The organism is Pseudomonas sp. JH-2, assembly GCF_036231725.1.
Taxonomy (GTDB): Bacteria; Pseudomonadota; Gammaproteobacteria; order Pseudomonadales; family Pseudomonadaceae; genus Pseudomonas; species Pseudomonas delhiensis.
Genome location: NZ_JAZAQP010000016.1, coordinates 57,672 through 115,342 on the forward strand (window position 1 = coordinate 57,672; position 57,671 = coordinate 115,342).

At 70.8% G+C, this 57,671-nt stretch carries 28 protein-coding genes and 1 pseudogene (2 of these 29 cut by a window edge); 7 read left to right on the forward strand and 22 right to left on the reverse strand.

Annotated elements, in window-relative coordinates:
* From VV867_RS13670 to VV867_RS13695, 6 genes and pseudogenes are all read right to left on the reverse strand, one after another.
* Positions 1-9,586, reverse strand: the 5' portion of a protein-coding gene (locus VV867_RS13670; RefSeq protein WP_328566668.1) for a non-ribosomal peptide synthetase. It extends 878 nt beyond the left edge of the window; 9,586 of the gene's 10,464 nt are visible here — the first part of the coding sequence; it begins with the start codon at positions 9,584-9,586; the stop codon falls past the left edge of the window.
* A 103-nt stretch (positions 9,587-9,689) separates the two neighbouring features.
* A pseudogene (locus tag VV867_RS13675) lies at positions 9,690-17,411 on the reverse strand (amino acid adenylation domain-containing protein); the annotation flags it as partial.
* Between the two features lie 210 nt (positions 17,412-17,621).
* A complete protein-coding gene (locus tag VV867_RS13680; protein WP_328566669.1) occupies positions 17,622-18,374 on the reverse strand; it encodes a thioesterase II family protein in 753 nt (250 codons plus the stop codon).
* On the reverse strand, positions 18,375-18,593 hold the full coding sequence (locus VV867_RS13685; RefSeq protein ID WP_089392195.1) for an MbtH family protein: 219 nt from the start codon (positions 18,591-18,593) through the stop codon (positions 18,375-18,377).
* 269 nt (positions 18,594-18,862) lie between these two features.
* Positions 18,863-20,281, reverse strand: a complete 1,419-nt coding sequence (locus tag VV867_RS13690) for an aspartate aminotransferase family protein (RefSeq protein ID WP_328566670.1) — start codon at positions 20,279-20,281, stop codon at positions 18,863-18,865.
* Positions 20,282-20,512: 231 nt separating this feature from the next.
* Positions 20,513-33,499, reverse strand: coding sequence for a non-ribosomal peptide synthase/polyketide synthase (locus VV867_RS13695; RefSeq protein ID WP_328566671.1), 12,987 nt, complete (start codon positions 33,497-33,499; stop codon positions 20,513-20,515).
* Positions 33,500-33,801: 302 nt separating this feature from the next.
* On the opposite strand from VV867_RS13695, the gene VV867_RS13700 reads away from it, so the two are divergent.
* Positions 33,802-34,353, forward strand: a complete 552-nt coding sequence (locus VV867_RS13700) for an RNA polymerase factor sigma-70 (RefSeq protein WP_109933914.1) — start codon at positions 33,802-33,804, stop codon at positions 34,351-34,353.
* A 296-nt stretch (positions 34,354-34,649) separates the two neighbouring features.
* Positions 34,650-36,233 carry a GGDEF domain-containing protein gene (locus VV867_RS13705; protein ID WP_328566672.1) on the forward strand — a complete coding sequence of 528 codons (1,584 nt, stop codon included), beginning with the start codon at positions 34,650-34,652 and terminating at the stop codon, positions 36,231-36,233.
* A 620-nt stretch (positions 36,234-36,853) separates the two neighbouring features.
* On the opposite strand, the gene VV867_RS13710 is transcribed toward VV867_RS13705, so the two are convergent.
* Positions 36,854-37,360, reverse strand: coding sequence for a DUF3015 domain-containing protein (locus VV867_RS13710; protein WP_109933566.1), 507 nt, complete (start codon positions 37,358-37,360; stop codon positions 36,854-36,856).
* A 293-nt stretch (positions 37,361-37,653) separates the two neighbouring features.
* Here VV867_RS13710 and VV867_RS13715 point away from each other — a divergent pair, with 293 nt between their 5' ends.
* Complete coding sequence (locus tag VV867_RS13715; RefSeq protein WP_328566673.1) at positions 37,654-37,998, forward strand: cupin domain-containing protein; 345 nt, start codon at positions 37,654-37,656, stop codon at positions 37,996-37,998.
* Positions 37,999-38,214: 216 nt separating this feature from the next.
* On the opposite strand, the gene VV867_RS13720 is transcribed toward VV867_RS13715, so the two are convergent.
* The 5 genes from VV867_RS13720 to VV867_RS13740 form a co-directional block, all read right to left on the reverse strand.
* Positions 38,215-39,033: an HpcH/HpaI aldolase/citrate lyase family protein gene (locus VV867_RS13720; protein WP_328566674.1), complete on the reverse strand. Its 819-nt coding sequence runs from the start codon at positions 39,031-39,033 to the stop codon at positions 38,215-38,217.
* 23 nt (positions 39,034-39,056) lie between these two features.
* Positions 39,057-40,247 (reverse strand): CaiB/BaiF CoA transferase family protein, encoded by a 1,191-nt coding sequence (locus VV867_RS13725; RefSeq protein ID WP_328566675.1) that lies wholly within the window; start codon positions 40,245-40,247, stop codon positions 39,057-39,059.
* 138 nt (positions 40,248-40,385) lie between these two features.
* Positions 40,386-41,735 carry an MmgE/PrpD family protein gene (locus tag VV867_RS13730; protein ID WP_328566676.1) on the reverse strand — a complete coding sequence of 450 codons (1,350 nt, stop codon included), beginning with the start codon at positions 41,733-41,735 and terminating at the stop codon, positions 40,386-40,388.
* A gap of 23 nt (positions 41,736-41,758) precedes the next feature.
* The gene (locus VV867_RS13735; RefSeq protein ID WP_328566677.1) at positions 41,759-42,919 is read right to left on the reverse strand and encodes an acyl-CoA dehydrogenase family protein; all 1,161 of its coding nucleotides are present in this window, start codon (positions 42,917-42,919) and stop codon (positions 41,759-41,761) included.
* A 20-nt stretch (positions 42,920-42,939) separates the two neighbouring features.
* Positions 42,940-43,767, reverse strand: coding sequence for an FAS1-like dehydratase domain-containing protein (locus tag VV867_RS13740; protein WP_328566678.1), 828 nt, complete (start codon positions 43,765-43,767; stop codon positions 42,940-42,942).
* A gap of 118 nt (positions 43,768-43,885) precedes the next feature.
* On the opposite strand from VV867_RS13740, the gene VV867_RS13745 reads away from it, so the two are divergent.
* Positions 43,886-44,812, forward strand: a complete 927-nt coding sequence (locus VV867_RS13745) for a LysR substrate-binding domain-containing protein (RefSeq protein WP_328566679.1) — start codon at positions 43,886-43,888, stop codon at positions 44,810-44,812.
* Positions 44,813-45,112: 300 nt separating this feature from the next.
* Here the strand turns inward: VV867_RS13745 and ycaC are convergent, their stop codons facing one another.
* The 3 genes from ycaC to VV867_RS13760 form a co-directional block, all read right to left on the reverse strand.
* Positions 45,113-45,739, reverse strand: coding sequence for an isochorismate family cysteine hydrolase YcaC (gene ycaC, locus VV867_RS13750; RefSeq protein ID WP_328566680.1), 627 nt, complete (start codon positions 45,737-45,739; stop codon positions 45,113-45,115).
* A 54-nt stretch (positions 45,740-45,793) separates the two neighbouring features.
* Positions 45,794-46,480: a hydrolase gene (locus tag VV867_RS13755; RefSeq protein ID WP_328566681.1), complete on the reverse strand. Its 687-nt coding sequence runs from the start codon at positions 46,478-46,480 to the stop codon at positions 45,794-45,796.
* A gap of 100 nt (positions 46,481-46,580) precedes the next feature.
* On the reverse strand, positions 46,581-47,447 hold the full coding sequence (locus VV867_RS13760; protein WP_328566682.1) for a pirin family protein: 867 nt from the start codon (positions 47,445-47,447) through the stop codon (positions 46,581-46,583).
* A gap of 100 nt (positions 47,448-47,547) precedes the next feature.
* Between VV867_RS13760 and VV867_RS13765 the strand changes: the two genes are divergently transcribed.
* Positions 47,548-48,453, forward strand: a complete 906-nt coding sequence (locus VV867_RS13765; protein ID WP_328566683.1) for a LysR family transcriptional regulator — start codon at positions 47,548-47,550, stop codon at positions 48,451-48,453.
* A 49-nt stretch (positions 48,454-48,502) separates the two neighbouring features.
* Here the strand turns inward: VV867_RS13765 and VV867_RS13770 are convergent, their stop codons facing one another.
* The 6 genes from VV867_RS13770 to VV867_RS13795 all read right to left on the reverse strand — a co-directional run bounded on the left by VV867_RS13770 (position 48,503) and on the right by VV867_RS13795 (position 54,587).
* Complete coding sequence (locus tag VV867_RS13770; protein WP_109934103.1) at positions 48,503-48,970, reverse strand: aminoacyl-tRNA deacylase; 468 nt, start codon at positions 48,968-48,970, stop codon at positions 48,503-48,505.
* Positions 48,971-49,107: 137 nt separating this feature from the next.
* On the reverse strand, positions 49,108-50,373 hold the full coding sequence (locus tag VV867_RS13775) for an OprD family porin (protein WP_442965024.1): 1,266 nt from the start codon (positions 50,371-50,373) through the stop codon (positions 49,108-49,110).
* Between the two features lie 98 nt (positions 50,374-50,471).
* Complete coding sequence (locus tag VV867_RS13780; RefSeq protein WP_328566684.1) at positions 50,472-51,854, reverse strand: tripartite tricarboxylate transporter permease; 1,383 nt, start codon at positions 51,852-51,854, stop codon at positions 50,472-50,474.
* Positions 51,854-52,345: a hypothetical protein gene (locus tag VV867_RS13785; protein ID WP_328566685.1), complete on the reverse strand. Its 492-nt coding sequence runs from the start codon at positions 52,343-52,345 to the stop codon at positions 51,854-51,856. Before VV867_RS13785 ends, VV867_RS13780 begins: the two co-directional genes overlap by 1 nt.
* A gap of 53 nt (positions 52,346-52,398) precedes the next feature.
* Positions 52,399-53,310 carry a hydroxymethylglutaryl-CoA lyase gene (locus tag VV867_RS13790; protein WP_328566686.1) on the reverse strand — a complete coding sequence of 304 codons (912 nt, stop codon included), beginning with the start codon at positions 53,308-53,310 and terminating at the stop codon, positions 52,399-52,401.
* Positions 53,307-54,587: a hydroxymethylglutaryl-CoA reductase, degradative gene (locus VV867_RS13795; RefSeq protein WP_328566687.1), complete on the reverse strand. Its 1,281-nt coding sequence runs from the start codon at positions 54,585-54,587 to the stop codon at positions 53,307-53,309. Before VV867_RS13795 ends, VV867_RS13790 begins: the two co-directional genes overlap by 4 nt.
* Before the next feature lie 146 nt (positions 54,588-54,733).
* Between VV867_RS13795 and VV867_RS13800 the strand changes: the two genes are divergently transcribed.
* Entirely contained in the window at positions 54,734-56,122 is a 1,389-nt protein-coding gene (locus tag VV867_RS13800) for an aminotransferase-like domain-containing protein (RefSeq protein WP_328566688.1), read from the forward strand.
* Here the strand turns inward: VV867_RS13800 and VV867_RS13805 are convergent.
* On the reverse strand, positions 56,098-56,655 hold the full coding sequence (locus VV867_RS13805) for a GNAT family N-acetyltransferase (protein ID WP_109934109.1): 558 nt from the start codon (positions 56,653-56,655) through the stop codon (positions 56,098-56,100). The genes VV867_RS13800 and VV867_RS13805 overlap by 25 nt on opposite strands.
* Before the next feature lie 150 nt (positions 56,656-56,805).
* Between VV867_RS13805 and VV867_RS13810 the strand changes: the two genes are divergently transcribed.
* Positions 56,806-57,671, forward strand: the 5' end (the start) of a protein-coding gene (locus tag VV867_RS13810) for a hypothetical protein (RefSeq protein ID WP_328566689.1). The gene runs 1,843 nt beyond the window's last position; 866 of the gene's 2,709 nt are visible here — the first part of the coding sequence; its start codon is at positions 56,806-56,808; its stop codon lies off the right edge, out of view.

Here is a 57,671-nt window from a genome sequence, read left to right on the forward strand (position 1 = left end):
TGGTCAGGGCCACGCGGTATTCGCCGTCGGCGAGCCGCACCAGCGTCAGGCGCAGCAAGGGCGCCTTCGCCATGTCGAAGGGCGTGAGGCGGTCTTCGAGCAGGCGCTCCTCCACCTCCAGGGGCGTCAGTCCGCGCCCGTCGACCAGCGTGAAAGGCGCCTCCACCGCCCGGTACACCACCTGCAACGGCTGGCGCTGCGCCGTCGTCGCGACGAAGCCGGTGCGCAGCATGCCGTGGGCGTCCAGGGTGGCCTGCCAGGCCCGGCGGAAGCGCTCGGGGTCCAGCCCGCGCACGCCGAGGGTGTGCTGGCAGATGAAATCGCCCTGCTCGTGCACCGCCTCGGGCAGCATGCCGCGCTGCATGGGCGTCAGCGGGTAGATATCCTCGACCCGCGCCGCCTCCAGGCCCAGCGCATCCAGTTGCGCCTGGGTCAGGCCGGCCAGGGGCACGTCGGCGGGCGTCAGCGCCCCCGTGCCCGGCTGGCAGCAATGCTCGATCAGCCCTTCCAGTTCACGGCGATAGTCCTCGGCGAGCCGTTCGATGCCCTCGCCCTGGAAGACCTCGAGGCTGAAGGTCCAGGTCAGGCTCAGCTCGCCGTCGTATACCTGGCCGTTGATGCTCAGCCAGTTGCCCAGCGGGGCCTGCTCGCTCAGGTCCGCGCCGGCACGCTCCGTCGAGAAGCTGTGGGCCGGCTCGCCATCGTCGGCACCCGGCCCGTCGAACTGCCCCAGGTAGTTGAAGGTGATCCGCGGCTCCGGCAAGGCCCGCAGCGCCTGCTGGCTGGCGGCGTCGCCGAGGTAGCGCAGCAGGCCGAAACCGATGCCCTTGCCGGGCACCGCCCGCAATTGCTCCTTGATGCCCATGAGCGAGCGCCCCAGGTCCGGCTCCGGCACCAGCCGCAACGGATAGACGCTGGTGAACCAGCCCACCGTGCGCGAAAGGTCGATGTCCTCGAACAGGTCTTCGCGGCCGTGGCCTTCCAGCTGGATCAGCGCATGGTCGCGGCCGCTCCAGCGGCAGACCGCCCTGGCCAGCGCGGTGAGCAGCAGGTCGTTGACCTGGGTGCGGTAGGCCGCCGGCGCCACCTGCAACAGTTTGCGCGTCATGTCGGCGTCCAGGCGCAGCTGGACGTGCCGCGCATCGCACAGCCGGCGGGAGCCCTCGGGGTTGTCGCAGGGCAGCGTCGGATCGGCGTCCTGCAGTTCGTTGCGCCAGTAGTCCAGCTCCTGCCGCAATGTGCTGCTGCCGGCATGTTCGAGCAGGCGCAAGGCCCAGGCCTGCAGCGAACTGGTCCTGGCCGGCAGGCGCGGTGGCTGGCCGGCGGCGCACTGGCGGTAGGCGCTGTCCAGGTCCTCCAGCAGGATCCGCCAGGACACCCCGTCCACCACCAGGTGGTGGATCACCAGCAGCAGGCGCTGGCTGCCGTCGGCCAGCGTGGCCAGCAGCGCCCGCAGCAACGGGCCGCCGGCGAGGTCCAGGCTGCGTTGTGCTTCCTCGCCCAGGGCTTCCAGCGCCTCCGGGCCGTCCAGCTCGGCCTGCCAGAGGATGCCCGCCTGTTCCCAGGCAGACTGCACTTCGGCCAGATCCCGGTAGCGCGCCGAGCCGGCGTCGAAGGCCAGGCGCAAGGCATCGTGGTGGATGACCAGCCCTCTCAGCGCCCGCTCCAGCACTTCGCCCTCCCAGGCCTTGCCCGGGGCCGCGAGCAGCACCGACTGGTTCCAGTGGTGGCGCTGGGGAATGTCCTGTTCGAAGAACCAGCGCTGGATCGGCGTCAGCGGCAGCGTGCCGCTGGCCGGCCCCTGGTCGACGGCGGCTTCTTCCGCGCGCCGGGCCACCCGTGCCAGCTCCTGCACCGTCTGGTGCTGGAACAGCTCTTTCGGGGTGAAGCGAATCCCCGCCTGGCGGGCCCTGCTCACCAGTTGCAGGGAGATGATGGAGTCACCGCCCAGCTCGAAGAAGTTGTCGTTCAGGCCCACCTGCGGCAGCTTCAGCACCTCTTGCCAGATGTCCACCAGTTGCCGCTCCAGCTCGCTGCGCGGCGCTACGTAGTCCTGCTGCAGCTCGCTGATATCCGGCTGCGGCAGGGCCTTGCGGTCCAGCTTGCCGTTGGGCGTCAGCGGCAGTGTCTCGAGGAACAGCAGCTGTGCCGGCACCATGTACTCCGGCAGGCTCGCTTTCAGTGCTGCCTTCAACTCGTCGCGCAGGGCGTGCCGCTGTTCGGCTGCCAGCGCTCCGGTCGGCACCACGTAGCCCACCAGTTGCTTGCCACTGGCGCCGTCGCGGGCCAGCACCACTGCCTCGCGCACCGCGTCCTGCTCCAGCAGGCGGGCTTCGATTTCGCCCAGTTCGATGCGGAAACCGCGAATCTTCACCTGGTGGTCCACCCGACCCAAGTAGTCCACCACCCCATCTGGCCGGGCGCGGGTCAGGTCGCCACTGCGGTAGACGCGTTCGCCATTGCCGAACGGGTCCGGCACGAAGCGTTCGGCGGTCAGCGCCGGGCGCTCCAGGTAGCCCCGGGCCACACCCTCGCCGCCCAGGTACAGCTCGCCGGCCAGGCCCACCGGCAGCAGGTTCAGCTCGGCATCCAGCACGTAGCCGCGGCGCTTGCCCAGCAACGTGCCGATGGGTGCATAGGCCGCTCCGCACGGGTCTTCCTTGCGGGCCTTCCACAGCAAGGGCGTTACCACCGTCTCGGTGGGGCCGTAGCCGTTGAACAGGTACTGCGGGCGCAGTGCCCGCCAGGCCAGGTCATAGCTCGCCTGCGGCACTGCATCACCACCGAAGCAGTAAACGCGGGTCGGCGGCGGGTTGCCATCACGTTCGGCGTGTTCGGCCAGCTGTTGCAGGTACACCGGTGGGAATACCGCCAGGGTCACTTGATGCCGGTGCATCTGCGCGTAGGTCTGCTCCGGCAGCCACAGGCTGTCGTCGCGGATCAGCACGCGCGCACCGTTGATCAGCGGATGCATCCAACCTTCATGGGCGCCGTCGAAGGCAAAGGACATGAAGTGCAGTTCGCAGTCCGAAGGGTTCGTCTCGTAGCGTTCACCAGTGGCGCGGATATGCGACACCAGCGGCCCGTGGGACACCGCCACGCCTTTAGGCAGGCCGGTGGAGCCGGAGGTGTAGATCACGTAGGCCAGGTTGTCGCCGTGCAACGCCACAGTCGGCGCAGTAGCGGGAAGGGATTGCCACTCCTCGGCGCGGTCCACCGCGAGGGTCGGCAGCCCTTCCGGCAGCGGCAGTTGGCTCTCCAGATCGCTCTGGGTCAGCACCAGCGCTGCCGCGCAGTCCTGCATCATGTACAGCAGGCGCTCGCGCGGATAGGCCACGTCCAGCGGCACATAGGCGCCGCCCGCCTTCAGCACGGCGAGGAAAGCCACCATGGTCTCCGCCGAGCGACGCATGGCGATGGCCACCCGTACTTCGGGGCCGACGCCCAGTTCGATCAGACGGTGCGCCAGGCGGTTGGCCCGGGTATCCAGCTCGCCATAGGTCAGCGGCTGGTCGGCAAAGATCACCGCCACCGCATCCGGCGTCTCCGCTGCACGATCCGCCACCAGTTGGTGGATATAGCGGTCGCTCGCGTAGTGATCCGCAGTGTGATCCCAGCGCTGCAGGATCTGCGCCCTCTCCGCCCCACCGAGCATTTCCAGCTCGGCCAGGCGCGCCTGCGGGCGTTCGCACAGAGCCATGAGCAGGTTGCCGAAGTGCCCGGCCACCTGGCCGAGGGTTTCCTCGTCGAAGTGCCGGCGGTCATAGCTGTAGTGCACTTCCAGCCGCTCGCCCAGCAGCACGGCCAGGGCCAGCGGGTAGTTGGTCTGCTCGTGGTTGCCCACCTCGCCGAAGCGCAGCCCAGCCGGGGCGCCCTGCTGCAGCGCCTCGGAAACCGGGTAGTTCTCGAATACCAGCAGGCTGTCGAACAGCGCTTCGTTGCCCAGCCGCGCCCAGCGTTGCACCTCGTACAGCGGGGTGTGCTCGAACTCGCGCAGGGCCAGGCTGCGCGCCTGCACCTGGGCGATCCACTCGGCCGCCGTCTGCTCCGCGCGCGGGCTGCCGATCACCGGCAGGGTGTTGATGAACAGGCCGACCTGTTCCTCGATGCCGGCCAGCTCCGCCGGACGTCCCGCCACGGTGGCGCCGAAGCACACCGTGTCCTGCCCGGTGTAGCGCCGCAGCAACAGCAGCCAGGCGGCCTGCACCAGGGTATTCAGCGTCACCCGCAGGCTGCGGGCGAACTCACCCAGTTGGCGGGTACGTTCCTCATCCAGCACCTGGCTGTACAAACCGTGGCCGGCCTGGCCCGCCAGGGCCGGGCGCAGCGCGTGGGTCAGCCGCGTCGGCGCGTCGAGTTCCACCAGCTGGGTTTTCCAGAACGCCTCGCTGGCCTGCGGGTCCTGCCGCTGCAGCCAGTCGATGTAGTCGCGATAGTTCCCCGCGGATCGGCCGGTGGGGTGTCCGGCATAGCGTTGCAGCACCTCGCCCAGCAGCCGCGAGTTGCTCCAGCCGTCCAGCAGGATGTGGTGGCAGGTGTAGATCAGGTGGTGGCTGCGCTCGCCGGTGCGGATCACCGTCAGGCGCAGCAGCGGTTCCTCCGCCAGGTCGAAGCTGCGTTCGCGGTCGGCCTTCGCCCAGGCATCCAGGCGCGCGCCGAGGTCCGCCTGGCCCTGCCAGTCCAGCACCGCGAACGGCACCGGCATCTGCCGGCGGATGACCTGCAGGGGTTGCGCCAGGTCGCTGATGAACGCGGCACGCAGCACGTCGTGGGCATCCACGGCCGCCTGCCAGGCGCGCCGGAAGCCCTCGACCTCCAGGCCCTCCACGTCCACGCGCATCTGGTTGACGTAGTCGCCGCCCTCCCGCTCGTACAGGCTGTGGAACAGCATGCCCTGCTGCATGGGCGAGAGCGGGTAGATGTCGGCTATCTGCGCCGCCGGCAGCGGCAGGCTGTCCAGCTGGCCCTGGCTCAGGCGCGCCAGGGGAACGTCCGAAGGCGTCAGGCCGCGGTTGGCCGTATCGCTGCAATGCCCGATCAGTTCGCGCAGCTCATCGGCGTACTCGCTGGCCAGGCGCTGGATGGTCCGCTCGTCGAACAGCTCGCGGCTGAAGCCCCAGTCCAGGCTCAGCTCGCCGTCGTACACCCGCCCGTTCAGGTTGAGCAGGCCGTCCAGGGGCGCGTTCTCGTCCAGGCCGGCGCCGCTGCTTTCCTTGGCGGGGACGAACAGGCCGTCTTCGGCGTCGAAGCTCTGGTCGAACTGCCCCAGGTAGTTGAAGACGATCGCCCCGCTCGGCAGGCTTTCCAGCGCCCGCCTCGCCTCGTCGGAGCCCAGGTGGCGCAGCAGGCCGTAGCCGAGCCCCTTGCCGGGCACCGCCCGCAACTGCTCCTTGATGGTCTTGATGGAATCCGCCAGGCCCGCCCGGGGGCTGAGGCGCACCGGGTACATGCTGGTGAACCAGCCGACGGTGCGGGTCAGGTCGATATCCGCGAACAGCTCTTCCCGGCCATGGCCTTCCAGGCGCACCAGGGTTTCCGGTTGCCCGCTCCAGCGGCAGATCACCCGCGCCAGGGCGGTCAGCAGCAGGTCGTTGACCTGGGTGCGGTAGGCCGCCGGCGCTTCCTGCAGCAGGCGGCGGGTCCAGTCGCGGTCCAGGCGGGTGCTGGCATAGGCGACGTGCTTCTGTTGCCGCCCGCCGGCCGGGTTGGCGCAGGGCAACTCGTCGCTCACGCCGACCAGCTGGGCCTGCCAGTAGGCCAGTTCCGCTGCGGCGGCCGCGCCCTGGGCATGGGCGGCCAGGCGCTCGGCCCAGGCCTGGAACGAACTGGTCTTGGCCGGCAGCTCCGCCGGCTGCCCGGCAACGGCCCGGGCATAGGCTTGTTGCAGGTCGTCCAGCAGCACGCGCCAGGACACCCCATCCACCACCAGGTGGTGGATCACCAGCAGCAGGCGCTGCTCGCCGCCGGGCAGCTCCGCCAGCACCGCCCGCAGCAGCGGCCCCGCCGCCAGGTTCAGGCTGCGCTGCGCCTGGTTGGCGACATCTTCCAGCGCCTCCGGCGTGGCCAGGCGGCGGCTCCACAATACGTCCGCGTCCGCTTGCGGCGCGCTGAATTCGGCGCGCCAGGCGCCATCATGCCGCTCGAAGCGCAGGCGCAGGGCGTCGTGGTGCGTCAGCAGGGCTTGCAGCGCGGCCTGCAGGGGCTGGGCCTGCAGGGGGTGGCGCGGCGCCAGCAGCAGCGACTGGTTCCAGTGCTGGCGGTTGGGGATGTCCTGCCCGAAGAACCAGTGCTGGATCGGCGTCAGCGACAAGGCGCCGGTGACCGGCCCCTGCGCCACCTGCAGGCCCTCGGCGCGCCGGGCCACGCTGGCCAGCCCCTGCACCGTCTGGTGCTGGAACAGGTCCCTGGGGGTGAACTGGATGCCCGCCTGGCGCGCCCGGCTCACCACCTGCAGCGAGACGATGGAGTCGCCGCCCAGTTCGAAGAAGTTGTCGGTCGCGCCCACCTGCGGGCGCTTCAGCACGTCCTGCCAGATGGCCGCCAGTTGCCGCTCCAGTTCGCTGCGCGGCGCCACGTAGTCCTGCTGCAGCTCGCTCGCGTCCGGCTGCGGCAGGGCCTTGCGGTCCAGCTTGCCGTTGGGCGTCAGCGGCAGCGCTTCGAGGAACAGCAGCTGCGCCGGCACCATGTAGTCCGGCAGGTTCGCCTTCAACGCCGTCCTCAGGGCCTCGCGCAGTTCGCGCTGGCCCCCGTTCGCCACGCTTTCAGCCGGCACCACGTAACCCACCAGCTGCTTGCCGCTGACCCCGTCCTGGGCCAGCACCACCGCCTCGCGCACCGCGTCCTGCTCCAGCAGCCGCGCCTCGATCTCGCCCAGCTCGATGCGGAAGCCGCGGATCTTCACCTGGTGGTCGATGCGCCCCAGGTACTCGATCACCCCGTCGGGCCGGTAGCGCGCCAGGTCGCCGGTGCGGTAGAGCCGGCCGCCACCCTGCCCGGCGAAGGGGTCGGGAAGGAACTTCTCCGCCGTCAACGCCGGCCGGTTCAGATAGCCACGGGCCAGGCCCGCCCCGACCATGCACAATTCGCCGCCCTTGCCGATGCCGGCCGGCTCGCCGGTGGCGTCGATGAGATGCACGCCGCTGTTGGCCAGCGGGCGGCCGATGTTGGCGCTGCCGCCCAGTGTCCTCAGGGTGTAGGTGGAATAGGTGGTGTCCTCGGAAGGGCCGTAGAGGTCGTAGACCCGCTCGATGTGGCCGAGCCCGTAGAGGTTGTCCACCACCGTCTGGGCGAGCGGCTCGCCCGCCAGGTTGACGATGCGCACCGAGTCGGGAACCTGCCCCGCCTCGCAGAGCATGCGGATGGCCGAGGGCACCGTGTTGACCAGGCGCACCCGCTGCCGGGCCGGCAGCTCCGGCAGTGCCAGGGCATTGTCGGCCAGCACCACGAAGCCGCCGCTGGCCAGGGTGACGAAGAACTCCCACACCGAGAGGTCGAAGCAGATCGAGGTGGAGGCCAGCACACCCTGCAGGTCTTCCCGGCTGTAGACCGTGCCGGCCCAGCCGACCAGGGCCGCCGCGTTGCGGTGCTCGATCATCACGCCCTTGGGCTTGCCGGTGGAGCCGGAGGTGTAGATGCAGTACGCCAGGTTCTCCGGGCCGGCCAGGTGGCAGGGGTCGTCCTGCGGATACGCCTCCAGGGCCAGGTCGTCGACCGCCAGCACCTGCGCCGCGCCCCCCTGCGGCAGTTGGGCGAGCAAAGCGCGCTGGGTCAGCAGCAGGCGCGCCTGGCTGTCCTCCAGCATGTAGGCCTGGCGCTCCTTCGGGTACTCCGGGTCCAGCGGCACGTAGGCGCCGCCGGCCTTGAGGATCGCCAGCAGCCCCACCAGCATCTCCAGGCGCCGCTGCATGGCGATCCCGACCAGCACCTCCGGCCCCACGCCCAGCTCGCGCAGCTTGTGGGCCAGGCGGTTGGCCCGCAGGTTCAGCTCGCGGTAGCTGTACTCCTGCTCGCCGTCGATCAGCGCCAGGGCTTCCGGCGTCCGCGCCACCTGCTCCTCGAAGAGTTCGTGCAGGCAGGCCTGGCGATAGGGCGCGGCGGTGTCGTTCCATGCGTGCACCACCTGGTGCCGCTCGGCGGCGCCGAGGATGGGCAGTTCGGCGATGCGCCGCTGCGGGTCGGCGCAGACCGCTTCCAGCAGGTTCCGCCAGTGGTCCGCCAGGCGCTCCACGGTGGGCCGCTCGAAGAGGTCGGTCGCATAGGTCAGCGACGCCCGCAGCCCGCGCTCGGACTCGAAGGTGTCCAGGGTCAGGTCGAACTGCGCGGTGCTGACTTCCCGCGGCAGGCTCTCGACGATGAGGCCGGGCAGTTCCCGCGCCTTGCCCCGGCTCTCGTTCTGGTGGTTGTACATCACCTGGAACAGCGGGCTGTGGCTCAGGTCGCGCTCGGGCTGCAGCGCCTCCACCAGTTGCTCGAAGGGCAGCTCCTGGTAGGCCTGGGCCTCCAGCGCGCGCTGCTTCACCTGGCCCAGCAGGTCGTCGAAGGTGGTGTGCAGCTCGAACTCCGCCTTCAGCACCTGGGTGTTGACGAAGAAGCCGATCAGCCCTTCGGTTTCCACCCGGGTGCGGTTGGCGATGGGCACGCCCACGCGGATGTCGGCCTGCCCCGAATGGCGGTTCAGCAGGCTCTGGAAGGAGGCCAGCAGCAGCATGAACAGGGTCACGCCGCGGCTCTGGGCCAGTTCGCGCAGCTTGCGGGCCAGCTCGTCGGCCAGCGGGATCTCCACCTCGCCGCCGCGGTAGCTCTGCACCGCCGGCCGCGAACGGTCGCTGGGCAACTCCAGGGGCGGCTGCCCGCCGCCCAGCCGTTCGCGCCAATAGCCCAGCTGGCGCTCGCGCTCCCCGGCCTCCATGCAGCTGCGCTGCCACAGGGCATAGTCGGCATACTGGATCGGCAAGTCCGCCAGGGCGGCCTCGCGCCCCTCGCTGTACGCCGCGTACAGGCGCACCAGTTCGTCGACCATCAGCGCCATGGACCAGCCGTCGGCGATGATGTGGTGCAGGGTCAGCACCAGTACATGCTCGTCCGCCGCCAGGCGTAGCAGCTTCACCCGCAGCAGCGGGCCGTGCTGCAGGTCGAACAGCGTCCGGATTTCCGCCTCGATGCGCGCCTGCAGGGCTTCCTCGCTGCGCGAGGCCAGCGCCTCGTAGCCCAGCTCGAACGGCAGCTCGGGGTGGACCACCTGGACGGCCTGGTCCTGTTCCTGGCGGAAGTGGGTGCGCAGCGTCTCGTGGCGCGCGATCAGCGCCTCGAAGCTGCGCCGCAGGGCCCCCAGGTCCAGCCGGCCGCGCAGCCTCAGCACCGCCGGGATGTGGTAGGCCGCGCTCTCCGGCGCCATCTGCCAGAGGAACCACTGGCGCTGCTGCGCATAGGACAGCGGCCGCGTCCCGGCCTCGTGGCGGGTGACGGGGATCGGCAACTGCGACAGGCCGATGTTCTTCGACACCAGCTTCTGGAAGAACAGCCGGCGTTGCTCGAGGGGGAGGCGAACGAAGCGATGGGCCAGGTCCAGGTTCTTGTCGGGTTGCATGTCACACTGCCTCGAGTTCGGTCATGAAGTCGCGGAGATCGTCGAAGTCCGCGTCGCTGCTGGGGGCGTACTGCGCCGCCGAGGCCGCGTAGGCCTCCAGGGTTTCGCTCTGGAACATCAGCGCCAGGGGCAGGTTCACGCCCAGTTCGTCCTGCGCCCGCGCGGTGGCTTGAGTGGCCAGCAGCGAGTGGCCGCCCAGGTCGAAGAAGTTGTCCTTCAGCCCCACCTGCGGCAGTTTCAGCACTTCCTGCCAGATCGCCGCCAGTTGCCGTTCCAGCTCGCTGCGCGGCGCCACGTAGTCCTGTTGCAGTTCGCTGATGTCCGGCTGCGGCAGGGCCTTGCGGTCCAGCTTGCCGTTGGGCGTCAGCGGCAACGTCTCCAGGAACAGCAGCTGTGCCGGCACCATGTACTCCGGTAGGCAGGCCTTCAGCGCCGCTTTCAGCTCATCGCGCAGGGCGTGGCGTTGTTCGGCCGGAATCGGTTCGGCCGGCACCACGTAGCCCACCAGTTGCTTGCCACTGGCGCCGTCGCGGGCCAGTACCACTGCTTCGCGCACCGCGTCCTGCTCCAGGAGCCGCGCCTCGATTTCGCCCAGTTCGATGCGGAAACCGCGGATCTTCACCTGGTGGTCCACCCGGCCCAGGTAGTCCACCACGCCGTCCGGCCTGGCGCGGGTCAGGTCGCCGCTGCGGTACACGCGCTCGCCGTTGCCGAACGGGTCCGGCACGAAGCGCTCGGCGGTCAGCGCCGGGCGTTCCAGATACCCTCGCGCTACGCCCTCGCCACCCAGGTACAGCTCGCCGGCCAGGCCCACGGGCAGCAGGTTCAGCTCGGCATCCAGTACATAGCCACGGCGTTTGCCCAGCAGTGTGCCGATCGGCGCGTACGCCGCTCCGCACGGGTCTTCCTTGCGGGCCTTCCACAGCAGCGGAGTTACCACCGTTTCGGTGGGACCATAGCCGTTGAACAGGTACTGCGGGCGCAGCGCTCTCCACGCCAGGTCATAGCTCGCCTGCGGTACCGCATCGCCACCGAAGCAGTACACGCGGGTTGGCGGCGGATTGCCGTCGCGTTCGGCGTGTTCAGCCAGTTGTTGCAGGTACACCGGCGGGAACACCGCCAAAGTGACCTGATGCCGGTGCATCTGCGCGTAGGTCTGCTCCGGCAGCCACAGGCTGTCGTCGCGGATCAGCACGCGGGCGCCATTGATCAGCGGGTGCATCCAGCCTTCATGGGCGCCATCGAAGGCGAAGGACATGAAGTGCAGCTCGCAGTCCTCGGCATTGGTCTCGTAGCGCTCGCCAGTGGCGCGGATGTGCGAGACCAGCGGACCATGGGAGACCGCCACGCCCTTGGGCAGGCCGGTGGAGCCGGAGGTGTAGATCACGTAGGCCAGGTTGTCGCCGTGCAGCGCTACGGCCGGCGCGCTGGCAGGTTGGTCCTGCCATTCCTCGGTGCGGTCCACCGCCAGGGTCGGCAGCCCCTCCGGCAACGGCAGTTGGTTCTCCAGATCGCTCTGGGTCAGCACCAGCGCAGCAGCACAATCCTGCATCATGTACAGCAGGCGTTCGCGCGGATAGGCCACGTCCAGCGGCACGTAGGCGCCACCGGCCTTCAGCACGGCGAGGAAGGCCACCATGGTCTCCGCCGAGCGACGCATGGCGATGGCCACCCGTACTTCGGGGCCGACGCCCAGTTCGACCAGGCGGTGGGCCAGGCGGTTGGCCTGGCTATCCAGCTCGCCGTAAGTCAGCCCCTGGTCGGCGAAGATCACCGCCACCGCATCCGGTTTCTCCGCGGCACGGTCCGCCACCAGTTGGTGGATGTAGCGGTCGCTCGGGTAGTGATCCGCAGTGTGGTCCCAGCGCTGCAGGATCTCCGCTCTCTCTGCATCGCCAAGCATTTCCAGCTCGGCCAGGCGCGCCTGCGGGCGCTCGCACAGCGCCACCAGCAGGTTGACGAAATGCTCGGCCAGGCGGGCAACCACGCGCGTGGGCAGGACCTGGGCGTCATGGTTGAAATGCAGCGCCAGGGTGCTGCCCAGGTGCACGCCGAGGGTCAGCGGGTAGTTGGTCTGCTCGCGGCTGTCCACCTCGCCGAAGCGCAGCCCGGCCGGGGCGCCCTGCTGCAGGGCCTCCGCCACCGGGTAGTTCTCGAATACCAGCAGGCTGTCGAACAACGCCTCGCCGCCGCGCCCGGCCCAGCTCTGCACCTCGTACAGCGGGGTGTGCTCGAATTCGCGCAGTGCCAGGCTGCGCGCCTGGACCTGGGCCACCCACTCGGCCACCGTCTGTTCCGCCTGCGGGCTGCCGACCACCGGCAGGGTGTTGATGAACAGGCCGACCTGCTCCTCGATACCGGCCAGCTCCGCCGGGCGGCCCGCCACGGTGGCGCCGAAGCACACGGTCTCCTGGCCGGTGTAGCGGCGCAGCAACAGCAGCCAGGCGGCCTGCACCAGGGTGTTGACGGTCACCTTCTGGCGCTGGGCGAAGACCCTCAGGCGCTCGCTGACCGGCCGCTCCAGGTCCCTGCGCAGCAGGCCGTGGCCGCGCTCCCCGTCGTTACCGGCGGACAACGAGAGGGCCAGTCGCGTCGGCGCCTCCAGTTCGGCCAGTTGCTCCTTCCAGAAGGCCTCTTCGGCCTGGACATCGCGCCGCTGCAGCCAGTCGATGTAGTCGCGGAAGGTGCCCGCCGGCGCCGCGGGCGCCTGCCCGGCATAGTGCTGCAGCACCTCGCCCAGCAGCCGCGAGTTGCTCCAGCCGTCCAGCAGGATGTGGTGGTGGGTGTGAATCAGGTGATGGCTGTGCTCCCCGGTGCGGACCAGGGTCAGGCGCAGCAGGGCCTCCCCGGCCAGGTCGAAGCCACGGCGGCGCTCGGCCAGGGCCAGGCGCTGCAGTTCCGCCTGCAGATCCCCCCGGCTACGCAGGTCGACCACCGCGAAGGGCACCTCCATTTGCCGCCGGAGCCACTGCAACGGGCGTTCCAGCGTACCGAGGAAGCCGGCCCGCAGCACGTCGTGGCGGGCCACCACGGCCTGCCAGGCGTTGCGGAAACGCTCGACGTCCAGCCCCTCCACGTCCACCCGCAGCTGGTTGACGTAGTCACCCTCCTCCCGCGCGTAGAGGCTGTGGAACAGCATGCCCTGCTGCATGGGCGAGAGCGGGTAGATGTCCTGCACCGCGGCCAGCTCCAGCGGCAGCGCGTCCAGTTGCGCCTGGTCCAGCCCGGCCAGGGGGAAGTCCGAGGGCGTCGCCCCGGCGTGGCGCGGGTCGCGGCAGTGCTCGATGAGCGCCTGCAGCTCGCGCGCATAGTCGTCCACCAGGCGCTGCACGCTGGCCGCCTCGAACATTTCCTGGCTGAACGCCCAGCTCAGGCTCAGCTCGCCGCCGTAGACCTGGCCTTCGATGCTCAGCCAGTTGGCCAGCGGCGCGCGCGGGTCCTGGGCCTGGCCGGCGCTTTCGGCGGCCGGCAGCAGCAAGGCGGCTGCGTCGAACTGGCGGTCGAACCGGCCCAGGTAGTTGAAGGTGATACGCGGCTGCGGCAGCACCGCCAGTGTCTGCGCCGCCTCGTCGCCGGCCAGGTAGCGCAGCAGGCCGTAGCCGACGCCCTTGTCCGGCACGCTGCGCAGCTGTTCCTTGATAGCCTTGATCGAGGTGCCGATGTCGGCGGCCGGCGTCAGGCGCAGCGGGAACAGGCTGGTGAACCAGCCGACGCTGCGGCTCAGGTCCAGCCCGCCGCCCAGGTCCTCGCGGCCGTGGCCTTCCAGTTGCACCAGCAGGCTGGCGTCGCCGGTCCAGCGGCACACCACCCGGGCCAGGGCGGCCAGCAGCAGGTCGTTGACCTGGGTGCGGTAGGCCGCCGGGGCCTTCTGCAGCAGCTGGCGGGTGCGCTCGGCGTCGAGGGTCAGGGTGAGCTTGCGTTCGTGGCGGTTCTCCAGCGCGCCTTGCGGGTTGTCGCAAGGCAGGCTGCGCGGGGCGTCGGCCAGTTGCGCCTGCCAATAGGCCAGTTCGCCCAGGCGCCGCGGCGCCTGTTCGTGCAACTGGCGCGTCCAGGCCTGGTAGGCGCTGCTGCGCGGCGGCAGGTCGGCGTCCGGCTGTTCGTACAAGTGCTGCAGGTCCTCCAGCAGGATGCGCCAGGACACCCCGTCCACCACCAGGTGGTGGATCACCAGCAGCAGGCGCTGGCCGCCGTCGGCCAGGTCCACCAGCAGCGCGCGCAGCAGTGGGCCGTTTTCCAGGTCAAGGCTGCGCTGGGCCTCTTCGCAGAGCGCTGCCAGCGCTTCGGGCGAATCGGCCCGGCGCCACCACAGCGGGCTTTCGGCCTGCTCGGCGTAGGCCTGCTGCCAGGCGCCCTCCACCTGGCGGAAACGCAGGCGCAGGGCGTCGTGATGCGCCAGCAGGCGGGCCAGCGCGCGCTCCAGGCGCTCGCCGTCCAGGCGCTGGCGGGCTTCCAGCAGCAGCGACTGGTTCCAGTGCCGGCGGTTGGGAATGGCCTGCTCGAAGAACCAGTGCTGCACCGGCGCCAGGGCCGCCTCGCCCTGGGCCGGGCCCTGTTCCACCGCGGCGGCCGCCAGGGGCTTGGCCACCTGGGCCAGGCCGCGCACGCTCTGGTGCTGGAACAAGTCGCGCGGGCTCAGCTGCAGCCCGGCCTGGCGCGCCCGGCTGACCACCTGGATGGCGATGATGGAGTCGCCGCCCAGGGCGAAGAAGTTGTCGTCCAGGCCGACCTGGCCGAGGCCCAGCAGGTCCTGCCAGATATCCGCCAGGCGCTGCTCCACTTCGTTGCGCGGCGCCACGTAGTCGGCCTGGGTCACTGCTGCATCAGGCTTGGGCAGGGCCTTGCGGTCGAGCTTGCCGTTGGGGCTCAGGGGCATGCTTTCCAGCGCCAGCCACTGGGCGGGTACCATGTATTCCGGGAGGCTGGCGGCCAGGTGCGCGGACAGGGTTTCGCGCCAGTTGTCGCTTTCGCCATCGAGCACCACGTAGCCGACCAGTTGCTTGCCGTCCACGGCCAGCACCGCTGCTTCACGTACCGAATCATGCTCCAGCAGCCGCGCCTCGATCTCGCCCAGCTCGATACGCAGGCCACGCAGTTTCACCTGGTGGTCGATGCGGCCGGCGTATTCGATCACGCCGTCGGCGCGGTAGCGGGCCAGGTCACCGGTGCGGTACATCCGCTCGCCGGCCACGAAGGGACTGGCGACGAAGCGCTCGGCGGTCAGCGCCGGGCGCTGGTGGTAGCCACGGGCCAGGCCTTCGCCGGCCAGGTACAGCTCGCCCAGTACGCCTACCGGCACCGGTTCCAGATTGTCGTCGAGGATATGGCAGCCCAGGTTGGCGATGGGTTTGCCAATCGGGACGGCATCCTTGCCCTCCTCCACGCAGGTCCAGTGGGTGACGTCGATGGCGGCCTCGGTCGGGCCGTAGAGGTTGTGCAGGCCAGCCTGCGGCAGCTTGGCGAAGACCTGCTGCTGCGCATCCACCGGCAAGGCCTCGCCGCTGCAGACGATGCGCTTGAGGCTGGTGCAACTATCGACTTCGGCGTCCTGCAGGAAGGCCTGCAGCATCGAGGGCACGAAGTGCAGCGTGGTCACGCCTTCGCGGTTGATCAGTTCCACCAGCTTCGCCGGATCGCGATGGTCGCCCGGTGCTGCGACGACCAGGCGGGCACCGGTCATCAGCGGCCAGAAGAATTCCCACACCGAGACGTCGAAGCTGAACGGCGTCTTTTGCAGGACGGTATCGCTGCCGTCCAGGCCATAGGCTTCCTGCATCCAGCACAGGCGGTTGGTCAGCGCGCGATGGCGGTTTCCGGCGCCCTTGGGCTTGCCGGTGGAGCCGGAGGTGTAGATCACATAGGCGAGGTTCTCGCCGTCCACGAGCGCAGCGGGATTGGCGTCGCTGTAGCCTTCCAGCCAATCGCTCTCCTGGTCCAGGTCGATGCGCTGCACCCCCTCGGCCAACGGCAGGTCCAGGTGCGACTGGCTCAGCAGCAGCTTCACGCCGCTGTCTTCCAGCATGTAGGCCAGGCGTTCGGCCGGGTATTCCGGGTCCAGCGGCACATAGGCGCCGCCAGCCTTCAGAATCGCCATCAGGCCGACGACCATCTCGATGGAGCGTTCCACCGCGATGCCCACCAGGCGGTCCGGCCCCACGCCGCGCGCGATCAGGGCATGGGCCAGGCGGTTGGCGCGCTGGTTCAATTCCGTATAGCTCAGGCGCTGCTCGCCGAAGGCCAGCGCCGGTGCATTCGGGTGACGTTCGACCTGCTCTTCGAACAGCTGGTGTACGCCGCGTTGCAACGGATATTCGGTAGCCGTGGCATTCCACTGTTTCAGGATCAGCTCACGCTCACCGGCGTCCAGCATCGGCAGTTCGCCGACCGCCTGTTGCGGGTTCTCGATCATCGCCCGCAGCAGGTTCTGCCAGTGCCGCGCCATGCGTTCGATGGTCGCCGGCTCGAACAGGTCGGTGGCGCAGGTCAGCGCGGCGTACAGGCGGCCGCCCTTCTCGTAGGTGTCCAGGGAAAGGTCGAACTGGGTGGTGCGGCTCTGCCAGTCCAGGCGGCTCAGGCGCAGGCCGGCCACGTCGTCCAGGGCCTCGATGTCGGCCACCTGCGGCTGGTGGTTGTACATCACCTGGAACAGCGGGCTGTGGCTGAGGCTGCGCTCCACCTGGAAGGCGTCCAGCAGGCGCTCGAACGGCAGGTCCTGGTGGGCCTGGGCGCCCAGCACGCTGTCGCGCACCTGGGCCAGCAGGCGCTCCACCGGCGTCTGCCCGTCGAATACCGCGCGCAGCACCTGGGTGTTGACGAACAGGCCGATCAGCCCCTCCACCTCGGCGCGGTTGCGGTTGGCGATGGGCACGCCGACGCGCAGGTCGCCCTCGCCGCTGTAGCGTTGCAGCAGCACGTCGAAACCGCCCAGCAGCAGCATGAACAGGGTCAGCCCCTGGCGCCGCGCGGCGGCGCGCAGCGCTTCGGCCAGCGCAGGCTCCACGGCGAATTCGTAGCGGGCGCCGCGGTAGCTGGCCTGGGCCGGGCGCGGGTGGTCGCCGGCCAGCTCCAGCACCGGGTGGCGCTCGCCGAGCTGCTTGCGCCAGTAGGCCAGCTGGCGCTCCTGCTCGCCAGCCTCCAGCCAGCTGCGCTGCCACAGGGCGTAGTCGGCGTACTGCACCGGCAGCGCCTGCAGCTGCGCCTCGCCGCCCTGGGCGTAGGCGCTGTAGAAGCGGCCGAACTCCTCGATCAGCAGGTTCATCGACCAGCCATCGGAGACGATGTGGTGCAGCGTCAGCAGCAGCACGTGCTCCCGTTCGCCCAGGCGGATCAGGCGCACCCGCAGCAGCGGGCCATTGCCCAGGTCGAAGGGCTGCAGCGACTCGCGCTGGGCCTCCTCGCGCACCCGCGCTTCCCGCTCGTCCGCCGCCAGGGCGCCGAAATCCTCGTAGACCACCTGCAGCTCGCCGGGCATGGGCGCCAGCCGCGGGGTGCCGTCCGCACCGGGGACGAACACCGTGCGCAGCGTCTCGTGGCGCTCGACCAGGCTGGCGAAGGCGCGGTCCAGGGCCTGGCGGTCCAGCGCCCCGTCCAGGCGCACGGCGCCGGGCAGGTTGTAGGCGCCGCTGTGCGGGTCCAGCTGCCAGAGCAGCCACATGCGTTGCTGGGCGTAGGACGGCCGGTCGCGCTCGGCGCCCGGCACCCCGGCCGGAATCGGGAACAGCGAGAAGTCGACGCCTTCCGCGCTCAGGCTCGCCAGGAACATCCGGCGTTTTTCCAGGGGCAGCTCCAGGAAGCGGCGGGCGAGTTTCAGGGACTGTTCTGCGTTCATCTGTCTTCTTCCGTGCACGTGGGCAACGAGCGCCAGGGCTCGAGTGGGCTCATGGGGAACGGACAGGAACGCCGGAAAATTAGCTTCGCGGCGCCGACGGGGACGGCCGGTCGAAGCGGACTTTCAAAGTGATATCAACTACTTGGCAGCGAGCAACGACAAAGCCGGGTGCCCTCGCCTGCACCCGGCCCGATCTTCACGCGGCGGACTTCAGAAGGTCGCGGCGGCTGCCACCGGCGCCAGCGAACCCTCGCCGGCGCGCCAGCGTTGCAGGCGCTGCTCGATGCAGCCCAGCACGGCGGCCTCGTGCTCGTGGATGAAGAAGTGCCCGCCGTCGAACAGTTGCAGCCCGGAACCGGCGCAGGTCTCCTCGCCCCAGGCCCTCAGCTGTTCCTCGCTGGCCTTGTCGGCGCGGCCGCCGAGCACCTGGATCGGGCAGGCCAGGGGCGCGCGGCGCTGGTAGCGGTAGCCGCCGCAGAGCAGGAAGTCGGCGCGCAGGATGGGCAGCGTCAGGCTCATCAGCTCCTGGCTGGCCAGCACTTCCTCGGGGGTGCCCTGCAGGTCGCGCAGGTCGGCGATCAGCTCGGCGTCGCTCTTGGGTTCGGCGAAGCCACGGTCGTATTCCGCGCGCCGCGAAGGCGCCGCGGTGCCCGAGGCGAACAGCCCCAGGGGCGTCGGGCTGCCCAGCTCGCGCAGGGCGTAGAGCAGCTCGCAGGCGAGCAGCGCGCCCAGGCTGTGGCCGAGCACCGCGTAGGGGCCCTGGCGCACTTCGTCGTGCAGCTCACGGGCCAGTTGCCGGGCCAGGCCGGCCAGGTCGGTCTGCAGCGGCTCGGCCATGCGCGCGCCGCGGCCCGGCAGCTCCACCGGGCGCAGTTGCAACCAGGCCGGCAGCTTGCGCCGCCAGCGCCCGTAGACCATGGCGCTGGCACCGGAGTACGGCAGGCAGAAGAGTCGCAGCGCCACTCAGCCGGCCGCCTTTTCCATGTGCTGGCGCAGGCTCAGCGGGCGCATGTCGGTCCAGACTTCCTCGATGTAGGCCAGGCAGTCCTTCTTCAGCCCGCTCTTGCCCACGGCGCGCCAGCCGGCGGGGATTTCCTTGTACTGCGGCCAGATGGAGTACTGCTCCTCGTGGTTCACCACCACTTCGAACTGGATGTCTTCGCGGTCGAATACGGACGTCATTGCACTTTCCTCAACTGGATGGACAGGCCGCCCCGTGGGTGGCCGCTATGGGTTAACGAAGTTGGCGGGGAGAAAATTAGGTGATCTTCGTAGGAGCGAGCTTGCTCGCGAACGGTGCTAGCCGGTGGTTCAGGTGTTTGGGGTTGACGCCGTCCCCTCTCCCCAACCCTCTCTCTGAAGGGAGAGGGGGCCGTTCGGCGTGGGCGGGACGTTCGGCGTCAACCTGTAGGAGCGCGCCCTGCGCGCGATTTCGCGGGCAGGGCCCGCTCCTACGGTTTGCCGGCAGGCACCGCCGCAGCCAGGGCGCGGGCGAAGCGGCGGGCCACCTCGTCGATCTGCTCGGCGCTGATGATCAGCGGCGGCAGGAAGCGCACCACCGCGCCGTGGCGGCCGCCCAGTTCGAGGATCAGCCCGCGGCGCAGGCATTCGCGCTGGATGCGCGAGGCCAGCGCGGGGTTGGCCGGCGGGTGGCCGAGGCTGTCGGCGGTGCCCTCGGGGTCGACCACCTCCACCCCGAGCATCAGCCCGCGGCCGCGGATGTCGCCCAGTTGCGGGTAGCTGCGCTGGAGGATGCGCAGGTGCTCGGCCAGGCGCTCGCCCATGGCCGCGGCGTGGGCCGGGATGTCGTGTTCCTTCAGGTAGCGCATCACCGCGGAGCCCGCGGCCATGGCCATCTGGTTGCCACGGAAGGTGCCAGCGTGGGCGCCGGGCTGCCAGGTGTCCAGCCAGTCGCGGTAGACCACCACCGCCAGCGGCAGGCTGCCGCCGATGGCCTTGGACAGCAGCACCACGTCGGGGACGATGCCGGCGTGCTCGAAGGCGAACATCCGCCCGGTGCGGCCGAAGCCGGTCTGGATCTCGTCGACCACCAGCGCCACCCCGGCCTTCTCGGTGATGCGCCGCAGGCCGAGCAGCCACTCCAGGTCGGCCGGGACCACGCCGCCCTCGCCCTGGACTACCTCGACCACCACCGCCGCCGGCAGCGGCACGCCGCTCTCCGGGTCGTTCAGCACGCTTTCCAGATAGTGCAGGTTGGCTTTCACCCCGGCCTCGCCGCCGAGGCCGAAGGGGCAGCGGTAGGCGTAGGGGTACGGCAGGAACTGCACGCCGTTGCCCAGCACCGCGCCCAGGGCCTTCTTCGGCCCGAGGTTGCCCATCAGCCCCAGGGCGCCCTGGGTCATGCCGTGGTAGCCGCCCTGGAACGACAGCACGGTGCTGCGCCCGGTGGCGGTGCGCACCAGCTTGAGCGCGGCCTCGGCGGCGTCGGCGCCGGTGGGCCCGCAGAACTGGATCTTCGCCTCGCGCGCCAGTTGCGCCGGCAGCAGGCCGAACAGGTCCTGGACGAAGGCGTCCTTGACCGGGGTGGTCAGGTCCAGGGTGTGCAGCGGCAGTTCGTCGGCCAGCACCTGCCGGATCGCCTCGATCACCACCGGGTGGTTGTGGCCCAGGGCCAGGGTGCCGGCGCCGGCCAGGCAGTCGATGAAGCGGCGCCCCTCGACGTCCTCCACGAACAGCCCGCTGGCCTTCTTCAGGGCCAGGGGGATGCGCCGCGGGTAGCTGCGCGCGTTGGATTCCTGGTGGCGCTGGCGCGCCAGCAGCGGCGACTCGGCGAATTCGTAGAGGGTTTCGCCCGCGGCCGGTTCGGCATGGGCAGGCTGGTCATCGATGACGCTGGTAGCGACTTGCATGTCTTCAACCTCGAGACGTGGTGGTGTGCCACGGTTGACGGGTGCCCCGCGATGGCGGGGCGGCTGTAGTGAATAACGCAGCGCGGCGCTCGGGATTTACTGCCGGCCACGCCCTGCCCCGGCGCCCTTTTCACGGACGCGGGGCGGCCCGTGCGCGGCAGGCCGCGCACGGGTTGCAAGTGTTTGGCGATGGGCCCGCGGGGCCCCGGCGGCCCCGCGGGAAGCGCCGCTCTAGAGCATTTCCAGCTGCGACATCAGGTCGTCCAGGCGCGCCGCCTTGTGCTCGTCGATGGCGCTGGCCGCCTGGGCCTCGATGTAGCTGGCCAGCTCCTCCACCGTGCTGCACTCGAACATGGCCCGCAGCGGCACGTTGCGTTGCAGGGCCTTCTGCACCCGCGAGGCGATCTGCGTGGCCAGCAGCGAATGCCCGCCCAGCTCGAAGAAGTTGTCCAGCACCCCGACGCGCTCGACCTTGAGCACCTCGGCCCAGATCTGCGCCAGGGTGCCTTCCAGCTCCGTACGCGGCGCCTGGTAGGCGTGGGCCAGGGCCTGGCCGATGTCCAGCGCCGGCAGGGCCTTGCGGTCGAGCTTGCCGTTGGCGTTGAGCGGCATGCGCTCCAGCACCTGCCAGTGCAGCGGCACCATGTAGTCCGGCAGGTCGGCGCGCAGGTGCTGGCGCACCTGTTCCAGCCAGGCGCCCTCCTCGGCTGGCGTCGCGGCGGGCACCAGGTAGCCGACCAGGTACTTGCCGGTGGCGCTTTCCTGCACCGCCACGGCTGCCTCGCGCACGTCCGGCAGCTCGTGCAGGCGCGCCTCGATCTCGCCCAGCTCGATGCGGAAGCCGCGGATCTTCACCTGGTGATCGACGCGCCCGACGTACTCCAGCACGCCGTCGGCGCGGCGCCGCGCCAGGTCGCCGGTACGGTACAGGCGTTCCCCCGGCGCCCCGAACGGGTGCGGCACGAAGGCCTGGGCGGTGCGCAGCGGGTCGCCGACGTAGCCGCGGCCAACGCCGGTGCCGGCCACGCACAGCTCGCCGACCGCGCCCAGGGGTACCAGGTCGAAGTCGCCCTCGGCGTCCAGCAGGTACAGCTGGTTGTTGTCGGTGGGGCTGCCGATGGGCAGGTAGGTGGCTTCGGTGGAGGCCGCGTCGACGCGGAAGAAGGCCACGTCGTCCGAGCATTCCGCCGGGCCGTAGGCGTTCACCAGGCCCACCTGCGGGTAGCGCTGCAGCCACTGCCGCGCCAGTTCCGGCGGCATGGCCTCGCCGGTGGGCAGCATCCAGCGCAGGCCGGGCAGCGCCCCGTGCTCCTCGGCGAGCATGCCCTGGATCAGCGAGGGCACGCTTTCCAGCACGCTCACGCCCTGCTCCACCACATGTTCCAGCAACGCCTGCGGGTCCTGGGCGATGGCGTTCGGCACTATGGCCACGCGGCCGCCGAACAGCGGCGCGGCGAGGAATTGCCAGACCGAGATGTCGAAGCTCTGCGAGGCGGTCTGGGCGATCACGTCGCCCTCGCCGAGGGCCAGGTAGGGCACCTTGCTCAGCTGGTTGTTGAGCATGCCGGCCTGCTCCACCATCACGCCCTTGGGCAGCCCGGTGGAGCCGGAGGTGTAGATCACGTAGGCCAGGTTGCCCGGCCCGCTGTAGCGCTGCGGGTCGTGCTCGGCGGCCGCGCCGTGCTGCACCTCGTCCCACACCAGCAGGCGCGGGCGGCTGCCGCAGCCCAGTTCGGCGAGCAGCGCCAGGGCCTGCTCGTGGCAGGCGGCGCTGCACACCAGCACCGGCGTGCGGCTGAGCTCGAGGATGCGCGTCAGGCGCTGCGTCGGGTGCGCCGGGTCCAGCGGCAGGTAGCCGGCGCCGGCCTTGAAGCTGCCGACGATCATGCCCAGCAGGTCCAGGCCGCGTTCGCCCAGCAGCGCCACCGGCTGGTCGAAGCCCACGCCGGCGGCCAGCAGCGCATGGCCCAGGCGGTTGGCGCGGCGGTTCAGCTCGGCGTAGCTCCACTGCTGGCCAAGGCAACTGGCGGCGATGCGCTGCGGGTGCGCCGCCACCCGCGCCTCGAACAGGCGCACGTAGCCCTGCTCCAGCGGGTAGGCGTGCTCGCTGCGGTTGCAGTCCTCCAGCAGGAAGCGCCGCTCCTGCGCGCCCAGCAGCGGCAACTCGGCCACCTCGCCATGGAAGCCGTCGGCCAGGGCCAGCAGCAGGCGCTGGAACTCGCCGAGCAGCCGTTCGATGGTCGCGGCCTCGAAGTAGCGCTGGTCGTAGGACAGGTGCAGGCCCAGGTCGTCGCCGGGGTAGCAGACCACGGTGAGCGGGAAGTTGGTGTGGGTGCGCCCGGAGTCGGAGCTGGCCTTCAGGCTCTGCGCGCGGTCCAGCACCGAGACTTCCACCGGGGCGTTCTCGAACACGAAGAGGCTGTCGAACAGCGGCTGGCCCTTGGGCAGCTCGCTGCTTTCCTGGATGGCCACCAGCGGCAGGTGCTCGTGCTCGCGCAGCTCCAGGTTGCGTTCGAACAGCCCGGTCAGCCAGTCGCGCACCGTCTGCCGCTCGCCGGGCGCCGGCAGCTGCACGCGCAGCGGGATGCTGTTGATGAACAGCCCCACGGTGCGCTGCATCTGCGGCATGCCCACCGGGCGGCCGGCCACGGTGACGCCGAACAGCAGGTCGCGCTCGCCACTGAAGCGGCGCAGCACCAGGGCCCAGGCCGCCTGGGCGAAGGTGTTGACGGTCAACTGGTAGCGCTGCGCCAGTTCGCGCAGGCGCGCGCCGTCGGCGGCGTCCAGGCGGGTGTAGCGGTCGCCCACCATCATCCCGCCGCTTTCCCCGGCGCGCTCGTGGACGATCGGCCGGTCGCTGGGGACGTAGGTGGCGCGCTCGAAGCCGCGCAGGTTGTCGCGCCACCAGCGGCGCGAGTGGTCCAGGTCCTGGCGCTGCAGCCAGGCGATGTAGTCGCGGTAGCGCGGCGGCGTCGGCAGCTCGGCCGCGCGGCCCTCGCCCAGGGCGCTGTAGATCTCGAAGAAGTCGCTCATCAGCAGGCCGCGGCACCAGGCGTCGATGAGGATGTGGTGGTTGCTCATCATGAACCAGTAGCGCGCCGCGCCCAGGCGGATCAGGCGCAGGTGGAAGGGCGGCGCGTTGAGCAGGTCGAAGCCGGCCTCGCGTTCCTGCTTGTGCAGCGCCTGCAGGCGTTCCTCGTGGCCTTCCTCGGGCAGCTCGCTCCAGTCGAGGTAGTCCAGCGCCACCGGGCCGGGCTTGTGGATCACCTGCAGCATGGCCTCGCCGGCGTTCCACGAGAAGGACGCGCGCAGCGCCTCGTGGCGCGCCACCACGGCCTGCCAGGCGGCGGCGAAGCGCTCGCGGTCCAGCTCGCTGTCGATGCGGTAGCGGTCCTGCATGTAGTAGATGCCGGTGCCCGGCTCCAGCAGGGTGTGCAGCAGCAGGCCCTCCTGCATCGGCGTCAGCGGGTAGACGTCGTCGATCTGCGCCGCCGGCACCGCCAGGGCGTCCAGCTGCGCCTGGCTCAGGCGCGCCAGGGGGAAGTCCGAGGGCGTCAGGCCGCCGGCCTTGTCGTCCAGGCAGTGGGCGACCAGGGCCTGCAGCTCGTCGAGGTAGGCGTTGGCCAGGTCGGCGATGGTCCGCTCTTCATAACGCTCGGCGCTGTAGGTCCAGCGCAGCACCAGCTCGCCGCCGTACACCTGGCCGTCCACGCTCAGCTCGTTGGGCAGCGGCGCGGCGGCATCGTGGATGGCCCCGGTGGGCTCGTCCAGCGGGTGGAACAGGGCGTCCTCGGTGAAGCTCTGGTCGAACTGGCCCAGGTAGTTGAAGGTGATGCGCGGCTGCGGCAGCGCGGCCAGGGCGCGGCGCCCCGCCTCGTCGCCCAGGTGGCGCAGCACGCCATGGCCCAGGCCCTTGTGCGGCACGGCGCGCAGCTGTTCCTTGATCGCCTTGATCGAGGTCGCCAGCCCTGCCTCGCCAGCCTCCAGGGCGGGCGCCAGGCGCAGCGGGAAGGCGCTGGTGAACCAGCCCACCGTGCGGCTGAGGTCGATGTCGTCGAACAGCGCCTCGCGGCCGTGGCCTTCCAGCTGCACCAGCACCGAAGCTTCGCCGGTGCGCCGGCAGAGCACGCGGGCCAGGGCGGTCAGCAGCAGGTCGTTGACCTGGGTGCGGTAGGCCGCCGGCGCCTGCTGCAGCAGCTGGCGGGTGCGCTCGCGGTCCAGGCGCAGGCTCAGGCTGCGGGCCAGGGCCTCGTCGTTGCGCCCCAGGGGGTTGTCGCAGAACCCGGTGCCGGGGGCGCCGTCCAGCTGGCCGTGCCACCAGTGCAGCTCCTCGCGCAGCGGTTCGCTGCCGGCGTAGGCCTGCAGGCGCGCGGTCCAGTCGCGGAAGGCGCTGGTCTTGGCCGGCAGTTGCACGGCCTCGCCGGCGGCGAGCTGGCGGTAGGCCTGCTGCAGGTCTTCCAGCAGCACGCGCCAGGACACGCCGTCCACCACCAGGTGGTGGATGGCCAGCAGCAGGCGCTGGGCGCCGGGGCCGTCCACCAGCACCGCGCGCAGCAGCGGGCCGTCCAGGGCCAGGCTGCGCTGGGCGCGCTCGAACACTTCGGCGCAGTCGGCGAAGCTCGCCACCTGCGCCTGCCACACCAGCCAGGCGCCGTCGTCCGGCGCCCGGTGCTCGGCCTGCCAGCGGCCGTCTTCCTGGCGGAACGCCAGGCGCAGCGCGTCGTGGTGCCTGGTCAGCTGCAGCAGGGCCTGGCGCAGCAGGTCGGCGTCCAGCGCCTGGCGCGGCTCCAGCAGCAGCGACTGGTTCCAGTGCGCGCGGTTTTCCAGGGGCAGTTCGAAGAACCAGTGCTGGATCGGCGTCAGCGCGCTACCGCCCTGCACTTCGCCCTGCTCCGCCAGGCTGGCGCCGACGCTGCGGGCGACGCCGGCCAGGCTGCGCACGCTCTGGTGCTGGAACAGGTCGCGCGGGCTGAACTGGATGCCCTGCTGGCGGGCGCGGCTGACCACCTGGATGGAGAGGATGGAGTCGCCGCCCAGCTCGAAGAAGTTGTCGTCCAGGCCGACCTGGGCGACGTTCAGCACCTCGCCCCAGATCGCCGCCAGCTGGCGTTCCAGCTCGCTGCGCGGGGCCTCGTAGGCGCGCTCGCCGAGGCCGGCGTCCGGCGCCGGCAGCGCGCGGCGGTCAAGCTTGCCGTTGGCGGTCAGCGGCAGGCCCTCCAGCAGCACCAGGTGCGCCGGCACCATGTAGTCCGGCAGTTGCTGCTTGAGGTGGGCCTTGAGCGCCTCGCGCAGTTCGGCCTGGGCGGCCGCGTCGGCGGTTGCCAGGGCGGTGCCGACGTAGCCCACCAGTTGCTTGCCGCTGGGCCCGTCCACCGCCAGCACGGCGGTTTCGCGAACCTGCGGGTGTTCCTGCAGGCGCGCCTCGATCTCGCCCAGTTCGATGCGGAAGCCGCGGATCTTCACCTGCTGGTCGATGCGCCCGAGGTATTCCACCTGGCCATCGGTGCGCTGGCGCACGCGGTCGCCGGTGCGGTACAGGCGGCCGCCGGGGGCGCCGAAGGGGTCGGGCACGAAGCGCTCGGCGGTCAGGCCGGGGCGCTCGTGGTAGCCGCGGGCCAGGCCGGCGCCGCCGACGTACAGTTCGCCGCCGGCGCCCTGGGGCACCAGGGCCAGGTCGGCGTCGAGGATGCAGGCGTTGCGTTCGCCCACCAGGCTGCCGATGGGCACCCCGGCGCCGGCTTCCACCTGCTCCGGGGCCAGGGCCGCCAGGGGCATGACCACGGTTTCGGTCGGGCCGTAGGCGTTGAAGAAGTAGCGCGGCGCGAAGGCCTGGCGGATGCGCTGCAGGTGCTCGGCGGTCAGCGCCTCGCCGCCGGTGATGCACAGGCGCACCGGCAGTTGGCGGTTCTGCGTCTGCAGCCACTGGGCCAGCTGGCTGCCATAGCTGGGGGTGAAGCCGAGGATGCTCACGCGGTGCTCGGCGATCAGCTGGCAGATGTCCTCGGCGCCCCATTGGCCCTGGGCCCGCAGCACCACGTGGGCGCCGCACAGCAGCGGCGTCAGCAGGCGCTCGCTGGCGGCGTCGAAGTTGATGGAATAGAAGTGCAGCTCGCAATCGTCGGCGCGCATGCCGAAGCGCTCGATCACCGCCCGGCAGTGCATGGCGATCTCGCCGTGGGACACCACCACGCCCTTGGGCTTGCCGGTGGAGCCGGAGGTATAGATCAGGTAGGCCTGGTGCTGCGCCTGGCTGGAGGACGGCAGCGGGCCGTCGTCCAGCGCCGCCAGGGCCGCGCCCTCCTCCGCCGGGCAGCAGCGGCCGACGCCGGCGGGCAGCTCGCCCAGGGCCTCGAACAGCGCCGGCTGGCCGAGCAGCAGGCGCACGCCGCTGTCCTCGATCATGTAGCGCAGGCGTTCCAGCGGGTATTCCGGGTCCAGCGGCACATAGGCGCCGCCGGCCTTGAGGATGGCCAGCAGGCCGATGACCATCTCCAGCGAGCGCTCCAGGGCCAGGCCGACGCGCACTTCGGCGCCCACGCCGCGTTCGCGCAGCAGGCGCGCCAGGCGGTTGGCGCGCGCGTCCAGCTCGGCGTAGCTCAGCGTCCGGCCGGCGAAGGTCAGCGCCGGCGCCCGTGGCGTGGCCGCGGCCTGGGCGGCGAACAGACCGTGCAGGGTGTCGTTGAGTTGCGGCCCGCTGCAATGCAGCAGCGCATCGCGCTCGCCGGCCTCGAGCATCGGCAGCTCGCCCAGGCGCCGCTGCGGGTCGGCGATCATCGCCGCCAGCAGGTTCTGCCAGTGGCGCGCCATGCGGGCGATGCGCGGCTCGTCGAAGAGGTCGCGGCTGTAGGTCAGGCAGCAGCCCAGGCGCTGGTCGAGGTCGGTGACTTCCAGGTTGAGGTCGAACTTGGTGGCGCGGGCGTCGTTGACCAGGTATTCCACGGTCATCCCGGCCAGTTCGCGGGTCTGCTGGAACTCCCAGCGCTGGACGTTGCACATCACCTGGAACAGCGGGTTGTAGGCGGCGCTGCGCGGCGGCTGCAGGGCGTCCACCAGGTGGTCGAAGGGCAGGTCCTGGTGCGACTGGCCGTCGATCACCGTCTGCCGCACCTGTTCCAGCAGCTGGGCCACGCTCATCTGCCCGTCGAGGCGGCAGCGCAGCACCTGGGTGTTGAGGAAGGCGCCGATCAGGCCCTCGCTCTCCGGGCGGATGCGGTTGGCCACCGGCGCGCCGATGCGCAGGTCCTGCTGGCCGCTGTAGCGGTACAGCAGCACGGCCAGGGCGGCGGTCATGGTCATGAACTGCGTCAGGCCGTTGCCGGCGTTGAAGCGGCGCACGCGCTCGGCCAGTTGCGGCGCCAGGTCGAAGCGGTAGAGGTCGCCGCGGTGGCTCTGCAGCGGCGGCCGCGGGCGGTCGCCGGGCAGTTCCAGCACCGGGTGCTCGTCGCCCAGCTGGGCGCGCCAGTAGTCCAACTGGCGCTGGCGTTCGCCGGCCTCCAGCCACTGCCGCTGCCAGACGCTGTAGTCCAGGTACTGCACCGGCAACGGCGCCAGGGGCGATTCGCGGCCTTCCAGGAAGGCCTCGTAGAGCGCGCCCAGCTCGCGGGCGAAGATGTCCATGGCCCAGCCTTCGGTGACGATGTGGTGCAGGGTCACCACCAGGTAGTGCTCGGCCTCGGCGAAGCGGACCATGTACACCCGCAGCAGCGGGCCCTTCTCGAGGTCGAAGGGCTTGTGCGCCTCGTCGTCGGCCAGTTGCTGCAGGGCCTGCTGGCGGCCCTCGGCGCCGAGGTGGGAGAAGTCCAGGCGCTGCATGCGCAGGTCGCTGTTCTCCTGCACCTGCTGGTGGGGCACGCCGTCCACGCTGGGGAAGCAGGTGCGCAGCGTCTCGTGGCGCCGCACCAGGGCCTGCAGGGCGCGTTCGAAGCAGTCCAGGTCCAGCGCGCCGCGCAGCCGCGCCATGCCGCCGACGTTGTAGGCCGGGCTGTCCGGCTCCAGTTGCCAGAGGAACCACATGCGCTGCTGCGAGTAGGACAGCGGCACCGGCCGGCTGCGGTCCGCCGGGTGGATGGCGCCCTGGCTGTCGGCGCTGCCGGCGGCGCGCAGCTGGCGCACCCGCTCGGCGAAGGCGCCCAGGGCGCTGGCCTCGAACAGCTCGCGCAGCGGCAGCTCGATGGCGAAGGCCTGGCGGGCGCGGGAGACGATGCGGGTAGCCAGCAGCGAGTGGCCGCCCAGCTCGAAGAAGTCATCGTCCAGGCCCACCTGCGGCAGGCCCAGCACTTCGCTCCAGATGGCGGCCAGGCGCTGTTCCACTTCGTCGCGCGGGGCGACGTGCTCGCGCTGCTGCCCGCTCGGTTCGGGCAGGGCCTTGAGGTCCAGCTTGCCGCTGGGGCCCAGGGGCATATTGGCCAGGCGCATGAGCTGCGCCGGGACCATGTATTCCGGCAACGCTGCCTGCAATGCAGTGCGCAGGGCCTGGTTGTGTTCGGCCTCGGCCGGGGCGTCGGCGCTGGCGGTGTAGTAGCCCACCAGTTGGCTGCCGAGGTTGCCGGCCTGGCGGATCACCACCACGGCCTGGGCCACGCCGGGCCGGGCCAGCAGGCGCGCGCGGATTTCGTCCAGCTCGATGCGGAAGCCGCGCAGCTTCACCTGGCCGTCCTGGCGGCCGAGGTATTCCAGCACGCCCCGCTCGTTCCAGCGCGCACGGTCGCCGGTACGGTACAGCCGCGCGCCTGGCGCGCCCAGCGGGTCGGCGACGAAGCGTTCGGCGCTCAGCCCCGGGCGGCCCAGGTAGCCGCGGGCCAGGCCGGCGCCGCCGATGCACAGCTCGCCGGCGGCGCCCGGCGGCAGCGGGTTCAGCTCGCTGTCGAGGACGCGGCAGATGACGTTGCCCAGCGGCCGGCCGATGGGCGAGCGCGCGCCGTCTTCCACCGAGCACTGCCAGTGGGTGACGTTGATCGCGGTTTCCGTGGGGCCGTAGCGGTTGTGCAGGGCCACGCCCGGCAGGCGTTGCAGCACGCGGTCGCGCAGCTGCGCCGGCAGCGCCTCGCCGCCGGAGAACAGGCGGCGCAGGCTGGTGCAGGCGTCCACGCCGGGCTCGTCGATGAACAGTTGCAGCAGCGGCGGCACGAAGTGCAGCGTGGTCACGCCGAACTGCCGCACCAGCTGGGCGATGCGCGCCGGGTCGCGGTGCTCGCCGGGGCCGGCCAGCACCAGGCGGCAGCCCGCCAGCAACGGCCAGAAGCATTCCCACACCGAGACGTCGAAGCTCATCGGCGCCTTCTGCATCAGCACGTCGTCGGCCTGCAGCGCGTAGGTGGCCTGCATCCACTGCAGGCGTTCGGCCAGGGCGGCGTGGGTGTTGCCCACGCCCTTGGGCTGGCCGGTGGAGCCGGAGGTGTAGATGACGTAGGCCAGGTTGTCGCCGTGCAGGTGCAGGCCCGGCGCGCTGGCGGGCCAGCCGTCCAGCTTGAGGCCGTCGAAGCACAGGGTGGCCACGCCTTCCTGGCTGGGCAGGCGGTCCAGCAGGTGGGCCTGGGTCAGCAGCAGCGTGGCGCCGCAGTCGGCCAGCATGTAGGCCAGGCGCTCGGCGGGGTAGTCCGGGTCCAGCGGCACGTAGGCGCCGCCGGCCTTGAGGATGGCCAGCAGGCCCACCAGCAGCTGCGGCGAGCGTTCGGCGCAGATGGCCACCGGCACGTCGGGGCCCACGCCCTTGTCGCGCAGGTAGTGGGCCAGGCGGTTGGCCTGGGCGTGCAGCTCGGCGTGGCCCAGCTCGGCGTGGCCCAGCTCGCCGCCATCCCATTGCAGCGCCACGCGTTCGGCGTATTCCGCCTGCGTGCGTTCCAGCTGCTCCGGCAGCCAGCTTCGCGCCGGCTCGCAGGGCGCGCTGCCCCACTGTTCCAGGCGCGCCCGCTCGGCGTCGCCGACCAGGGCGATGTCGCCCAGGCTCAGCTGCGGCTGCGCCACCACCTGGCGCAGCAGGGCCACGTACTGGTCGGCCAGGCGCTGGATGCTCGCCGCGTCGAACAGGTCGGCGGCGTAGTCGAAGTTCAGGCGCAGGCGGCCGCGAGCGTCTTCCTCGGTCTGCAGTTGCAGGTCGAACTTGGCCTCGCGGCTGTGCCAGGGCAGTTCCTCGGCGAGCAGGCCGGGCAGCCGGCGCAGGGCCGAGAGGTCGTGCTGCTGGTGGTTGAACAGCACCTGGAACGGTTGGCCGCCGTGGCCAGGCAGGGCTTCCAGCAGGTGGTCGAAGGGCAGGTCCTGGTGCTCCTGGGCGCCAAGGGTGGCCTCGCGCACCTGGGCCAGCAACTGGCCGAAGGCCTGCCGCGGGCCGGGGGTGGCGCGCAGCACCAGGGTGTTGATGAAGAAACCCACCAGCCCCTGCACTTCCAGGCGCTGGCGGTTGGCGCTGGGCACGCCGACGCGGATGTCGGCCTGCCCGCTGTGGCGGTGCAGCAGGGCCTGGAAGGCCGCCAGCAGCCACATGAACACGCTGGCCTGGTTGGCCCGGGCCGCCTCGCCCAGGGCCTGGCCGAGCTTGTCGTCCAGGCGCAGGCTCAGGCGCGCCGCCGGCGAAGCGGCGTTGCCGCGCGGGTGGTCGGTGGGCAGTTCCAGGCGCGGCGCTTCCTCGCCCAGTTGCGCCTGCCAGTAGGCCAGCTGGCGGGCGCCCTCGCCCGCCTCCAGCCACTGCTGCTGCCAACTGGCGAACTCGGCGTAGCCGATGGGCAGCGGCGCCAGGTCGGCGCTCTGGCCGCCCTGGCTCTCGGCGTACAGGCGGGCGAACTCGTCCAGCAGCAGGTTCAGCGACCAGCCATCGGCCACGATGTGGTGCAGGGTCACCCACAGCTGGTGCAGGTCGTCGCCCAGGCGCACCAGGCTCACGCGCAGCAGAGGGCCCTGCTGCAGGTCGAACGGCTCGCGGGCCTCGGCTTCGCGGCGTTGCGCGGCTTCGGCGGCGTCCAGTTCCAGCACCTGCCAGTGGAACTCGCCCCTGGGCTCGATGCGCTGCTGGGCCTGGCCGTCGCGTTCGAGGAAGCGCGTGCGCAGCGCTTCGTGGCGCTGCACCAGGCGGGCGAAGGCGTCGTACACCGCGTCTTCGTCCAGTTCGCCGCGCAGTTGCAAGCCGCCGGGGATGTTGTAGGCACAGCCCCGGGGCTCGATCTGCCAGTTCAGCCACAGCCGGCGCTGGGCCGCGGACTGCGGCAGGTCGCCGCCGCGCGGCAGGCTGGCGATGGCCGCCTGGGGCGTGGCGCCGGCGGCCAGGCGGGCAGCCACGGCGGCGCTGAAATCGGCCAGGCGCGGCGCCTCGAACAGCAGGCGCAGATTGAGCTCGGCGCCCAGGCCGTCGCGCAGCGCGGCCATGGCTTGAGCGGCGGCGATGGAGTTGCCGCCGAGCAGGAAGAAGTTGTCGTCCGCGCCCACGCGCTCGACACCCAGGTGCTCGCACCAGACCTGGGCGATACGCGCCTGCAGGGCGTCATCGCCCTCGACGGCGGGCACAGCGGCGGCTGCCTGGACGCCGGGGTAGACGGCGTAGGCATCCAGGCTGCCGTCGGCCAGGCGCGTGCGGCAGGCCGAGCGTTGCAGCTTGCCGCTGGAGGTGCGCGGCAGCGCGCCGGGGTTGAGCAGCGCCACGACCTTGGGCGCCTCCTGGCAGGCCTCGGCCACCGCCTGGCGGATCGCGTCGATCAGCTCGGCGGCCGGGATGCGTTTCTGCAGGGCGCGGCCGACCTCGGCGGCGATGCCGATGCCCTCCTCGCCGTCGACCTCCACGGCGAAGGCCGCCACCCGCCCCTTGCGCACCGCGTCCACTTCGGTTTCCACGGCGCGCTCGATGTCCTGCGGGTAGAGGTTGTGGCCGCGGATGATGAGCATGTCCTTCAGCCGCCCGGTGACGTACAGCTCGCCGTCGCGCAGGCAGCCCAGGTCGCCGGTGCGCAGCCAGGTGCGGCCGTCGCGCTCGACGAAGGCCCTGGCGCTGGCCTCGGGGTTGCGCCAGTAACCGTGGGCGATGCTCGGCCCGGCGGCCCAGACCTCGCCCACCCGGTTCTCGCCCAGGCTGGCGCCGCTGTGCGGCTCGACGATCATCACCGCGTGCTCCGGCTGGCTGCGGCCGCAGCACATGAGCACGCTGCCGCTGCCCGCCTCGATGCGGTTCTGCGCCAGGGCCGCCTCGTCCACGCCCAGGGCGGCGATGCCCTGGCCGCGCCGGCCGCCGGTGACGAACAGGGTGGCCTCGGCCAGGCCGTAGCAGGCGAAGAAGCTGGAGGCCTCGAAGCGGCTGGCGGCGAACCTGGCGGCGAAGCCGTCCAGGCTGTCCTGGCGGATCGGTTCGGAGCCGGAGAAGGCCACGCGCCAGCGGCTCAGGTCCAGCCCGGCCAGGGCCGACTCGCTGACGCGCTCGGTGCACAGGCGGTAGGCGAAGTCCGGCCCGCCGCTGACGGTGCCGCCGTGCTGGCTGATGGCTTCCAGCCAGCGCAGCGGGCGCTCGAGGAAGTAGCGCGGCGACATCAGCACGCAGGGCACGCCGCTGTAGACCGGCTGCAGCAGGCCGCCGATCAGGCCCATGTCGTGGTACAGCGGCAGCCAGCTGACGATCACGTCGTCGGCGCCGATGCCGAAGCCGCCGCGGATCAGCCGTTCGTTGGCCACCAGGTTGCCGTGGCTGACCTGCACGCCCTTGGGCAGCGCGGTGGAGCCGGAGGTGTACTGCAGGAAGGCGACGTGCTCGGGGCGGATGTCCACTTCCCGCCAGGCCTTGGCGCCGGCCGGGTCCAGTTCGTCCACGCACAGCAACTGCGGCGCGGCGGCGCCGGACAGCGCCGGGCAGCCTTCCAGCAGGGCCCCGCGCAGCTCGGCCTGGGTCAGCACCAGGCGCGGCGCGCAATCGTCGATGATCGACAGCAGGCGCTCCTGGTGGTGGCGGCGCGCCGATTCCGGCGGGTAGGCGGGCACCGCGACCATGCCGGCGTACAGGCAGCCGAAGAAGGCGGCGACGTAGTCCGTGCCGCTGGGGAACAGCAGCACCGCGCGCTCGCCCTGCCCCGCACGGGCCTGCAGCGCGGCGGCGATGCAGCGGGCGCGACGGTCCAGCTCGGCATAGCTGAGCACCACGTCGCCCGCGCCGTCCTCGGCCAGGAAGCGCAGGGCCAGCCGGTCGGGTTGGGCGCCGGCGCGCATGCGCAGGGCCTGGGCCATGGAGAGGGGATGTTCGAACGCGTCCATTGTGTGTTTCCTGCTGAGTGCACCGCGACTGGTCAATCGACCGGCAAAGGCCTACTCGGGCCTACAGCCGGTTCTCTCAGAGGTGTACGGACGGTCATTCGAAATAATTAGTAATCTCAACTGGCCAAAGGCGCTGGCGGAGATGGCACAAAGCCAGTCTGCATGGGGCTTTCCGGCCTGGAAGAACATTCATTTACAATTGTTGACAATGATTCTCATTTCAAATACTTTCCGGCTCGGCTCGCTGGATGCGTACCCCCCACTAGCGAATTGCCCACCCACACTGCCGCTAGGTGATTCTCATGCTGGATGAACTGCCCACCTCCCGTTATGCCTCGCCGTTGGTCGCGACCTTCATCGAGAATCGCTCCATCCTGGTCAAGTTCGCCTCGCGCTTCCTCGGTTGCCGCGCCCATGCCGAGGACGTGGTGCAGGACACCTTCTTCCGCCTGCAGAACGCCTCCGGCGCCTCCATTCCGCTGAAGGCGCAGATGAGCTACCTGTTCCAGGTGGTGCGCAACCTGGCCATCGACCACTACCGCAAGCAGGCGCTGGAGCAGCGCCACACCGGCGCGCCCCAGGAGCTGATGGAGGCCGAGGCGGCCTACGGCGCCACGCCGGAAACCCTGCACATCAACTTCGACACCCTCGAGCAGATCGACGAGGCCCTGAGCCAGCTGCCCGAGCGCACCCGCTACGCCTTCGAGATGTACCGCCTGCACGGTGTGCAGCAGAAGGAGATCGCCCGCGAGCTGGGGGTTTCCCCGACCCTGGTCAACTTCATGATCCGCGACGCCCTGCTGCACTGCTGCGCCAGCGTGGCCAAGGACGAACAGCCGGCCCGCCGCGCCTGAAGCCCCTTGCGCCCCGCTGCCGGAACCAGGCACGCCGGGGCAAGGGGCGGCCGCCCCTGCTCGCCCCCCCGCTCGTCCTATAGCTCCGACGGAACATTCCCGCTTTCCAGGCCCCACCTCTGAATCTCCGCCGATACCCCCGGCGCGGCGCCCGGCCTTGTCCATAATGGCGCCCTAGCGTCCGCGATCCCCCTCGTCCGGCCACGGCGTCGAGTGCCTCGAAAGCCCGCTCGCGCCGGGCATGTCCGGCCAGGGTGGATGGCGAGGCGATATCCATAGCATCGACGGAATTCGCCATGTCCTTGGGGCCCATGCCCAGGCTCAACCTGCGCACCTTGATCCTCCTGTTCGCCTCGCTGGCGGCCATCGCGACCCTGGCCAACGACCTGTTCACCACCTACCGCATCCAGCGGGAGGCGCTGGTCCTCAGTGCGCTGGAGCACAACCGCGCCTATGCGGCCAAGGTGGCGCTGAGCATCAGCCAGAGCCTGGCCTCGTCCCTGGACCGCCTGGCCTACAGCGCGACCCTGCTCGGGCAGGATTTCGCCGATGCGGCGGTCCGCGACGCCGAGGTGGAACGCCTGGCCCGCCAGGACGGCAGCTTCAACACCGTGGTCATCGCCGACGCCTCGGGGCGGATCCTCACCGCCGTTCCCCGCTGGCTCGGCGCCAACGGCCGCAAGATACTGTCCCGGCGCCCCCTGGAAGAGCGCCAGGCGATGATCAGCCCGGCCTTCCACTCGCAGTCCGGCGAACGGGTGGTGTTCGTCTCCCAGCCGGTGTGGAACGCCCGCGGCGACTACCTGGGCCTGGTCGGTGGCACCATCTACCTGAACCGTACCAACTCGCTGAACCACATCGTCAGCCGGCACTTCCAGGAGGACACCTCCTTCGTCTACCTGGTGGACGAACAGCGCCAGTTGCTCTACCACCCCCAGCGCGAACGCATCGGCCAGACGGTCGGCCCCAACACCGCGGTGGACGCCGCGCTGCGCGGCGAAAGCGGCGCCCTGCAGATCGTCAACACCCTTGGCCTGGAGGTGCTCGCCGGCTACGCGGCGGTGCCGGACAGCGGCTGGGGCGTGGTCTCGCAGCAGCCGCTGAGCGTCACCCTCGGCGCCGTGCGCACGCTGATGCTGCAGGTGCTGGCGGGAATCGTGCCGATGATCCTGCTCGGCTTCCCGCTGCTGTGGTGGATAGCCGCGCGGATCAGCCACCCCCTGCGCCGGCTGGCCGACTACGCGGCGCAACTGGACAACACCGAGCGTATCGAGGAAGTGCGTGCCTGGTACTTCGAGGCCTGGCGCATCCGCCGGGCGCTGATCATCGGCGGGCGGATGACCCAGGAGCGCATCGGCCAGCTCAACCGCCAGGCCCAGAGCGACCCGCTGACCGGCCTGGCGAACCGCCGGGCGCTGGAGGCCACCCTGGCGAGCTGGGTGGCGCGCGGCGAGCCCTTCGCCGTCATCAGCATGGACATCGACCACTTCAAGCAGGTCAACGACAGCTTCGGCCACGCCGCCGGCGACCAGGTGCTGCAGGCCTTCGCCGAGGTGCTGCGGTGCAACTCGCGCAGCGGCGACCTGCCGTGCCGCGCCGGCGGCGAGGAATTCATCCTGCTGCTGCCGGGCACCTCGCTCGGCGTGGCGGCGGAAGTCGCCGAGCGCATCCGCCTGTCGACGGAGCAGACGGCGTTCCCCCGGGTGGGCCGGGTGACCCTGTCGCTGGGCGTGGCCTTCAGCAGCGAGGGGCGGACGGATGCCGACGCGGTGCTGGCGGCGGCGGATACCCTGCTCTACCAGGCCAAGCAGGCCGGCCGCAACCGCGTCGTGGTGGCGGACGAACGCCCGTCCGGCGTGGCACAGCCTCATCCTTCCTGAGGGGCGGTGAGTCCAATCGCGGACGGAGCCCGCGCGCTTCCCTGGAACCGTAGGAGCGGACTCCGTCCGCGATTTTCCGTCGCTGAAAACCCGGCATGTTGCCAGGGAGCTTCGCGATTGCGCTTCGCGCCGAACGGTCCCCTCTCCCGCTTGCGGGGGAGGGTTAGGGAGGGGGAACGGAGTCAGGGTTGGCAGAGGTGTGTGAGTGGAGTCCGTAACCCTCTCCCCAGCCCTCGCCTACGCGGCCCGCCCTGAAGGGAGAGGGAGCCGTTCGGCGTGCACGGATAACACAGCGTCAGCCGGCAAACTCGTAGGGCGAATAACCGTTCGTGGTTATCCGCCGTTGGCCGATGCGCCGATACACGACGCAAACGGCGGATAACGCCGTAGGCGTTATGCGCCCTACGGGTTTCCAGAGGAATATCCGCGCGCACCAGAACGCCCCTTCAGAAGGCCGAGCGAAACCGGCGCTCAGGAGGTTCCCGCGTTCGCGGGATTGAGTGCAAGGGCTCGCAAACGGAACCATAACCCCACCCCATATGAAAAATGCCGTTTCTCCCATGAAGAGAAACGGCATTCTTCCTTAAGTGAACAGCAAGGACATTCTCGTTACGCGAACCTCAGGCAGGCTGCTTGGCATAGCGCGCCAGCGTCGGATCACGCTGCATCACCGCCAGGGTGTTGGCATAGACCTGCTCCCCAGTCGCATCCTTACTGGCAAAAATCTCACCAAAATGCCGCTGAGTAACCTGCGCGAAATGCGCACGATCCTGAGCCTGCACCCCCAGCAGGGTGGCATAGGCATCCAACGCATCCCCATGCCCCTTGGCCATGTCCTCGGCGATGTTGTCGAGCATGCCGTTCATGGCGAAGATCGAGCGGCCGCCATAGCCCAGGCGCGCATCGGAGTTGCAGCCGTTGGTGCCGGAGGTCAGGCCGAAGGTGGCGTTGCCCGAGGTGCCGTTGGTGGTGGTCGCCAACAGGTGCGGGAACAGCCCGCGCTGCCCTTCGAACACCATGTTGCCCCAGCCGCAGCCGTTGCCGCCGGCCTGGTCCGCCTGGGCCAACAGGCTGGCGGCGCTGAGAACCGCGAAGATCGCACTCTTGCTGAGCAGTTTGCTTGTCATGGATGTCGTTCCTTGGTCGTTTGACGTGGTTGGCGTGCCCTACCCCTTCGCTGCCCAGCACGGCTGGAACAGCCTGGCTCGACTTTAGGTTTAGGCAAGGAATGGCCAGGTTTCAAACCCGGCGGCGCCAGGATTCGCAGAATGAATACAAAAGGGCAGGCGTATGGCACGGAATTGTCGAGCGGCGAGGCCCGTGGCAGCGCTTCCAGGCACATCGGCGTCGAATCCAGGCAATTCCTCTTCGGGCAATGCCCCTATGGTGACGGGCCATACCCCACCGACCTGGAGCTGACATGTCCGACTTCATCACCGTGCTGCGCGAAACCTGCCCCACTCCCGTACTGGATGCCACCAAGTGGAAGCGCATCGGCGGCGACCCGCACACCGTCAACCTCAACGCCTACACCTCGGCGGACGGCAGCAAGATCATGGGCACCTGGATCTGCACCCCCGGCAAGTTCGAGGTGAACTACGAGAAGTGGGAGTACTGCCACTTCCTCGACGGCTACTGCATCATCACCCCCGAGGGCGAGCAGCCGGTGCACCTGAAGGCCGGCGACGTGTTCGTCATCGAACCGGGGCTGAAAGGCACCTGGGAAGTGGTGGAGACAGTGCGCAAGTACTTCGCGTTCGCCTAACGCCTATGGCGTTATCCGCCAATCGCGGACGGAGTCCGCTCCTACGGTTCCAGGGAAGCACGGACGTAGGAGTCCGCGCCGGGGTGCTCTTTGTAGGAGCGGGCCCTGCCCGCGATTTCGCGCGCAGGGCGCGCTCCTACAGGGGAATGGCACGACTCGGGCTGCGTAGGAGCGGACTCCGTCCGCGATTGCCCTCGGCAACGCCAGTGCTCCACCCTACGGCTCGCCCGCATTGGCCAGCAGCCGGCGGGCGCGCGCCAGGACCGGGGCGTCGACCATCTGGCCGTCCACCTGGAAGGCCGCCGCGCCGCTTTCGGCCGCCTCCACCACCCGGCGTGCCCAGGCCAGTTCCTCGGCGCCGGGGGCCAGGGCCGCGTGGAGCACGGCGACCTGTTTCGGGTGGATGCACAGGGCGCCCACCAGGCCCAGGTCGCGGCCATGGCGGAGGGTCGCGGCGAAGCCTTCGGCGTCGTCGAAGGCCGGGTAGACGGTGTCCAGCGGCGGTTGCAGGCCGTTGACCCGCGAGTGCAGCAGCAGGCTCAGGCGCACCTGGTCGTAGACGGTTTCCGCCGCCGCGGTGCCGCTGCTCATGCCGATGTCCAGGGCCAGGTCGAGGCCGCCGAAGGTCAGGCGCTCGACGCCCGCGCAGGCGGCGATCTCCCCCACCGCCAGCAGCCCGCGGGCGCTTTCGATCAGGGGCCACACCGGCTTGCCGCAGGCTGCCGCGGCGCGCACCTGGTCGGCGCACTCGGCCTTGGGCAGGAGGATGCCGGCGATGCCCGGCAGGCGCCGGCACAGTTCCAGGTCCGCGGCGTGCTCGGGGTGCCCGGCGGCGTTCACCCGCACCCGCACACGGGCTTGCGGGCTGGCTGCGAGGAAGGCCGCCAGGTCGTCGCGGGCGCGGGCCTTGAGCGATGCCTCGACGGCATCCTCCAGGTCGACGATCACGGCGTCGGCGCCGGCGGCCAGGGCCTTGGCGAAGCGCTCCGGGCGGCTGCCGGGGACGAACAGGGCGGAACGGACGATGGCAGTCATGGCGGTCCTTGGTCGGGTTCGGCTCACACCGCGCCCTGCTCGTGCAGGCGCTGGATGTCGGCGGCGGTATAGCCCAGCTCGGCGAGCAGGCCGTCGGTATGCTCGCCCAGGCCCGGCACGGCGTCCATGCGCGGCGCATAGGCGTTGCTGCGGGCCGGCGGCAGCAGCGCCGGCAGGCGGCCCACCGGGCTGTCGATCTCGCGCCAGGCGTCGCGGGCCTGCAGTTGCGGATGCTGCCACAGGCCCTGCATGTCGTTGACGTGGGCGTTGGCGATCTGCGCCTGCTCCAGGCGCGCCACCACCTCCGCCGCGCTCAGGTCGGCGAAGGCTTCGACGATCAGCGCGCGCAGGGCCTCGCGGTTGGCCACCCGCAGGCTGGTGGCGGTGAAGCGCGGGTCGGTCGCCAGTTCCGGGCGCCGCAATACCACCTCGCAGAAGACCTTCCACTCGCGCTCGTTCTGCACGCCGAGCATCACGTTCCTGCCGTCGCCGGCGGGGAAAGGCCCGTAGGGGTAGATGGTGGCGTGGGCGGCGCCGGCGCGCGGCGGTTGCGCCTGGCCTTCGAAGGCGTAGTACATGGGGAAGCCCATCCACTCGGCCATGCCCTCGAGCATGGAGACCTCCACCCGGCTGCCCTCCCCCGTGCGCCCGCGCAGCAGCAGCGCCGAGAGGATGCCGCTGTAGGCGTACATGCCGGCGGAGATGTCGGCGATGGAGCAGCCGGCCTTGGCCATTTCGTCCGGGCCGGGGCCGCCGGTCACCGAGAGGAAGCCGCTCTCGCTCTGGATCAGCAGGTCGTAGGCCTTCTTCTGCTCGTAGGGGCCGCCTTCGCCATAGCCGGAGATGTCGCAGACGATCAGCCGCGGGAAGCGTTCGTGCAGCGCCTCGAACGACAGCCCCAGGCGCGCGGCGGCGCCGGGCGCGAGGTTCTGCACCAGCACGTCGGCCTGGCCCAGCAGTTGTTCCAGCACGGCGTGGGCCTCGGCCTGCTTGAGGTCCAGGGCCAGGCTTTGCTTGGAGCGGTTGGTCCAGACGAAGTGCGAGGCCATGCCGCGCACGCGCTCGTCGTAGCCGCGGGCGAAGTCGCCGACGCCGGGGCGCTCGACCTTGATGACGCGGGCGCCGAGGTCGGCCAGCTGGCGGGTGCAGAACGGCGCGGCGATGGCGTGTTCCAGGCTGATGACGGTGATGCCGTCGAGGGGACGCGGGTTCATGGGTGCTCCAGGTGTCTCGTGCGCCGCCGCCATGGACGGCGCGGCGCTGTCGGTGTGTATCCACGGTCCGGGCGGGCGGCGCCCCGCGCTCTGTGAACCCCCGGGTTCCGGAGGCCGCCCGCCCGGGCCGCGGGCTACTCAGGCGAAGGCTTCCAGGCTTTGCAGGGCATGCAGGCGCCAGCTGGCGTCGATCAGCCGCGCGGCTTCGGCCTCGCCACGCTCGCCGGCGAAGGCCAGCAGGCGGCGGAACTTGTCTTCCAGTTCGGCGCGGCTGAGGCTGTTGCCCGGGTCGCCCTTGGGCTCGTCGATGGCGCCGTGCAGCTGGCGACCGTCGATGGTGAGCACCTCTACGCGGCCCAGCCAGCGCTGCGGGTAGGCGCCGTCCACCTCGGCATCCAGCTGCATGCCCACTTTGTCGCGGAAGGCGGCCACCCGCGGGTCCTGCAGGGCGAACTGCTCGAACTCCACCAGTCCGGCCTTGCCATGCACGGCGATCAGGCCCAGCACCGTGCCCATGGAGAACTTCGCCTGGTGCACCGTCTGCGGCACGACCACGCGGCCGAGCACGTCGATGGCGCCCTGGTGCACGCGGGTGGTGACGCGGGCGATGTCCTCGGCCTGCAGGCCCTCGCGCTGCATCAGCGCCAGCAGGGCGTCCGCCGCCGGGTGGGTGTGGCGGCAGGAGGCGTGGAACTTGAACGAGGTCTCCACCAGCGCCCAGCGGCTGCCCAGGCCGTCCACCAGCCAGCGCGGCTCGGCGTCGCTGGACATGCCGGCGGCCATGCCCTGCTCGCCCTCGAGGATGTTCTGCGCGCCGGTCAGGCCGTCCGCGGTCAGGTAGGCGGCCAGCAGGCCGTCGGCGGCGGCCTTGGCGGTGTGCAGCTGTTTGGAGTCGGCGGCGTCGCGGAGGAACTCCCAGAGCCCGGCGGCCTGGGTCCCGGCGCTGCCCAGGCAGTGCACGAACTGGCGGGCGTCCAGGCCCAGCAGCTTGCCCACCGCCACGGCCGCGGCCAGGGTGCCGACGGTGGCGGTGGTGTGGAAGATGCGGTAGTGCGAGCGGCCGAGGAACTCGCCGATGCGGATGCCCGCCTCGTAGCCGGCGACCGCCGCGAGGATCAGGTCGCGGCCGGACCTGCCCAGGTCCTGGGCGGCGGCCAGGGCCGCCGGGAACACCACCGTGGCCGGGTGCAGCACCGAGCTGTTGTGCAGGTCGTCCTGCTCCACCAGGTGCGAGCTGGCGCCGTTGACCAGGGCGGCGAAGTACGCCGAGGTGGCGCTGCCGTCCACCAGCACGCGGCTGCGGCCGTCGGCCGGGCCCATTCTGCGGGCGTAGCGCTGGAACAGCGGGATGGGGTGGCGGCCCTGGCTGGCCAGGGCCGAGCCCAGCCAGTCGAAGAACAGGTCTTCGGTGCGCGCGACCACCGCTTCGGGCAGGTCTTCGTAGCGCAGGCCGGCGAGGAATTCGGCCAGGGCGTGGGTATTGTTCATCGCTTGTCGTCCTTGGGCGCGGCTCAGAAGGAACGCGGCAGTTCGAGCAGGTGCTCGGCCACGTAGGAGAGGATCAGGTTGGTGGAGATCGGCGCCACCTGGTACAGCCGCGTCTCGCGGAACTTGCGCTCCACGTCGTATTCGCAGGCGAAGCCGAAGCCGCCGTGGGTCTGCAGGCAGGCGTTGGCCGCCTCCCAGCTGGCCTTGGCCGCCAGGTACTTGGCCATGTTCGCCGCCGCGCCGGCGTTGCGCCCGGCGTCGTATTCCGCGCAGGCCTTCCAGCGCATCAGGTCGGCCGCTTCCACCTCGATGTGGGCCTCGGCGATGGGGAACTGCACGCCCTGGTTCTGCCCGATGGGGCGGCCGAACACCACGCGGTCGCGGGCGTACTGGCTGGCCTTGTCGATGAACCAGCGGCCGTCGCCGATGCATTCGGCGGCGATCAGCGTGCGCTCGGCGTTGAGGCCGTCGAGGATGTAGCGGAAGCCCTTGCCCTCCTCGCCGATCAGGCTGCTGGCGGGAATCTCCAGGTTGTCGAAGAACAGCTCGTTGGTCTCGTGGTTGACCATGTTGGCGATGGGCTGCACGGTCAGGCCGTTGCCGATGGCCTCGCGCAGGTCGACCAGGAAGATCGACATGCCCTCGGCCTTTTTCTTCACCTCGGCCAGCGGCGTGGTGCGGGCCAGCAGGATCATCAGGTCGGAGTGCTGCACCCGCGAGATCCACACCTTCTGGCCGTTGATGACGTATTTGTCGCCCTTGCGCACGGCGGTGGTCTTGATCTTGGTGGTGTCGGTGCCGGTGGTCGGCTCGGTGACGCCCATGGACTGCAGGCGCAGTTCGCCGCTGGCGAGTTTGGGCAGGTAGTAGCGCTTCTGCTCCTCGCTGCCGTTACGCAGCAGGGTGAACATGTTGTACATCTGCCCGTGGATGGTCCCGGAGTTGCCGCCGCAGCGGTTGACCTCCTCGAGGATCACCGAGGCCTCGGCCAGGCCCAGGCCGGAGCCGCCGTACTCCTCGGGGATCATCGCCGACAGCCAGCCGGCCTCGGTCATGGCCTTGACGAAGGCTTCGGGGAAGCCCTTGCGCTCGTCGATCTCGCGCCAGTAGGCGCTGCCGTATTCCGCGCACAGGGCGCGCACGCCTTCACGGATGGCCTGCAGTTCTTCCGGGGTGCTGCTCATGGGGGTTCCTCGATGGGGGTTCAGTCGAATTCCACTTCGCCGCGCTGGGCGATGCCGGCGCCGTTGCCAGCCCAGACCTCGGCCTTGCCGGGGCCGCTGGGGCGGCCGCCGAGCTCGAAGGGTTCGGGGCAGATCAGCGGACGCAGGCCGCGGTAGGCGAAGCGGCGTAGGCGCGCCTGCGGGTTGGCGCGGCAGAAGGCGCGCAGGCTCAGGGTGGCGATCAGCGGGCCGTGCACCACCAGGCCCGGGTAGCCCTCGGCCTCGGTGACGTAGGGCCAGTCGTAGTGGATGCGGTGTCCGTTGAAGGTCACCGCGGAATAGCGGAACAGCAGCACCGGGCTGGGTTCCACCGCCTCGCGCCAGGCGCCTTCGGGCAGCGCCTCGGTGCCGCCGAGCCTGGGCGGGCTGGGTTCGCGGTAGACGATGTCCTGCTCCTCGCGCAGGGCCAGGTGGCCGTCCTGCAGGTAGTCGTGGCGCAGGGTGACGAACAGCAGCGCGCCGGTGCGGCCGTGCTTTTCCTCGACGTTCAGGATGCGGGTCACCCGGCTGGCCTCGCGGCCGACGCGCAGCGGCGCGTGGAACTCCAGGCGGCCGCCGGCCCACATGCGGTTGCGCCCGTCCGCCGGCGGCAGGAAGCCGCCGCGCGCCGGGTGGCCGTCGGCGCCCAGGCCGGCCTCGGCCACGGCGTCCTGGAAGAATGCCCAGTGCCACAGCGGCGGCAGCGCCTCGCCGGCGCCCGGGGCCTGCTCGCCGAGGGTCGCGGCCAGGCGGCTGACCAGCAGCGTGCTCAGCTCCTCGCGGCTTTCCTGGCTGCGGCCTATCCAGGCCTTGTAGGAAGATTCGCTCATGCTCAGTGTCTCTGACCGGGAAATTTCCGAACAGCATGCAAGTTGGCTTGCGTTCCGTGAATCCGCATTTCCATAATCCGGCGTTAACCGAAACCGAACGCCACCCGGACGCCCCGCCATGCATTTCGACCTGGCCGACCTGCGCCTCTTCGTGCACATCGCCGAATCCCCCAGCCTGACCCAGGGCGCCCGCCGCGCGCACCTCTCGGCGGCCGCCGCCAGCGCCCGCATCAAGGCCCTGGAAAGCCAGCTCGACAGCCGCCTGCTGTACCGCGACAACCGCGGCGTCGAGCTGACCCCCAGCGGCCAGCGCCTGCTGCAGCACGCGCGGCTGATCCTGCGCCAGGTGGAGCGGCTCAAGGACGACTTCGGCGAACAGGGCGGCGACCAGGCCGGGCACATCCGCATCTTCGCCAACACCACGGCGGTCACCGAGTTCCTCCCGGAGGTGCTGGCCGGCTTCCTCGCCGCGCGCCCCGCGGTCACCGTGGACCTGCAGGAACGCCTGAACCGCGACATCGTCCGGGCCATCCTCGACGGCTCGGCGGACCTGGGCATAGTCGCCGGCCCGGTGCGCGCCGAGGGCCTGGAGATCCTCCACTTCAGCACCGACCACCTGGTGCTGGCGGTGCCGCCCGGCCATGCCCTGGAACGCCTGGGCCGCCCGCCCACCCTGGCCGACACCCTCGGCTATTTCCACGTCGGCCTGCACGAGGGCAGCACCCTGCAGAGCTTCCTGCGCGAGCAGGTGGAACGCCTGGGCGGCACCCTCAACCTGCGCATCCAGGTGGCCAGCTTCGAGGCGGCCTGCCGGATGATCGAGGCCGGGGTGGGCATCGGCGTGCTCCCGGAAACCGCCGCGCGCCGCCACCAGCGCAGCATGGGGCTGAGCATCCTGCAGCTGGACGAGCCCTGGGTGGTGCGCGAACGCAGCGTGCTGGTGCGCGAGCGCGAAGCGCTGCCGGGCTGCGCGCGGACGCTGGTGGAACTGCTGCGCCAGGTGGGAGATGGGGGTAGCGTGGGGGCGGTTGCGGATGGGGTTTAAGAGCGCCCTCTCCCCAGCCCTCGGCTGCGCGTTCGTAGGGCGCATAACGCCTACGGCGTTATCCGCCGAATCGCGGACAGAGTCCGCTCCTACGGTTACAGGGAAGCACGGGCGTAGGAGCGGACTTTGTCCGCGATTGGACTCACCGGCCACGCCGGACGTCCCGGTGGCACGAACGGCCTCTCAGGAAGCGGGCTACGGACTTTGCCCTCGAAGCTCAGCCAAAAAAACCGCCAACCGGGCGTCCCCGGTTGGCGGTCCGTTGGGCCGTGCGCACCGCTGCACCGGTGCGCGCCGGGCTCACTTGGCGGCGGTCAGCGTGCTGTAGCTGGTGATCAGGTTGCGGTAGTCCGGGATGTGCGCGGAGAACAGCGCGGCCAGGCCCTCGATGTCGTTGCGCCAGTCGCGGTGCAGTTCGCAGGCCACGCCGAACCAGGTCATCAGTTGCGCCCCGGCGGCTTCCATGCGGCGCCAGGCGGCGTCGCGGGTGACTTCGTTGAAGGTGCCGGAGGCGTCGGCGACCACGAAGACGTCGAAGCCTTCCTCCAGGGCCGACAGCGCCGGGAAGGCCACGCACACCTCGGTGACCACGCCGGCGATGATCAATTGCTTCTTGCCGGTGGCCTTGACCGCCTTGACGAAGTCCTCGTTGTCCCAGGCGTTGATGTTGCCCGGGCGGGCGATGTACGGGGCGTCCGGGAAGAGTTCCTTCAGCTCCGGCACCAGCGGGCCGTTGGGGCCGCTCTCGAAGCTGGTGGTGAGGATGGTCGGCAGCTTGAAGTACTTGGCCAGGTCGGCCAGGGCCAGCACGTTGTTCTTGAACTTGTCCGGTTCGATGTCGCGCACCAGGGACAGCAACCCGGCCTGGTGGTCGACCAGCAACACGGCGGCCTGGGACTTGTCGAGACGGACGTAGGGCTTGCTCATTGCGCTTTCCTCTTGCGGTGGGAAGGCCCGGCTCGTACCGGGCGCGGTCGGGATTCAGCGTTGCGAATCCAGTACTTCGTGGTTGTTCAGCACTTCCTGGGCCTTGGTGTAGCTTTCGATCAGCAGGCGGTAGTGCGGGAAGATGTGGCTGTAGGCCTCGGCCCACTCGGCGGCGTCGGGGCGGTTCCAGGTGCGCTGGATTTCCGAGCACACCGCGGCGGTGTCCATGGGCACCACGCCGGCCTGTACCACGCGGGCCAGGGTGATTTCCTGGGCGGCCTTGGAATAGGTGCCGGAAGCGTCGATCACCGCGAATACCCGGTAGCCGGCGTTGACCGCGGCGATCGCCGGGAAGGCCATGCACACGCTGGTGATGGTGCCGGCGATGACCAGGGTCTTCTTGCCGGTCTTCTCCACCGCGGCGACGAACTCGGGGTTGTCCCAGGCGTTGATCTCGCCCTTGCGCGCCACGTACTGGGCATGGGGCGCGGCTTCGTGGATCTCGGGGATCAGCGGGCCGTTGGGGCCCTGGGGCACCGAAGCGGTGGTGATCACCGGGATCTTCGCCAGGCTGGCGATCTTGGCCAGGGTGATGGCGTTGGCGCGCAGTTCGGTCATGGGCATGTCCTTGACCGTCTGGAACAGCCCGCTCTGGTGGTCGATCAGCAGCATGGCGGTGTCGTCGGGATCGATCACCGGGCGCTGGCCGTTGAAGTTGGCGATGTTGCCGAAGTTGCTCATCTTCGTTTCCTCGCAAGTGGGCCTCCCGCCCGGATGGCCCGCACGTCCCTGCGCGGGCGTTCAACCAGACTAGGCGCTGGCCGAGTCCGGCATGTGACGATCAGCCGGCCATCTGTCCGAAACGCCCGCGGCGGAAGTCGTCGAGGGCCTGCTCGATCTGTTCGCTGGTGTTCATGACGAAGGGGCCGTAGCCGACGATGGGCTCATCCAGCGGTTCGCCGCTGAGCAGCAGCACCAGGGCATCGCTCTCGGCCTCCAGGTGGATGGCGTCGCCGCGTCGCTCGAATAGCACCAGTTGGCCCTCGTCCGCCCGCTCCTCGCCGTTCAGCCGCAGGCTGCCGCGCAGCACCACCAGCGCCGTGTTGCGGCCCGGTTCGACGCGCAGCTCGAAGGCCTTGCCGGGGTTCAGCCGCAGGTCCCAGACATCCAGCGGGCTGAAGGTGTGGGCCGGGCCGCGGTGGCCGCGGTAGTCGCCGGCGATCACCCGCAGCTGGCCGGCGCCGCCGGGCAGTTCGACGCGGGGGATGCTGGCGTCCAGCAGGGTCTGGTAGGCCGGCGCGGTGAGCTTGTCCCGGGCCGGCAGGTTCACCCACAGCTGCGCCATGTGCAGGGTGCCGCCGCTGCGGGCGAAGGCCGGGGCGTGGTACTCCTCGTGGAGGATGCCGCCACCGGCGGTCATCCATTGCACGTCGCCGGGGCCGATGCGCCCGCCGGCGCCGCTGGAGTCGCGGTGCTCCAGCTCGCCCTGGTAGACGAGGGTCACGGTCTCGAAGCCGCGGTGCGGGTGCTGGCCGACGCCACGGCGCGCGCCGTCGCCGGGGAAGTCGTACGGCCCGGCATGGTCGAGCAGCAGGAAGGGGCTGAGCTGGTCGCCCAGGCGGTCGTAGGAGAACAGCGAGCGGACCGGGAAGCCGTCGCCGACCCAGTGCGGCCGCGGGGCGCTGTAGATACCGAGGATGTCTTTCATGGAGGTGCCTCCTGAGTGCATGGAGACACCTTAGAATCGCAACGCTACAGTCGGTAGACTGCGAAAATCATCTTCAGCGTTCCATTTGGAGAACACCGCCGTGGAAGACCTCAACGACCTCTACTACTTCGCCCAGGTGGTCGAGCACGGCGGCTTCGCCCCGGCCGGGCGGGCCCTGGGCGAACCCAAGTCGAAGCTCAGCCGGCGCATCGCCGCCCTCGAGGAACGCCTGGGCGTGCGCCTGATCCAGCGTTCCACCCGGCACTTCTCGGTGACCGAGATCGGCCAGGAATACTATCGCCACTGCCTGGCCATGCTGGTGGAGGCCGAGGGCGCCGCCGAGGTCATCGAGCGCCACCGCGCCGAGCCCCAGGGCCGGGTGCGGCTGAGCTGCCCCACGGCGCTGCTGAACTTCTGGGTCGGCCCGATGCTGGCCGAGTTCATGCTGCGCTACCCGCTGGTGGAGCTGCAGGTGGAGGCCACCAACCGCCAGGTGGACCTGATCCAGGAAGGCTTCGACATCGCCCTGCGCGTGCGCTTCCCGCCCCTGGAGGGTAGCGAGCTGGTGATGAAGGTGCTGGGCGAGAGCCGGCAGATGGTGGTGGGCGCGTCGGCCCTGCGCCAGCGCCTGGGCGAGCGCCCCTCGCCCACCGAGGTGGCGGCGTTGCCGACGCTGCACTGGGGCTCGCCGCAGCGCGACTACCAGTGGCAACTGGACGGCCCCGACGGCGCCCGCGCCCAGGCCCGCTACCAGCCGCGGCTGGTCACCGACGACCTGCTGGCCCTGCGCCAGGCGGCGGTGGTCGGGGTGGGCGCCGTGCACCTGCCGTCGGTGGTGGTGCGCGAGGCGCTGGCCGACGGCAGCCTGGTCAACCTGCTGCCGGACTGGGCGCCGCGTACCGGCATCGTGCACGCCGTCTACCCTTCCCGGCGCGGCCTGTTGCCGTCGGTGCGCGGGTTGCTGAACTTCCTCGGCCAGGGCTTCGCCCACAGCGACATGGCCTGAGCCCGCCGGTCGCTGGCGGCGCAGGATCGGAAAAGGTCCGAAGCCCGCGCTATTCGCAGAAGCGCCCCTGCCGTGCCTCGGGCATCAGCTCCAGGTACTGGCGGCCGCTCATGTGCACCACGGCGTTGTGGTCGCCGGCCTCGAAGTAGATGTCCGATTGCTCGCCCAGGGATTCGTCGATCAGCGTCTCCAGGCCGAACAGGCTGCCCACCGCCGGGATGGCGCCGGGCGCGCAGTCCTCGAAGCGCGCGGAGAAATCGCCCTCGTGGGCCAGGCGCCAGTTGCGCCGGGTGAGCTTGTGCACCTTGTGCAGGTCGACCTGGCGGCTGGCTGGCACCACGGCCATCAGCCAGTGGCCCTGGAAGTCGTCGAGGATCACCGGCTTGGCCATCTGCTGCGGCGGCACGCCGGCGCGGCGGGCGGCCTCGCGGGTGGTCATGGACGTGGCGTGGGGCAGCAGATCGTAGCGACTCTGGTGCTGCGACAGGCAGCTCTGCAAACGACTGGACATGCTCATGGCACACCTCCGGGAAAGCGGCGCCGCCCCACTGCCCCGTGGCGCCGGCGCGGCCGGCTGCGGGGGAGCCTCCCGCTCCCCGTTTGCTCCAGTCTAGCGCCGCCGCCCCGGCACGGGCGGCGGGCCGACCAGGGGCGTCAGAACAGCGGGAGCGGGTAGTTGAGGATCAGCCGGTACTCGTCGAAGGCGTTGCTGCTGAAGTCGCGGCGGATGCTGGCGTTGCGCAGGCGCAGGTTCAGGCGCTTGAACGGGCCGCTCTGCACCACGTAGCCCAGCTCCGTCTCGCGCCCGCGCTCGCGGCCGTCGGCGGTATCGCGGGTGTGCACGTTGCTGCCGCGGATGTAGCGCGTCATGAACGTCAGCCCCGGCACCCCGGCGGCGGCGAAGTCGTAGTCGTAGCGCAGTTGCCAGGAGCGCTCGCGGGCCTGGTCGTAGCTGGAGTTGAAGCTGTCGTTGGCCAGGCTGCCGCCGGCGCTGCCGTTCACCCGCATCCAGCCACTGTCGCCGGACAGCCGCTGCAGTCCCAGGTAGAAGGTGTGCCCCCCCTGCCCCGCCGAAAGCAGCAGCGACAGGGTGCGGTTGTCCAATTCGCCGGCGCGGGCGGCGCCATCCTCGCGGCCGACGAAGTAGCCGAGGTCGGCGCCCAGGCGCCAGTCGCCCAGCCCCTGGCTGTGGCGCAGGTTGACGTACTGCTGGCGGTAGATGTCCTCCAGCCGCGCGTGCCACAGGCCCAGCTGCGTGGCCTGGCCGTTGAAGCGGTACTCGGCGCCGGCGAAGTCGAAGCGGTCGGAGGTGGCGTCCGGGCGCCCGGCCATGGACAGATCGTCCTGGCTGGCATCGTTACGCGGGCTGTTGCTGCGAAACTGCCCGGCGTACAGGCCCAGGCCGTCGATTTCCCGCACGCTGAGCTGGGCGCCGCGCAGGGTCTGCGGCAGCGAGCGGCCGTCGTCGGCGCGCAGCACCGGCAGGCTGGGCATCCACTCGCCGACCTTCAGCTCGCTGTTGGCCAGCCGCGCCTTGGCCGCCACCGCCAGGCGCCCGAAATCGTCCGCCGGGCGGCCGTCGTCGTGCAGCGGCAGCAACTGGGTGTCGGCGGTGCCCTTGCCGCCGTCCAGCTTCAGCGAGTACAGGCCCAGCACGTCGACGCCCAGGCCCAGGGCGCCTGGCGTATAGCCGGAGCGGGCGTCGAGGATGAAGCTCTGCGTCCATTCCTCGGCCTTGGCGCGGGGGAAGTCGGCGTCGACGAAATTGCGGTTGATGTAGAAGTTGCGCAGGTTCAGCGAGGCCTGCGCGTCCTCGGCGAAGCCCCCGGCCAGGCTCTCGCCGCTGGCCAGCAGGCAGGCGGAGGTGAGGCCGAACAGGCGACGGCCAGGGGTGGACAGCGGGTTGGCAAGGATTGTCATTGTTGTTGTTTCCTTTTCTCGGGACGAAGGCCGCCGCGCCGCTGCGGGGCAACGGCAGGACGCGGCCGGGGATGGAGGCGCGGCGGCCTCCGGATGGCTCAGCCGGCCAGCGCGAGCAGCGCCGGCACGCTGAGGACGGCGGTGTAGTAGCCCATGAACTGCACGCCGATGTTGAAGCCGAGGAAGCGGCCGAGCAGGCCGCCGACCAGGCCCACGCCGAGGATCACCAGCAGGCCCAGCACCCCGCCCTCCCACAGGCCGATCACCAGGATCAGGCCGACGAAGGTGGCGATCACCGCCTCGTGGCTGACCCGCCGCGAGACGAACGAGGCCGCGCGGTGGGCGAAGTTCATCGCGAAGGGATAGGCGATCAGCACCGCCACCAGCACCGCCAGCAGGCCGAACACCAGGAACTCCCAGGGCTCCATCAGGCTGTGCAGGTTGTGCACCTGGCCGCTGGCGGCATCCACGTAGAAGCGTGGCGGCGCGTTGAACAGCGGCGCCGCCGGGCCCGCCGCCACCGGGCTGAGCGGCAGGCCGAAGGCGATCAGCGGGATCAGCGCCTCGGCGATGTAGGTGGACTCGGTCACCCCGTTGCGCGCCGCCAGCACCGAGGTCAGGCGGTGGTAGGCATGGCGGATGCGCGAGCCGACGATCTCGCCGAGGATCACCGTCATGGCCACCGGGCTGAACACGAAGGTGGCGCTGGAGACGGCGGCGGTGCCGAGGGTCCAGCCGGCCTGGCGGCGGTCGAGCACCTTCAGCGGGTTGGGGAAGTAGCCGTCCCAGCCCTTCACGTCCGGCGCCAGGGCGAAGGTGCGCGGCTCGCTGCGGCGCATGCGCTGGCGCTCGGCCGGCGCCAGCAGGGCGAACAGCGAGACGATCAGCGGCCCCACGGCGATGCCGAGGAAGTAGCTGACCGCCAGCTTCACCCCGTGCTGGGCGGTCAGCGCCTGCAGCGCCACGATCAGCAGCACGAAGGGCCCCAGGGCCAGCAGCGCGGCCCAGCGCCCGGCGGAGAACCAGGCGATGGCCAGGGCCGCGCAGAGGAACACCCAGGGCGCCGCCTGCTTGATGGCCTCGCCGAAGGGGGCCAGCAGCACCGCGAAGAGCACCGCCAGGGGCACCGCGATGAACGCCGCCAGCACCGCGCCGGAGATCATCTTGCGCAGGGCGATGTGCGGCACGCCGAGGTTGCGCAGGAAGTTCGCCTCGCGCATCAGCGGCGTGGCCATGGTGTCGCCGGGGATGCCCAGCAGCGCCGTGGGCACCGCGTGGGTCATGTGCTTGGCCACCGCGCCGGCGAGGAAGAAGGCGAACACCCCGGCCGGGGCCACGCCCAGCAGCACCACCAGCAGGGTCAGCGGCGCCAGGGTGGTGGTTTCGTCGCTGCCGGAGACCAGGCCGATGGCGGCGAAGGCCACGGCGCCGATCACCGCCATCAGCAGGGCGACGGGCAGTTGGTCGAGGAACAGTTCCATCAGGCCACCCCTCCCATCGCCGGCGCCGCGGCGGGCGCGCGCCTCTCCGCGGCCCCGTGGGCCTGGGCGAACAGGTCGTACAGCTGGACCTCCTTCAGCTCCGCCAGCACTTCCGGCGGCAGGTCGCGCAGCTCGCCGAGGCCGCCGTACTCGGCCTCCAGCTCGCGCAGGGCCTGCTCGCGCCAGGCGGCGTCGGCCACATGCTCGACCACCAGGCGCTTGGGCTTGAACAGCATGGCGCTGATCGCCCCGCCGGCCAGGCAGCCGAGGATGCCCACCAGCATGGCGTAGGCGCGGGCCATCTGGCTGGAGTCGACGAGGCCGAGGAACAGCCGCTCGGCGAGCAGGAAGGCGCCCAGGCTGACCGCGGCGCCGATGGCGATGGCGCCGGCCAGGTGGCGGCTGTCGATGGTGTCGCCCCAGACCTCGTAGAGCCGGGCTTCGGGATGGGGACCAGGCGCCGTCGACGGCGCCGTTTCGTGGGTGTTCATGGTAAGGCTCCTGCCCTGTTGGGCTCTTGTTGTTATGTTGCGGTTGCGCTGTTTCAGGGGTGCCGCTCACCGCCTGCGGCGGCCAGGGCGCGGCCGGCGCGCGAGTCGTTGGGCCGGCCCAGCCGCTGGCTGATGGCCGTGCCCAGGCGGGCCACGGCCGGCAGGTCGACGCCGGTGGCGTAGCCCATGCCGTGCAGCAGGTGCAGCACATCCTCGGTGGCGACGTTGCCGCTGGCGCCCGGCGAATAGGGGCAGCCACCGAGGCCGGCCAGCGAGCTGTCGAAGGTGCGCACGCCGGCCTGCAAGGCCGCGTGCACGTTGGCAACGGCCATGCCGAAGGTGTCGTGGAAGTGCCCGGCGAGGGCTGCCAGCGGCAGGCGTTCGGCGCAGTGCTCTACCAGCCGCGCAGTGGCATCCGGGGTGCCCTTGCCGAGGGTGTCGCCCAGGCTGATCTCGTAGCAGCCCAGCTCGTACAGGCGCTGCGCCACCTCGCCGGCCCGTTGCGGCGCCACCGGGCCGCCGTAGGGGCAATCGAGCACGCAGGACACGTAGCCGCGCACCCGCACGCCGCGCTCGCGGGCCAGCGCCAGCACCGGCTCGAAGCGGCGCAGGCTGTCGGCGATGGAGCAGTTGATGTTGCGCTGGGAGAAGGCCTCGGAGGCGGCGGCGAACACCGCCACCTCCTCGCAGCCCGCCGCCAGCGCCGCCTCCAGGCCCTGCTGGTTGGGCACCAGGGCGCTGAAGCGCACCCCGGGCCTGCGCCCGAGGCGGCGCAGCACCTCGCCGCTGTCGGCCATCTGCGGCACCCAGCGCGGCGAGACGAAGGCGCCGGCCTCGATGTGCCGCAGCCCGGTGTCGGCCAGTTGCTCGACCAGTTCGACGCGCGCCGCCACCGGCAGCGCCTGGGGCTCGTTCTGCAGGCCGTCGCGCGGGCCGACCTCGACGATTTTCACCCGGCCGCTCATGCGCCACGCCTTTCGCGCAGCAGTTCCACCGCGCGGTCGGCACGCACGTCGCCGGCTTCCACCAGGCGCCGCGCCAGCCAGTCCACTTCCTCGCCGCGGGCGCCGGCCACCAGGGCGATGTTGCGCGCGTGCAGGGCCATGTGGCCGCGCTGGATGCCTTCGCAGGCCAGGGCGCGCAGGGCCCCGAGGTTCTGCGCCAGGCCCACGGCCACGGCGATTTCCGCCAGTTCCTGGGCGCTCTGCACGGCGAGGATGCGCAACGACAGCTGGGCCAGCGGGTGGGTGCGCGTGGCGCCGCCGACCAGGCCCACCGGCATGGGCATCTCGATGCTGCCCACCAGGTGCCCTTCGGCGTCCTTCTCCCAGGTGGTCAGCGAGCCGTAGTGGCCGCTGCGGCAGGCGTAGGCATGGGCGCCCGCCTCCACGGCGCGCCAGTCGTTGCCGGTGGCGACGATCAGGGGGTCGATGCCGTTCATGATGCCCTTGTTGTGGGTGGCCGCGCGGTAGGGGTCGACGGCGGCGAAGCAGTAGGCGTCGAGGATGCCCTCGATCACCGCCTCGCCGCTGTAGTCCCGCGACTGCAGCTGTTGTGGGGCGATGCGCACCTGGGCCCGGGCCAGGCGCAGGTCGGCCAGGTTGGAGAGGATGCGCAGGCGCGCCTGGCCGCCGGTGATGCGCTCCATCAGCGGGGCCACCGCCTCGGCCATGGTGTTCACCGTGTTGGCGCCCATGGCGTCGCGCACGTCGACGATCAGGTGCGCCACCAGCATCGGCCCGCGCGGGCTGTCGGCGAAGCAGTGCACCTCCAGGTCGCGGCAGCCGCCGCCCAGGCTGTTGAGCAGCTGGTCCTTGCGGTTGGCCAGCTCGAGTATCTCTTCCTTGTGCCGCAGCAGCGCCAGGCGCGCGTTGAACGGGTCGCCCAGGCCCACCAGCTGGACCTGGGCACGCATCAGCGGCGCGCTGCTGGAGGTGCGGAAACCGCCGCCGGCGCGGGCCAGCTTGGCCATGTAGGAAGCCGCGGCGACGATCGAGGGTTCCTCCACCACCATCGGCACCAGCAGCTCGCGGCCGTTGACCACGAAGTTGCTGGCTACCGCATAGGGCAGCTCGAAGGTGCCGAGCACGTTCTCGATCATGCCGTTGGCCACCTCCAGCGGCAGCGCACCGGGTTCGCCCAGGTGCTGCAGCTCGGGCAGCTGCAGCAGGGCCGCGAGCTGGTCGAGGCGCTGGCGAGGCGACAGGTTGCGGAATTCGGGAAGGCGGGAATCGATGGGCATCGTGGGCGTCCGTTGTGGTTCTTGTGGGATGCGGGCGGCGCCGGGGCCGCCCGAGGCCCTAAGGTGCTATGACTGGTCCCGTCGATGAAGGTACAGTTGGCTGCAACAGTACCCACACTGTACCCATGACACTCCCGGAGAGCGCCGTGCCCCGCCAGACCCTCGCCGAACAGGTCGCCCAGTCCCTCGCCCGACAGATCCGCGAAGGCGCGCTGCAGCGCGGCGACCGCCTGCCCTCGCTGCGCGAGTACATGCGCCTGCACGGCCACTCGAAGAACACCGTGATCACCGCCTACGAGCTGCTGGCCGCCCAGGGCCTGGTGGAGGCGCGCCACGGCAAGGGCTTCTTCGTCCGCGCCAGCGTCCCGCGCGGCAGCGAGGCCGAGGAGCCGCTGCCCTACACCCGCGCCCTGGACACCATCTGGATGATGCGCCAGCAGTTCGTCCGCGAGCCGGCCCGGGCGCCGCTGGGCGAAGGCTTCCCGCCGGTGGCCTGGCTGCAGGACATGCGCCTGGACCGCTTCACCCGCCAGGTGCTGCGCACCGACGCCAATTCGCTGTTCCGCTACGGCAACCGCCTGGGCAACCCGGCGCTGCGCCAGAGCCTGGTGCGCCGCCTGGCCGGCTACGCCATCGACGGCAACCCGCGGCAGCTCCTCACCACCCACGGCGCCAACCATGCGCTGGACCTGATCGTCCGGCGCTTCGTCGCCCCCGGCGACGCGGTGCTGGTGGAGAACCCCGGCTACTACCCGCTGTTCGGCAAGCTGCAGCTGCAGGGCGCGCGCATGCTCAGCGTGCCGCGCCTGGCCGACGGGCCGGACCTGCAGGTGCTGGAGCAGTTGCTGCGCCACGAACGGCCGAAGCTGTTCTTCCTGCAATCGGTGGGGCACAACCCCACCGGCTCGGACATTTCGCCGGTGAAGGCGCACCAGTTGCTGAAGCTGGCCGACGAGCACGACCTGCTGCTGGTGGAGGACGACGCCCTGGCCGACTTCAAGCCCAGTTCGGCGATCAAGGTCGCCACCCTCGACCAGTTGCGCCGCACGCTCTACGTCGGCAGCTTCTCCAAGTCGATCTCGGCCTCGCTGCGGGTCGGCTTCATCGCCGGCAGCCGCGAGCGCATCGAGGAACTGGCGGACCTGAAGATGCTGCTGCACACCAGTTGCTCGGAGTTGTGCGAGCGCACCGTGGACGTGGCGCTGGGCGAAGGCTACTTCCTGCGCCACCTCACCCGCCTGCAGGCCCAGGTCGCCGAGGCCACCCGCGCCGCGCTGGCGGTGCTGGACGAGTTGGACGCCGAGGTGCTGTGCCGCCCGCAGCAGAGCCTGTACCTCTGGGCGCGCTTCCCGCACATCGACGACGCCGCGGCCTTCACCCGCACCACGCTGCCCCAGGGCCTGGCCCTGGCGCCGGGCACCATCTTCAGCACCGATCGCGGCCAGGCCAACCCCTGGATGCGCCTGAACGTCGCCTACCTGCAGGACCCGCTGTTCGCCGCCTGCGTGCGTCAGGCCCGGGGCGCGCGGCGGTAGACCAGGGTGTCCTGGGTGCCATGCCAGGCATCGTTGCGCGCCCCGCGCAGGGTGCGCACCAGGCAGAAGCCGGCGGCCTCGGCCAGGCGCTGGCTGCGCGGGTTGGCCGAGGACGTGGTGAGGTAAAGCCTGGCCCTCGGCAGTTGCGCGCAGACCTCGCGCAGGGCCGCGCTCAGGTAGCCCTGGCCGGCGAAGCGCGAACTGGCCCAGTAGCCGATCACGTAGCTGTCGCCCCTGCCCCGGGGTTGCAGGCCGATGCAGCCGATCACTTCGGCGCGGTCGGCGGAGAGCAGGAACAGGCGCTTCTCCGCCAGGGGCGCGGCGTAGTTGGCGATGGCGCCCTTGAGCGAGCGCAGCACCTGCTCGGCGCTCACCTGCGGCGTCACCCAGTCGAGGAAGGGCGCGTGCTCCGCGTAGCTGTCCTGCAGGGCCCGGCGCAAGGGTTCGCAGAGCGCCAGGCTGGGGCGTACCAGCACGGCGTCGCGGGTGGTCAGGCGGTACTCCACGGGTGGCGTCTCTTCAGGTGGCGGCATTCGGCCAGACTACCTCAGCCCGGCGCCGCCGGCACCTCCCGGCTGCGTCGGGCGGCGGCGGGACGGGCGGTCGCTGGCGGGGTTCCCGGCGCCTGCTTTACTTCGATTAGCCCGGCCGATTGGCAGCGTGCCACGCCAAGGAGGACGCCCATGCCCCGCGTGCAAAAGGACCCGCTGGAGCCCCAGCTGGAGAACGAACGGGAGCGCATCGCCTTCCGCCGCGAAAGCCTCGGCCTGAACGCCGATGCGTACAAGTGGGGGCTGGGGCTGTCCGGCGGCGGCATCCGCAGCGCCACCTTCTGCCTGGGCGTGCTGCAGGCCCTGGCCCGGGCACCGTCGCCGCGCCGCGGCGAGCAGGTGCAGGGCGAGGCGCCGCCGCTGCTGGCAGACTTCGACTACCTGTCCACGGTCAGCGGTGGCGGCTACGTCGGCAGCTTCCTCTACAGCCTGTTCCTGCCCGGGCGCCTGCGCGAACTGCCGCCGCGCCACCCGCCGGCGCCGGCCAGCGATGCACGCCAGGCCGCCCTGGACGCCTATGGCGTGTTGCGCCACGAGCCGCCGGGGCGCATCAGCACCAGCACCGACTACCAGGGCGCCAACATCCTCGGGGCGCCCGGCGCCTGGCTGCGGGAGAACGGCCGCTACCTCACCCCCACCGGGGCCGGCGACATGTTCTATGCCCTGGCGATGACCTGGCGCAACTGGCTGTCGCTGCACCTGGTGATCGGCATGCCGCTGCTGCTGGCCTTCGCCCTGCTGTACCTGTTCCGCCTGGCGCTGACCGCCAACCTGCTGCTGGTGCCCGCCGCGCTGTTCGTCTTCGCCGTGCTGCCGCTGGTGATCGCCTACTGGCAGGTCATCCCGCGCAACGACCTGGACGAACGGCCGAGCCTGTTCAACTGGGCCGCCGGCGCCACGCTGACGATGTTCATCGCGCTGGCCATCGGCTGCGTGCTGTGCCTGCTGCTGGGCTACGGGCCACTGGCCGCCTGGCACCTGGTGGCCGCGGTGGTGGT

Bases quoted from the DNA above. Each gene is read 5' to 3' on its own strand.
- VV867_RS13760 (WP_328566682.1), bottom strand. From the start codon at position 47,447: ATGAAAGACATCCTCGGTATCTACAGCGCCCCGCGGCCGCACTGGGTC.
- VV867_RS13685 (WP_089392195.1), bottom strand. From the start codon at position 18,593: ATGACGTCCGTATTCGACCGCGAAGACATCCAGTTCGAAGTGGTGGTG.
- VV867_RS13780 (WP_328566684.1), bottom strand. From the start codon at position 51,854: ATGGAACTGTTCCTCGACCAACTGCCCGTCGCCCTGCTGATGGCGGTG.
- VV867_RS13785 (WP_328566685.1), bottom strand. From the start codon at position 52,345: ATGAACACCCACGAAACGGCGCCGTCGACGGCGCCTGGTCCCCATCCC.
- VV867_RS13735 (WP_328566677.1), bottom strand. From the start codon at position 42,919: ATGAGCAGCACCCCGGAAGAACTGCAGGCCATCCGTGAAGGCGTGCGC.
- VV867_RS13775 (WP_442965024.1), bottom strand. From the start codon at position 50,373: ATGACAATCCTTGCCAACCCGCTGTCCACCCCTGGCCGTCGCCTGTTC.
- VV867_RS13725 (WP_328566675.1), bottom strand. From the start codon at position 40,247: ATGAACCCGCGTCCCCTCGACGGCATCACCGTCATCAGCCTGGAACAC.
- VV867_RS13795 (WP_328566687.1), bottom strand. From the start codon at position 54,587: ATGCCCATCGATTCCCGCCTTCCCGAATTCCGCAACCTGTCGCCTCGC.
- VV867_RS13730 (WP_328566676.1), bottom strand. From the start codon at position 41,735: ATGAACAATACCCACGCCCTGGCCGAATTCCTCGCCGGCCTGCGCTAC.
- VV867_RS13690 (WP_328566670.1), bottom strand. From the start codon at position 20,281: ATGCAAGTCGCTACCAGCGTCATCGATGACCAGCCTGCCCATGCCGAA.
- VV867_RS13790 (WP_328566686.1), bottom strand. From the start codon at position 53,310: ATGAGCGGCCGGGTGAAAATCGTCGAGGTCGGCCCGCGCGACGGCCTG.
- VV867_RS13710 (WP_109933566.1), bottom strand. From the start codon at position 37,360: ATGACAAGCAAACTGCTCAGCAAGAGTGCGATCTTCGCGGTTCTCAGC.
- VV867_RS13700 (WP_109933914.1), top strand. From the start codon at position 33,802: ATGCTGGATGAACTGCCCACCTCCCGTTATGCCTCGCCGTTGGTCGCG.
- VV867_RS13770 (WP_109934103.1), bottom strand. From the start codon at position 48,970: ATGAGCATGTCCAGTCGTTTGCAGAGCTGCCTGTCGCAGCACCAGAGT.
- VV867_RS13715 (WP_328566673.1), top strand. From the start codon at position 37,654: ATGTCCGACTTCATCACCGTGCTGCGCGAAACCTGCCCCACTCCCGTA.
- VV867_RS13720 (WP_328566674.1), bottom strand. From the start codon at position 39,033: ATGACTGCCATCGTCCGTTCCGCCCTGTTCGTCCCCGGCAGCCGCCCG.
- VV867_RS13740 (WP_328566678.1), bottom strand. From the start codon at position 43,767: ATGAGCGAATCTTCCTACAAGGCCTGGATAGGCCGCAGCCAGGAAAGC.
- ycaC (WP_328566680.1), bottom strand. From the start codon at position 45,739: ATGAGCAAGCCCTACGTCCGTCTCGACAAGTCCCAGGCCGCCGTGTTG.
- VV867_RS13705 (WP_328566672.1), top strand. From the start codon at position 34,650: ATGTCCTTGGGGCCCATGCCCAGGCTCAACCTGCGCACCTTGATCCTC.
- VV867_RS13805 (WP_109934109.1), bottom strand. From the start codon at position 56,655: ATGCCGCCACCTGAAGAGACGCCACCCGTGGAGTACCGCCTGACCACC.
- VV867_RS13695 (WP_328566671.1), bottom strand. From the start codon at position 33,499: ATGGACGCGTTCGAACATCCCCTCTCCATGGCCCAGGCCCTGCGCATG.
- VV867_RS13745 (WP_328566679.1), top strand. From the start codon at position 43,886: ATGCATTTCGACCTGGCCGACCTGCGCCTCTTCGTGCACATCGCCGAA.
- VV867_RS13755 (WP_328566681.1), bottom strand. From the start codon at position 46,480: ATGAGCAACTTCGGCAACATCGCCAACTTCAACGGCCAGCGCCCGGTG.